Source organism: Phenylobacterium sp. SCN 70-31 (genome assembly GCF_001724605.1).
Lineage (GTDB): Bacteria > Pseudomonadota > Alphaproteobacteria > Caulobacterales > Caulobacteraceae > Phenylobacterium.
This window is the reverse complement of sequence record NZ_MEEX01000004.1, coordinates 279,019-333,156: the sequence shown is the minus strand read 5'-3', so window position 1 is coordinate 333,156 and position 54,138 is coordinate 279,019. Positions and strand designations below refer to the sequence as shown.

The window sequence follows — 54,138 nt, the reverse complement described above, 5'->3', positions numbered from 1 at the left end:
GAGTCCCGACGAAGACCGCGCGATCCGCCGCGAGTTCGACCGCCTGACCAACATGACCCAGGCCGAGTTGCGGGCCTGGCTGGAGACCCCCGAGAGCCGCAAGGTCGGCATGGTGCGGAAGGGCGAGACCGAATCCGTGGGCCGTCAGTCCGCGAGGCGGATCCTGGCGATCCGGGACACACCGGCCGCCGACCTGACCGACGCCGACTACCGCCACATGAGGAAGGTCATCGGCTACTGCCGCCGCCACCTGGCCCAGCGCCCCTACGCCTGGAAGACGGGCGGCGACATCACCCACACCCGCTGGCGCTGGAGCCTGATGAACTGGGGTCACGACCCGCTGAAGCGCTGAGGCCTCTCCGACCGCGACACGCGCCCAGCCGCGCAATGGGTGACGCCCTGCCCGCCACTCACTATCTTCTCCTCATGAACGCGCCCGTCTCCGCTCCTTCCCTCCTCGACGCCGCCGGCGTCGATCCCGCCCGCGCCCAGGCCATTCTCGGCGACGCCCTCGCAGGCGCCGACGACGGCGAACTGTTCGTCGAGAAGTCCGAGAGCGAGTCGTTCCTGTTCGACGACGGGCGGCTGAAGTCGGCCTCGTACGATTCGACCGAGGGTTTCGGCCTGCGCGTGGTGGCCGGCGAGACGGCGGGCTACGCCCACGCCTCCGAGGTGTCCGAGGCCGCCATCCGCCGCGCCGCCGACTCGGCCCGCCTGGCGAAGCGCGGCTATGCCGGAACGTCCGCCGAGGCGCCCCGCGCCACCAATGCGAAGCTCTACGGAGAGGACGACCCGCTGGCCTCGCCCGCCTTCGCCGACAAGGTCGCCCTGCTTCAGGAGATCGACGCCTGGGCCCGCGCCCGCGATTCGCGGGTGGTCCAGGTGATGGCCTCCATCGCCGGCGAACGGCGCACGGTCGAGATCCTGCGCGCCGACGGGCGGCTGATCCGCGACGTTCGCCCGCTCAGCCGCATCAACGTGCAGATCACCGTCGAGCGCGATGGCCGACGCGAGTCGGGCTACACGGGCGCCGGCGGCCGCGCCGGCTTCGAAGCCTGGATCGGCCCCGACAAGTGGCAGGCCCAGGTGGACGAGGCGCTGCGCCAGGCGCTCACCAACCTGGACGCCGTCCCCTGCCCGGCCGGCGAGATGGACGTGGTCCTGGGCCCCGGCTGGAACGGCGTGCTGCTGCACGAGGCCGTCGGCCACGGCCTGGAGGGCGACTTCAACCGCAAGGGCACCTCGGCCTTCTCGGGCCGCATCGGCGAGCGGGTGGCCGCGCCGGGCGTCACCGTCTTCGACGACGGGACCATCCCCGGCCGCCGCGGCTCGCTGACCGTGGACGACGAGGGCACGCCCACCGAGCGGACCATTCTCATCGAGGACGGCGTCCTGGTGGGCTACATGCACGACCGGATGAGCGCCCGGCTGATGGGGCTGGCCCCCACCGGCAACGCCCGGCGGCAGTCCTACGCCCACATGCCCATGCCGCGGATGACCAACACCGCCATGCTGGCCGGCGGCCACACGCGCGCCGAAATGATCGCCTCGACGAAGAAGGGCCTCTATTGCGCCAACTTCGGCGGCGGCCAGGTGGACATCACCAGCGGCAAGTTCGTCTTCCAGTGCACCGAGGCGTACCTGATCGAGGACGGCCGGCTGACCACGCCGGTCAAGGGCGCCACCCTGATCGGCGACGGCCCCTCGGCCCTGACCCGCGTGACCATGATCGGCGACGACTTCGACTTCGACCCCGGCATCGGGGTCTGCGGCAAGTCGGGCCAGAGCGTGCCGGTGGGCGTGGGCCAGCCGTCCCTGAAGATCACCGGGCTGACGGTCGGCGGCACGGCGGTCTGAGGCGGGCCGGGGCTATCCCAGGATCGCGTGGGGCACGAACCGGCTGAGGTTCTTCGTCACGCGGCTGCGATCCTCGCGGACGCCGATCCCGGCCGGCTCGTCGCCGACGATCCACGCGCCGATCACGGGATAGTTGCGGTCGAAGGCCGTGATGGGATGCAGCGCCTGGCGGATGTGGCCCTCGGCGCCGTAGCCCTGGTCCAGCACCTTCGCCCGGCGGCCGCGCTGGACCAGCTCGATGTTGGCGCCCTCGCGGCTGAACAGCGGCTTGCGCACGTAGGAACGGCCCAGCTCCGCCATCGCCGGATCGTCCTCGAAGAAGGCCGGCAGCAGGTTGGGATGGCCCGCATGACGCTCCCACAGCAGCGGCAGCAGGCCCTTGTTCGACAGCACCGCCTTCCACGGCGGCTCCAGGAACCGCGTCCGCGACCCGGCGATGTTCGCGGCGTACGGCTCGCGGAACATCTCTTCCCAGGGATAGAGCTTGAAGATCGCCTGGATGATGTAGCGGTCCGCGTCCACGAACCGGCCGTCGGCGTCCAGCCCGATCTCGCCGATGGGGACGAACCTCGGCTCCAGCCCCGCCTGGGCGGCGATGTCCTCCAGGTAGCGGACGGTCTGACGATCCTCGACGGACTCCGGATCGGCGGCGAAATGCACGAAGCCGCCGCCGGGGAAGATGGCCCGGAACCGCTGCTCCAGCTTCTCGTGCAGGCTGTTGAACTGGTCGGCGTCGGACGGCAGGGCGCCCAGGGCGATCATGTCCTCCAGCCAGATCCACTGGAACGTGCCCGTCTCGTAGATGCTGGTGGGCGTGTCGGCGTTGTACTCGAACAGCTTCGCCGGCCCCGTCCCGTCGTAGGCGAAGTCGAAGCGGCCGTAGAGCGAGGGATCGCGCCGCAGCCAGCTGTCGGCCACGTCGTCGCGCGAGGCCTCGGGGATCGCCAGCCGCGCCATCAGCGCCTCGCTGCGCGCCGCCTCGTCCACCAGCGCCAGGCACATCTGGTGCAGCTCTAGGGCCGGCGCCTCGAGGTCGCGCTCCACCTCTTCGAGCGAGAAGGCGTAGTACGCCCGCTCGTCCCAGTAGCGCGCGCCGTCGAGATGGCGCCAGGTGAACCCCAGCGCGTCGGCGCGCGCGTCCCATCCCGGGCGCTCGGCGGTGCGGACACGTTTCATCTCAGCGCCCCCGCGACGCGGCGGATCGGGAAAGCGCTCAGCCCTTCTCCCCCCGCTCGACCGGAACCGGCTGCGATTCGATCTGGAGACGGGGCGCCTCGATCTGCAGCGGCTCGTCCTTCGGGGCCTTGAGCCGGGCCAGCACGTCGCTGGCCGAGGCGTGGCCGGGCAGGATGCCGGCGGCCTTCAGCTTGGCGTCGAGGTCCGCGCCGGTGCGGCGATCCTCCAGCTCGGCGGCGGCCTTGAACTTCTCGTCCTGGATCGCCTGGCGCTCCTTGATGCGCTTCAGGCTGTCGGCGGCCGAGCCCAGCGACGCCTGGGCGCCAGCCCCGCGCGAGGCCACCGCCGCCTGGGCCCGCTGGACGCTGTCGTTCACCTTCACCACGTCGATCTCGCGGCGCAGGGTCTCGACCTTCTGCTGGGTCTGGGCGATCGTCTCGTGCATCCGCGCCTCGGCGGCGCGCATCTCGGCGAGCTGGGGCGTCTTCAGCCCCACCTCGGTCTCCAGCTCCGAGATCCGCTGGGCCACTTCCAGCGCCAGGGCCTCGTCGCCCTTGTCGAGCGCGGCGCGGGCCGAGCCCTCGTAGCGCGTGGCCTGGTCGCCCAGGTTCTGAAGCTCCTTCTCCAGCATGCGGCGCTTGGCGACCAGGGTGGCCAGGTCGTCGCGCGCCCGGCCCAGGGCGGCGTCCGCGTCGCGGATCTCCTGGTCCAGGATGCGGAGCGCGTTGGCGTCGACCACCGCGGCGCCGGCCTCGTGCGCCGTGCCGCGGAAGAGCGTGATGAGTTTGGCGAAGATCGACATGGGGTCTCCTCAGGCCGCCGAGGCGAAGGTGTCGCGCAGCTCGTCGGCCGCCTGGATGGCGTTCTCCGCCAGGGTGCGCAGCTCGATCACCACGGTCTGCAGCGTGGTCTTGCACGACAGCTCGCCGAACACCTCGTAGTAGTCGCGCCCGGCCACCGTGGTGATGCCGAAGTTCGACAGCGGCACCAGCTTCTGCGCCTTGAGCAGGAAGACGTTGAACGCCGCCTGGTCCTTCTGCTCGTCCACCGGCCACAGCAGGGCCGAGACCACGATCTGCTCGGACCCGGCCGAGACGAACACCGGCAGGTCGCCGAACTCGTGCATGGTGACCTGGAGCACCGGCTCGGCGCCCTCCATCACCCGGGCGGTCAGCTCGCCCTCGCGCAACAGCCGGGTGGCGGCCAGCGCCTCGGCCAGGCTCTTCACCGACCAGTCGGTGTCGATGACATGATCCATCTGCTTGGGTTCCTGCGGAGGGTCGGGGTTTCTCGACAGCGCCGGTCCGCGGCTCGACGCCGTGATGATCGCGCGCGCGGCGGCCTGGACGTCGGCCTTGGCGCCGGGGGGGACCCACAGCTCCAGCTTCACGAGGCCCAGGCGCTGGCGTTCCTTGCGCCAGAGCCGGGTGCGCTCCGCGGGGCTGAGGCCCGCCGCCTTGTCGCTCGACCGTGCCATGCGTTCGCGATATGCATACGCGTATGTTTGACATGGCGCAAGACGGGTCTATGCTCCGTCGTCGAGAGGACCCATGACGTGATCTTCCGGAAGCTGTTCGGCGGCGGACGCGACACGGCGGCGGCCGACGCCGCCATCCCGGTGGTGCGCAACGTCACCATCGGCCGCTCGGTCCGCCTGGATCCGCTGGCCTGGCGGCGCCTGGGGTCCGAGGCGCGGTTCCGCCTGGACCACGACGTGCTGGCGATCACGGCCCAGGGCCTCGTGGACCTGGGCGCCGACGGCTATGTCCATCGCTTCTACACCGACGACCATCTGATGCTTCAGATGGTGAGCCCGGACCCCGACGGTAGGGGCGCCCAGGACTTCACCCTCTTCATGCCATGGTCCAGCGTCTGGCCGCCCGACGCACGGGCGAAGCGCACATGGGCCGACCGCCTGCGGGCGCCGGCCTTCGACGACGAGGGCCTGCCCGCGTTCCGCCGCTACTGGTTTGGCGACGGCGACGCGCGCCAGGAGCCGGTGAGCTTCTGGGAAGAGGTCTTCGACGACCGGTCGGGCCGCCACGCCCGGCGCATCTACCAGACCTGCATGCTCTTCGCCCGCGATCTGCCGGGCGAGGGCCGCGAGCTGCTGCTGGCCATCGCGATGGAGCCCGAGGGCGGCGACCTGACCCACGAGGTCATGGTGGGCATTCCGCTGGATATCGGAGAGTTCGAGGCATGATGTTCGACCCCAACGCCTTCGGGTCCGGCGCCCTGAGCTTCGCGCTGGCCTTCCTCGCCGCGGGCGGCTTCACCCTGATCTTCAAGGCGCTGTACCGCTGGATCACGCCGCACGACGAAGGCGCCCTGATCCGGGCCGGCAACAGCGCCGCGGCCGTGGCCCTGGGCGGCGCGCTGCTGGGATATGTGATCCCGCTGGCCTCGGCGCTCACCCATACGTCCAGCCTGCCCGAGTTCGTGGCCTGGGCGGTCCTGGCGGGCGCGATCCAGATCGCGACCTTCTGGCTGGTGCGCCGCATCGCGCTGCCGGACGTCTCCGAGCGGATCGCGCGCGGCGAGATGTCGACGGCCCTCTACCTGCTGTCGATCTCCCTGGTGGTCGGCGTGCTGAACGCCGCCTGCATGACGGCCTGAGCGGCGGAGCCTCGCCATGAAGCGCTCGCGCACGCTCACCCTCACCACCCTGATGGCCGCGGGCGGCGTCTCGCTCACCGCCTGCGGCGACAACGCCACGCCGACGGTGCGGATCGAGAACCCCGGCGCCTCGGTGGACGCCTACGCCTACCGGACGCTCCAGGAGTGCAAGGACCGCGACGAGGTGCCCGACGCGGCCTGCGAGGCCGCCGAGACGGCCGCCCTCGAAGATCAGGACAAGGCGCCGCGCTACGCCGCCCAGGGCGCCTGCGAGGAGGTGTACGGCGCCGGCCAGTGCGTACCGCGCAGCGAGGCGAACGGCGGGGGGTCGTTCTGGGGCCCGCTCGTCGCCGGCTTCGTCGTCGGCCGGATGCTGGACGGCGGCTGGGGCGGCCGGGGTCTCTACCGCGACTGGCGCGACGGCGGCTTCTACACGGGCTCCGGCGGCCGGGTCTGGACCGACTACACCACCGGCCGCACCCGCATCGGGACCCGCGGCTTCGATCCCCCCGACGCCTACCAGCCGCCCGCCAAGGTCCAGAGCCGCGCCGGCGTCATCTCCCGCGGCGGCTTCGGCGGCAACATGAGCAGCCGGAGCTATTCGGGCAGCCGCTGGGGCGGGTGAGGGTAGCCACTCCACCGCTTTCCCTGTAAGCCCCGCCGCCTACGCGAGGGGAATTCCGCCAGCCATGTCAGAGCTCTACGACGTCGCCGCCATCGGCAACGCCATCGTCGACGTGATCGCGCCCTGCACGGACGATTTCCTCGCGCAGAACAGCCTGACCAAGGGCGCGATGATGCTGGTCGATCCCGACCAGAGCGCCGCGATCTATTCCAGGATGGCCCAGGCGGTGGAGGCCTCGGGCGGCTCGGCGGCCAACACTATCGCGGGCCTGGCCAGCTTCGGCGGCCGGGGCGCCTTCATGGGCAAGGTGGCGGACGACCAGCTCGGCCGCGTGTTCGCCCACGACATGCGGGCCATCGGCGCCCGGTTCGAGAACGCGCCGTTGAGCGGCGGGCCGGCCACCGCCGTCTCGATGATCAACGTCACGCCCGACGGCCAGCGCACCATGTGCACCTACCTCGGCGCCTCGGTCGAGTTCACCGACGACGACGTGGACCAGGCGGTCGTCGAGGCCTCGAAGATCGTCTACCTCGAAGGCTACCTCTTCGACGCCGAGGCCGCGCGGCGCGCGTTCGCCAAGGCCGCGGCCCTGGCCCACGGCTCGGGCCGGATGATCGCGCTGACGCTCTCGGACAGCTTCGTGGTCGAGCGCCACCGCGCCGCCCTGCTGGGCTTCATCAAGGGCCAGGTGGACCTGCTGTTCGCCAACGAGGCCGAGTTGAAGGCGCTGTTCGAGACCGACCGCTTCGACGACGCGCTGCACCAGCTCCGCCCGCACGTGAAGATCGCCGCCGTCACCCGCAGCGAGAAGGGCTCGGTCGTCATCGACCACGGCCAGCGCCTGACGATCGATCCCGCGCCCGTGGAAAAAGTCGTGGACACCACCGGCGCGGGCGACCAATACGCGGCCGGATTCATGTTCGGCCTGTCGCGCAACCGGCCTCTCCATCAGTGCGGCAAGCTGGCGTCGCTGGCGGCGGCCGAGGTGATTTCGCACTATGGGCCGCGTCCGGCCGTGTCGCTGGCCGAACTGGCCGCGTCGAAAGGATACTGAAGCGATGAGCCGCAAGGCCGAAGTCGTCCGCAACACCAAGGAGACCCAGATCCGCGTCGCCGTGGACCTGGACGGGACCGGCGTGGCCAAGGTGTCCACCGGCATCGGCTTCTTCGACCACATGCTGGACAGCTTCGCCCGCCACGGCGGCATCGACATCGAGGTCGAGACCAAGGGCGACCTGCACATCGACATGCACCACACGGTGGAGGACACCGGGATCGTGCTGGGCCAGGCCATCAAGGAGGCCCTGGACGGCTTCAAGGGCATCCGCCGCTTCGGCCACGCCTATATCCCCATGGACGAGACCCTGAGCCGGTGCGCCATCGACTTCTCGAACCGGCCCTACCTGATCTGGAAGGTCGAGTTCCGCACGCCCAAGGTGGGCGACATGGACACCGAGCTGTTCAAGGAATTCCACCACGCCTTCGCCATGAACGGCGGCGCCTGCGTGCACCTCGAGACGCTGTACGGCGCCAATTCGCACCACATCGCCGAGAGCGGCTTCAAGGCCCTGGCGAGGGCGGTGCGGCAGGCGGTCGAGATCGACCCCAAGACCCACGGCCACGCCCCCTCCACCAAGGGCGTCCTCTAGGATCATCGCGATGCAGAGGGTGGCCCTGATCGATTACGGGTCGGGCAATCTGCGCTCGGCCGAAAAGGCTCTGGTGCGCGCGGCCGACGGGCGCGCCGACATCGTCGTGACCCACGATCCCGACACGGTGGCGCGCGCCGATCGCATCGTCCTGCCGGGCGTCGGCGCCTTCGCCGCCTGCATGGCGGCCCTGGCCGCCCGCGACGGCGTGATCGCGGCCCTGAACGCCGCCGTGCTGGAACGCGGGGCGCCGTTCCTCGGCATCTGCGTGGGCATGCAGCTCATGGCCGGCCGCGGGCTGGAGTTCGGCGAAACGCCGGGCCTGGGCTGGATTCCCGGCGACGTGCGCCGCATCGCCCCGTCCGACCCCGCCCTGAAGGTTCCGCACATGGGCTGGAACAATCTCGAAGGCGTGACGGACCATCCCGTGCTGGCCGGCCTGCAAGCCGGCGCGCCCGTCTATTTCACCCACTCGTTCGCCATGTTCCCGGAAGACTCCGCGCACGTGGCGGCCTATGTGGACCACGGCGGCCGCTTCCCCGCGGCCGTCGCCCGCGACAACCTGGCGGGGGTGCAGTTCCACCCCGAGAAATCGCAGGCTGCGGGCCTGCGGCTGCTGTCCGACTTCCTGGAGTGGCGACCTTGATCCTCTACCCGGCCATCGACCTCAAGGACGGCCAGTGCGTGCGCGTGCTGCACGGCGACCTGTCGACCGCCACGGTGTTCAACACCGATCCCGGCGCCCAGGCGCGCGCGTTCGTCGACGCCGGCTTCCACTGGATCCACGTGGTCGACCTCAACGGCGCCGTCCAGGGCAAGGCCGTCAACGCCACCGCGGTCGAAGCGATCCTGTCGTCCGTCTCCGTGCCGGTCCAGCTCGGCGGCGGCATCCGCACCCTGGCCGACGTGGAGCGCTGGATCGAGGCGGGCGTCAGCCGCGTCATCCTGGGCACGGTGGCCGTGAAACAGCCCGAGATCGTGCTCGAGGCGGCGCGCCTCTTCCCCGAGCAGATCGCCGTCAGCGTCGACGTGCGCAAGGGCAAGGTCGCCGTCGACGGCTGGACCGCCGATTCCGACCTTGAGGCGATCACCGTGGCCAGGCGGTTCGAGGATGCGGGCGTCGCCGCCCTCATCGTCACCGACATCGACCGCGACGGCACCGTCATGGGGTTCGACGTCGAGGCGTTCGGCGCCATGGCCGACGCCGTCTCGATCCCGGTCATCGCCGCCGGCGGCCTGGCCAGCGTGGACGACATCGTGAAGCTGAAGGCGCGCAAGGGCGTGCCCGTGGCCGGCGCCGTCCTGGGTCGCGCGCTGTACAACGGCGCCATCGACCCCGCGCAGGCGCTGGGGATCGCCGCTTGAGCCTGCCCCGATGAGCCTCAGGGTGCGCCTCATCCCCTGCCTGGACGTCAAGGACGGCCGGGTGGTGAAGGGCGTCCAGTTCGTCAGCCTGCGCGACGCCGGCGATCCGGTGGAGCAGGCCCGCGCCTACGACGCCGCCGGCGCGGACGAGCTGATGTTCCTCGACATCACCGCCAGCCACGAGAACCGCGGCACCATCTTCGACGTGGTCGCCCGCACCGCCGAGGTGTGCTTCATGCCGCTCAGCGTGGGCGGCGGCATCCGCCAGGTCGAGGACGCGCGCCGCCTGCTGCTGGCCGGCGCCGACAAGATCAGCATCAACACCGCCGCGGTGAAGGACCGGACGCTCGTCTCGGGCTGCGCCGACGCCTTCGGATCGCAGGCGACGGTGGTGGCCATCGACGCCAAGCGCGTGGGCGACCGCTGGCGGGTGTTCATCTACGGCGGCCGCGAGGACACGGGCCTCGACGTCGTGGACTACGCCGTCGACGCCGTGAAGCACGGGGCGGGCGAGATCCTGCTCACCTCCATGGACCGCGACGGCGCCAAGACCGGCTACGATCTCGACCTGGTGCGCGCCGTTTCGCAGGCCGTTCCGGTGCCCGTAATCGCCTCGGGCGGCGCGGGGAACGCGCAGCATCTCGTGGACGGCGTGAAGGCCGGCGCCGACGCGGTTCTGGCCGCCTCGATCTTCCACTTCGGCGAGGTGGGGATCGGCGAGGCCAAGGCCGTCATGGCCGCCGCCGGCGTGCCCGTGCGCCGGATCGAGGGGGTCGCCGCATGAGCCGCTTCACCGACGTCATCGGCCGGCTGGCCGCCACCATCGAGAGCCGCCGCGACGGCGATACCTCCACGTCCTACACCGCCCAGCTCCTGGCCGACATCGACCGGGCCGCCAAGAAGATGGGCGAGGAGGCGGTCGAGACCGTCATCGCCGCCGCCCAGGGCGACCGCGACGCCCTCACCGCCGAGAGCGCCGACCTGATGTACCACTGGCTGGTGCTGATCGCCGCCGCCGGCGTCAGCCTGGACGACGTGGCCGAGCGCCTCGAGGCCCGCGAAGGGACCTCGGGCCTGGCCGAGAAGGCGTCGCGCAAGCGCTGAAGGAGCCTGTCGCGCCCGCGACAGCCCCTCAGCGTCCGGCCAGCACGTCCTTCGGATCGGCCACGTTCAGCAGCCCCTCGCCCGTCACGTACCGGCGCAGGTTCTCGGCGAACAGCCGGTCGTTGCGCACGTGCTGGCCATCGGTGATTCCCGACGCGTGCGGGGTCAGGCTGACGCGGGGGTGGCGCCAGAACGGGCTTTCGGCCGGCAGGGGCTCGGTCTCGAAGACGTCCAGCACCGCATGCTCGGGCACGCCCCGGTCCAGGGCGGCCAGCAGCGCGGGTTCGTCCACCAGCCCGCCGCGGCCCACGTTCACCAGCACGGCGCCCGGCTTCATGGCGGCGAAGAAGCCGGCGTCCGCCACGTGGCGGGTCTCGGCCGTCAGCGGACAGCACAGCACCACCACGTCGCTCTCCGGCAGCAGCGCCGGCAGGTCGGCCATCGGCGCGATCCGGTCGGCCGAGGGATCGGCCTCCTGGCTGCGGCGCACCCCGGTGACCTGGGCGCCGAAGGCCCGCGCCCGGTCGGCGACGCCCTTGCCGATGGCCCCGAAGCCCACGATCAGCCAGCGCGACCCGTTGATCTCGCGGAACCGCACGCGTTCCCACTGTGCGGCCGCCTGGTGCGCCCGCCGCTGCGGCCCGTTCTGGAAGGCGTCGAGCACGCCGGCCAGCACGTACTCCGACATGCCCACGGCCTGGCCGTGGCTGGTGGTCAGCGTCGCGCCCTTCTGGACGATCTGGCCGAAGACGGCGTTGTCGAACCCCGCCGCGCCGCTCTGCACCCACTTGAGGTCCGGGGACTTCAGCATGGCCCTCATGAAGGCCCGCGCGCACGGCCCGAAGAACACGTCGGCGTTGGTCCAGGCGGCCTCGGCGTTCACGGCGTCTTCGGCGACGGGCGCGCCGTTCAGCGTCACCTCGCCCGAGTCCGACATGAGCAGCGGCTCGACCGCCGAACCGAGGGCCGAAATCTCCGCCTCGAGCCGGCGGAACGAAGGTTCGTAGATCAGTAGGCGCATCGGTCACTCCCCGGCTGGAGCCCTGTCTAGCCGGGGAGCGACCGGTAAGGCTAGCGCCCGCCGCCCGCCTTGGCCGCCGGAGCGGAAGTCTGCGCCGGAGCCTGCACCGGAGCCTGGGCCGTCGGCGAGGGCTGGGCGGCCTGTTCGCGGCGGCGGCCCATCATCGCCTGCATCGCCGCCAGCTCGGCGCGGTCCAGCTCGCCGTCCTGGTTCTTGTCGATCATGGCGAAGAACTGGCTGATCCGCTGGCCCATCTCGCCGCGCAGCTCGGACTTCTGGAGCTTGCCGTCCAGGTTGTCGTCCAGCATGCCCAGCATCCGGCCGCGATTCATCTGGTCGTCGTAGTCGGTGAGCTTCGACGAGGTCTCGTCCACCCAGCGGTAGCGGATCGCGGTGTAGAACATCTCCTCCCACGACTGGTCGCCCCAGACCACATGCTTCTTCGGGTCGGGATTGGCCGGGTTCTGGGCCGAGTTGTCGTACCAGTAGTTGGCGATCAGGCGGGAGCCGGCCGGCACTTTCAGCGGCTCGGCGAAGGTGTATTCCCGCTGCCAGTTGAAGTCGTAGCGCGGCATGGCCAGCAGCCGCTTCCTCTCGCCGTTCGGGTATTCGATCCACAGGTCCGAGGCGTAGCCGCGATAGTGGGCGTGCGGGAACGCCGAGTAGAGCAGCGCCTCCTTCGGGAACTCGACGTAGGCGGTCTCCTTGTGCCGCGCCGCGCCCGGCGGAATCGAGATCGTCGGGTCCACGATCACCGAGTTGCGCATCACCAGTCCGGGCTTCTCGCCGTCCTTGTAGAAGTAGAGGCCGAGCAGGGACGAGTCCGTCACCTCCTTGCCGAAGGGCGTGTAGTGGGCCTGGACGCCGATGGCGCCGCCCGGCGGCAGGAAGGTGCCCACGTTCTTCGGCCACAGGGTGCTTTCGGCGCCCACGGCGTAGCCGCCCATCGAGGCGCCCCAGCGGGACTCGTTGCCCACGCCGTCCTTGGGGATCTCGCTCATGTAGCCGGTCAGGAAGTGGTGCACCGCCTGGCGCTGGTTCACCACGAAGCTGGAGGCCTTCACCCACTTCCCCTCGGTCAGCGGGTTCACCATGATCGGCCGCTGGTAGTCCACCACGCCCGAGGCCGGGACGGTGTAGGCCGGGATCTCCAGGATCAGGTCGGGCTTGCCGAGCGGCCATTGGGCCACCGCGGGACGTTTCTTGGCCAGCGGGTCGGGCCCGTCGCCGCGCGGCGCGCCCTGCTCGATCCAGTGGACCACGGTCTTGATCTCGGCCGGGGACAGGCTCTTGTCGTCGGCGAACTGGCCCACGTGGGCGCTGACGTTCCACGGCGGCATCCGGTCGGTGCGGATCACCTCGCGGATCATCGGCGAGAAGCCCTTGACCATGTCGTAGCTGGTCATGGCGAACGGCCCGATCCCGCCCTCCACGTGGCAGGCCACGCACTTGGCCTCCAGGATCGGCGCCACGTCCTTGGCGTACGAGATCTTCGCCGTCTGCGTGCGCGACGGGAAATCGACCAGGCAACCGGGGCTGGGCTTGGTCGCCGCCATGGCCGGGCGGCCGGCCAGCGTGGCGTCGATGGCGTCGGCGGCCCAGGTGTGGGTGGCGACGGCCTTCTGCACCCCGTAGTCCAGCCGGTCGTCCAGGGGGCCGCGGTAGGTGATCTTCCAGGTCTTGGGATCGACCACGATGAACTCGGCCGTCCGCGTCACGCCGAGCTGCTCGCCCACGAGCTGGTTGGCGTCCTTCAGGATCGGCAGGTTGAAGCCGTATTCGGCCTTTTCGGCCGCGATGGCGTCCATGCTGTCCTGGTTGGCCGAGTTCAGCATCAGGAACTCGACGCCCTTGCCTTCGTACTTCGCGGTCAGGTCGCGCAGCGCGGGGGCCAGGTTGCGGACGATGGGACAGCCGTTGGCGTGGGTGACGATCACGATCGCCTTGGCGTTGCTCATCCGGAACAGCTCGTGGCCGATGTAGTCGGTGTCGGCGAGCATGAAATTGTCGATCGTCGCGGGCAGGCCGGTGCTGGCCATCGCCTCGGTGGCCGAAGCCGCCGAGGCCGAGTCCAGCGCGCTGGGCGCGCCGCCGTCGCTGGCGCAGCCGGCCAGCGCCAGACTCAGGGCCGCCACCGTCGAGGTCAGGGCGAAAATACGCGCCTTCGTCATGGTCGAGAGTCCTCCCAGGAACGCCGTCGGGATCTTCCGCCCCGGCCAGGTTCAATCTCAGATTTTCACGTTACGTGTGATCATAAGCCAGCAGACCGACGTTGCATCATTATTTCTGATCAATGTTCAGATGAGGCGCGGCCTGCCCGTGTGGCCCCACCGCCACGCGATGACCCCCTGCCCGGCGACTGGCCACGGTCGGGTCGCCGGGCGCCGTCGCGCAGCCCCGACCAACGCAGCCCGACCAACGCCTGTTCCGACCCGGCGCAATCGGACCCGCCGGGAGTGGCCTTGACGCCGAACGATGTTTGTTCTATGTTTGTTCTCATGTCGGCCGACGATCCCGCCTTCGGACAGCTCCTCGAGCTCGGCGATTGCGCCTATCGCCTCGGCAAGACCTTCGCCGAACAGGCCGAGCACGCCGTCGCGGTCTCAGAAAAGGTCGAGTGCTACCGCCTCTTCGAGCGCTGCTTCTTCTCCGTCCGCATGGCCATATCGCTTCGCATGCGACTGCGCCGCCTGACGGCGATCGAAGCCATACCCCGCCCCGAGACCCACCACTCCAAGACGACCCACCGCTCCGAGACCGACCCCTCCGAGACAGAGCGTCCCGAAACAGAGCGTCCCGACTGGCGCGAGACCGAACGGGAACGCGAGCGCGAGCGCGAACCCGCCAGCCTGCCCCTCCTGCTCAGGACCCTGAACCGCGTCGCCGACGACGCCGCGGCCCTACCGGGACCGGTCCCCGCCGAGCTTCCAACCCTGCGCGAACTTCTCGCCGGCGTCGCCCGCCAGACCGCGCACGCCGCCCAGCCTGCCCCGGTCGTTCAGCCCGTCGGGGGATCGCCGTTCGAGAGGCCCCGCCCCGCAACGCCCCCTTCCCGAAATCCAGGCTCCGGAAACCCTCCGCGAGGCCGACCGCCGCCCGCTCGCCGCGCCACAGGGCCGCCCTAGAGACTTATGGTGGCTCTGCGCGCCGTCCTCCTCCCCGGCGGGGGAGGGGGACCGCCCGCAGGGCGGGGGAGGGGGCGAGTCTCAGGCTCGACCTTCCCGGGCAAGCCCCCCACCCTGCTGCGCGGACGGAGGACGGTGAGGCGACAACCCGCTCTTCTCACCTTGCCGGTCCCTGACAGCCTCCAGCCCGCACCGGACATTCCCAACAACACCGGCCGAACGAAACCGCCCGACGTCCGCCCCCGGCGACGCCGCGAGGCGGCGCGTCCGCATGGCCGATAGCCTGTCAGCTCGCGAAGCCCAGCTCCGGCTGGGTGACGGCGTGCGCTTCCTCGGGAAGATGGCAGGTGAAGGTGGCGCCGGCGCCCGGCTCGCTCTCCAGCGCCACCCAGCCGCCGTGCAGCTCGGTCAGCGCCTTGACCAGCGCCAGCCCCAGGCCCGGCCCGCCGCGCTCGCGGCCGATGAACCGGTCGAAGATGTGGGCCTGGACGTGGAAGGGAATGCCCCGGCCGGTGTCCGACACCTGGAGCTGGACCTCGCCCAAAGCCTTGCGCGCCGACACCGAGACCGATCCGCCGGCCGGGGTCTGTCCGATGGCGTTCTCCATCAGGTGATCGAGGATCTGGGCCAGCCGCCGGCGATCGCCCCGGATCACGCCCACGTCGCCCGGCCGCTCCAGCACGATCGAGACCTTGTTGGCCTCGGCCTCGGACCGCCAGCGCGCCGCCACTTCGATCAACAGCTCGGCCACGTCCACGTCGCCCAGGTCCAGCGCCATCTCCTCGGCGTCGATCTGGGCCATGTCCAGCACGTCGTCGATCGACCGGGCGAGCTGTGTCGCCGCCGCCTTCACCGCGGCCGCATAGGCCTTTGCCCGGTCGGGCAGGCCTTCGCCCAGCAGCTCCAGAAGCTCGGAATAGCCGATGATCGTGGTGAGCGGCGTGCGCAGCTCGTACGAGACGTTGCCGACGAAGTCGCGCTTCAGCCGTTCCGTCTCGGTGAGCGCCTGCTCACGTTCGGCCAGCGCGGTCTCCAGGCGTCGCGCGTCGGTGATGTCGGTGAAGGCGATCAGGGTCGCCCCGTCCGGCAGTGGCCGGGTGCGGTACTCCACGATGCGGTCGTCCGAGGTCTGGACCTCGCCGCCGATAGGCATGCGAGCCGTCGGGTCGGGGTCGGCGACCCGTCCCTTCAGCTCCTTCCAGAAGGCCATGTCGTGCAGCTTGTGCACGCAGAGCTCGACCACGCCCTCGAAGTCGGCCGCCGCCTCGAGCTGGAGCGGCGTGATGTTCCAGAAGCGCTCGAAGCTCTCGTTGTGCAGGCGCAGCCGCCCGTCCGAGCCGAAGACGGCCACGGCGTCCGACAGCTTGTCCAGCGTGGCCTGCTGCACCTGGATCAGGGCGTTGTACTGGGTCTTGAGCTTCAGTTCGCCGGTGATGTCCGAGAACAGGAGGAGGAGGCCGCCCAGCGGGTGGGGCTGGCGCACGACGCGCAGCGTGCGCCCGTCCGGCAGGCTCCACATGTCGTCCGGCTGGCGCTCCAGCCGTTCGTAGCGGCCCAGCTCGGCGGTCTTCCACTTCGCGTAGTCGACGCTTTCGGGCAGGCGGCGGCGCTGTCGCAGGCGGTCCAGCACCTCGCCGTGGGTGGGCTGTTCGCCCAGCCAGGCAGGCTCCAGGCCCCACAGCTCGGCGAAGGCGGTGTTGTGGAACGATAGCCGCTTGGCGCGGTCGAAGATCACCACGGCGTCGTCCAGGTGATTCAGCGTCTCGTCGTGGGCCGCGAGGTTGCGCTTGGTCTCCTCGCGCGCCTCCTCCAGGTCGGTATGGTCCTCGGTCCAGACCGCGACGCCGCCGCCCTCGAGCGGCTGGGCGGCGATCAGGAACGCGCGGCGGCGGCCGCCGTACGACAGCCAGCGCACGGCCTCGCGCCGCTGGCCCAGGTTGGCGGCCTCGCTGGCGATGGCGTCGGCGCCCCGGTCGAAGGCCGCGCCCCGCTGGACGGCCTCGTCCAGGCTGCCGGCGTCCACCGCCTTCAGCCATGCCGCGTTCACCCACACCGGCGATCCGTCGGCCGCGGCGATCCAGGCGGGACAGGCGCGCGCGTTCAGGAAGGCGGCGAAGCGCGGCGCGGTCGGCAGGCCCTGGTCGTCGCCCGGCGCCGCAGAGACCCGCAGCCAGGCCAGGGCCCCGGAGGCGCGGCCCTCCACCGTCACCACGCCTGCCGGCCCCTTGACCTCGAAGGCGCAGGGCTCGCCGCGCTCGATCAGGCCGCGGAGCCGCCGCGCATGGTCGGGGTCGGCGCGCATCAGGGCGTTGAGCAGGGACTGGGCGTCCGCATGCGGCAGCCCCAGAGCCTCGCAGCAGAGGCCCAGGGATTCGTCGCCCGACGCCAGCAGCGCCTGGCCGTCCTCCACCGCCAGCAGCGCCGAGTCGAAGGCCTCGACCGAGGCTTGGGCGGTTTCGGCCCCCGCCTCGAGCGCGCGGATGCGCGACCGCAGGTCGGCCACGCGCCGGTCGCCGGCGCGCCGCTGGGCCAGCGCCCAGAGCACGGCGGAGATGGCGAGGCTCACCGCCCCGGCCGCCGCCGCCAGCATCAGGTCTTGCGCGTTCATCGACGCCCCGGCGAATCAGTCTCCGCGAGCTTAAGGCCCGCCCGCCGTTCTATCGGCAGGGAAATTCAGCGAGAATGCGCCCGATGACCGCGATCCTCTATCCCGTGGCGGGAAACGCCGAGCTGGCGCTCGGTCGCCCGCTGGGCCGCGCCGCCCGCGAGAGCGAGGCCCGCCGGCGCGCCGGCGAGGCGGTCGTGTTCGCCACCGACGCCGTGGGTCCCGCCTTCGCCACCCGGGAGGCGGCGCTCGACGCCTACGCCGGCCGGGTGGAGGACGAGCGGACTGGCGCCGCCCCAGAGCCGCAGGACCGCTTCTGCCGTCTGGTGGAGCAGGTGGCCGAAGGCGCGCCGCCGCCGCCGCGCCCGCTGGCGCCGGTCATGGCCGAGGGTCGCCGCTGGCCCGATCCGCCCCGGGCGACGCGGACGGTGTGGCGACTCAGCGTGTCCTACTGGCGGGTCGGCACGGCCGAACGCCCCCTCGACGCCCCTCAGGCGCGGGCCGCGCGCAAGGGCGGTCAGTCGCTGGACGCCGACGCCCTGCGCGCCATCTCCCGGGCGCCGCTGCGGCCGATCAAGCCGCAGCAGCCGCTCGACATCGGCCTCTTCGAGGTGCGTCCGCCCGAAGCCCCGCATATCGTGATGCCCGATGAGTGACGATTCCCAACCTCCCGCCGATCTCCGCTGGGGCCGCGCACCGTCGCTGGACGAGATGGCCGAGATGGCCGCGCGCGCCTTCGCCGCCCTGCCGGAAGGCTTTCGCCAGCTGGCCGGCGAGGTGATCTTCCGGGTCGACGACTTCCCCCCCGACGACGTCCTGGACGACCTCGGGATCGAGGACCCGTTCGGCCTGACGGGCCTTTATTCGGGCGTGAGCCTGGCCGACCGCTCGGTGCTGGCCGCCTCCGAACCCAGCCGGGTGTTCCTCTACCGCCGGCCCATCCTCGACGAGTGGGCCGAGAACGGCGAGGTGACGCTCGAGGAGCTCGTGACCCACGTGCTGGTGCACGAGATCGGCCACCACTTCGGCCTGTCGGACGGCGACATCGACGCCATCGAGGCCGCGGCGGACTAAAGCGAGGCGAGCGCCGCCGAGGGGTGCGGTTCGGCGGCGCCGCCCGGCGGTTCGCGCGGTCAGGCCCGTGAGGGCGCGGCCACCAGGTCGCGGCGCCGGCGCAGGATCCCGCCCACGCCGCCGAAGCCCAGGATCATCATCCCCCAGGCCGACGGCTCGGGGATCGCCGCGGACAGGGTGTCGAAGGTGATGTTGTCGATGATCTCGATGAGCCCCACGCCGGCCCCGCCGCCGCCGGTGAACGGATTCCCGGCCGCGTCGGTGTAGGCGAAGGTGAAGCTGTCGAACGGCCCGGAGGTGAAGGCGATAGTCTGATCCATCACGTCGTTCCGATTGAGAATCACGAACGTCTGCCCCACCAGCGCCCCGCCCAGGAAGACGGTCAGCACCGCCCGGTCGCCCGGGTTGGTGAAGATGGGATCGTCGTTGCCGAACGTCATCGACAGGAACGAGTGGACCCCGTCGGTGAACTCGCCGCGGATGAAGTTGCCGTTGGTGTCGGACTGGGCGAGCAGCGCCTTGCCGTCCGACTGGACGTCGTAGTCGCCGATCTCGAGGCCGGCGCCGAGGTCCGAGTAGAAGACCAGCTCCGGGAAGCCGGCGGCGGAAAAGCCTTCAGCCACCGACCCGACCACATCGCCCTCGAAATCGATGACGGTGAGGGCGTGGGCGGTTCCGGCCGCCGCCAGCGCCGTGGCGGCCGTGAGGGCTGCGAGAAGTCTCGTCTTCATGGGGGACAGGCTCCGAGGGGCTTGGAGGTGGGTTGAAACATGCGCCATCCCCACGATCGAAACTCACGCGGATACCGAGGCCGGACGCGCGGTAACCATTACTTTTGATTGTGACGAAGTCCACATAGCTCGACCTATTGGTGTATAAAAAATTCCCGTATTGGTTTAATCGACCCCTACTGCTGATTGCATGTGCGAGCACGCCTGCGCTTTGGGCGGATCGCTCGCGGACGTGCGCGAGCGCGCGTCAGAGCCGGTATTCGGCCTCCAGCCGGTAGTGGCTGCCGTCGCGGCTCTGGTGGCTGGAATAGAGGCCGAAGCGGTCGATGAAGATGGGCGGCGACCGGAGCAGGTTGTTGGCCTGGATCCAGCCGCCCACCTCGGCCGGGTCGGGCCGCCGCAGGTAGGCCAGGGTGACGTGCGGCTTGTAGTTGCGCTTCTCGGGCTTCAGGCCCGCGCGGCGCGCCGCGGTCTCGCAGGCCTCGGCCAGGTGCGACAGCTCGGCGTTCGCCGCCACCCCGGCCCAGACGGCGTGGATGTCCGAGCCGTCGTCGAACGCCCCCGCGCCCTCGAGTTCGATGGAGAAGGGCCGGGCCGCGATCGTCGTGAGTTCGGCGTCGAGGTCGCGGGCCACGTCCTGTCGAATCTCGCCATAGAACCGCAGCGTCACGTGCAGCGCCTCCAGCGGCCGCCAGCGGGCGCCCTCGATACCGGTCTGGCGCGCCTGGAGCGCGAGGCCGATGTCCTCCGGGATGGCCAGGGCGGCGAAGAGGCGGATCATGCGCGCATTCTAGCCTGACCTTGTCGTGATCGGGCAGCCCTTGCCTCGCAACGGTTTCATCCCGATATTTCACGCGCGTCCGGTTGGGGACGCGCAACCTCAAGGGTTTTGCTCTCATGAGCGACTACAACCACGGCTACGCGCGCTCGATCCCGGCGGATCGCGCCGATATGTCGGTGGACGCGGGCCTCCGCAGTTTCATGCTCGGCGTCTACAACAAGGTGGCGCTGGGCCTCGTGGTTTCGGCCGTCCTGGCCTACATCACCGGCCAGTTCCCGCCGGTCCGCGACCTGCTCTACGTACAGACGGCGCGCGGCTGGGGCATGACCACGCTGGGCATGGTGGTGGCCTTCGCGCCGCTGGCGGTGATCCTGTTCGGCATGTTCGCCATGAAGAACGCCTCGCCGAAGAGCTCGGGCGTCTTCTACTGGACCATCGTGGCGCTGATCGGCGCCGGCCTGGGCGGCATCACCCTGGTCTACACGGGCGCGTCCATCTTCCAGACGTTCCTGATCACGGCGACGGCCTTCGGCGGCCTCAGCCTGTTCGGCTACACCACCAAGAAGGATCTGACCGGCTTCGGCAGCTTCCTGCTGGTGGGCCTGATCGGTCTGATCATCGCCTCGGTGGTGAACATCTTCATGCAGAACTCGATGATGCAGTTCATCATCAGCGTGCTGGGCGTGTTCATCTTCGCGGGCCTGATCGCCTACGACACCCAGCGTCTGAAGATGCAGTACTACGACCTGGGCGGCGACCAGGCGGCCATGGGCGTGGCCACCAACTACGGCGCGCTCAGCCTGTACATCAACTTCATCAACCTCTTCCAATTCCTGCTGCAACTCTTCGGCGACCGCCGCTAGGTTTCACGCAGACCGGAACGACGGACCCCGGCGGGCGACCGCCGGGGTTTTTCGTATCCGAAGCCTCGTTTAGCTTCGCCGGCGATGTTCGACGCCTATCTCGCCTTCCAGGCCAGGACCCGGCCCCGCGCGCTGGCTCTGCTCACGCCGCGCCGCCGTGCGACCTACGCCGAGTTCGACGCCGACGTGAACCGCTACGCCGCCGCGTTCCTGCGGCTGGGGATCACGCCCGATCGCGGGATCGTGGCCGTCCACGGGAACAGCGCCTACCGCCACCACGTCATGCTGATGGCTCTGGCCCGCATCGGCGTCGCCACGACCGCCACGGCCGACACGCGCGCCGACCTCAGGCTCAGCGACCGACCGGGCGCAAAGGGCCAGAATCTCCACCCCCTGGACGCCGCCTGGATCGCGGAGGTCGAAGCCGCCGATCCGGTCGAGGTCCCCTCGGCGCCGCGGGATCCCGCCGGCCTGGCGCGTGTCCTGCTGTCGTCGGGCACGACGGGGGAGGCGAAACGCGTGCCCCTGTCCTGGCGACGCATGGAAGCCAACGCCCTCAGCGCGCTCAACGCCTACGCCGCAGGTCGCCTGGGTGTCTGGGCCATCCGGACCGGCGTCGATTCGTCCCTGGGCTACAGCATGGCCACCCTGGCCTGGTCGATGGGCGCGGCCGTGGCCGTCGACTACGCGCCCCAGGACCTGCCGCTCCTGCTGGAGCGCCAGCCGACCGGCCTCCTGGGCCTCACGCCCATGCATCTGCGCGAGATGCTGCGGCGCCTGCCGGCCGGCTTCGACCTCAAGCCCGACTGGCGGATCGTGGTCACCGGCGCCCTTCTGCCCGCGCCGCTCTCGCGTGAGGCGCGGCGCAGGATCAGCCCGGACATCCATGTCATCTACGGCTCGACCGAGACGGGCCGCGCGACGGTCGGTCCCGCTATCCATCTGGAGGAGACGCCGGGCGCGGTCGGCTGGCCGGTTCCGGGCGTCTCGGTCGAACTGGTCGACGCCGACGGATCGCCCGTTCCCGATGGGGCGCAGGGCGAGGTGCGCATCCGCAGCGAGCGCAACGTCGGCCGGTATCTGGACGACCCGGAGGCCAGCGCACAGGCCTTCCGCGACGGCTGGTTCCACCCCGGCGACCTGGCGCGACGCCTGCCGGGCGGTCTCATCGTCATCGACGGGCGGGCCGACGAACTCATGAACCTCGGGGGGCGCAAGCTGCTGCCCGACGCCCTGGAGCGGGCGCTGATGGACCATCCCAGCGTGCGGGACGCCGCCGCCTTCGCCATCCCGGGGCCCGACGGCGTGGAACAATGCTGGATCGCCGTGGTCGCCGACAGCGACGTCAGCCGCGAAGCCCTGGTGCAGCGACTGTCCGGCGCCGGATTCGAACTCCCGGCGGTGCGGTTCGCCTGGGCCGAGGGTATTCCCCGCAACGAGCGGGGCAAGGTCGACCGCAAGGCCTTGCGGACCCAGACCCTCGCGGCCCTGGAGAAGAACGCGATCTGAGTCCGCTACTCGACGACGGTGAAGCGGCCCTTGTCGAAGAAGCGCAGCACCTGGTCCAGTTCGTGTCCGCGCTTCAGCACATGGCCGCCCTGGCCGACGATCGCCCAGGCGCCCTGTCGACGCGCCAGAGACGGACGTTTCTCGATCCGATAGAGCGGGGCTTCCGCCGTGCGGCGGAACACCGAGAAGACGGCGCAGTCGGCCAGTCCATCCATGCCGTAGTCGCGCCACTCGCCGGCGGCCACCATGCGGCCATAGAGGCGGAGGAGGCGCTCCAGTTCGCGCCGCTCGAAGAACACGCGGGCCTGCCGCGGGGCCGAATAGCTCGGATCGAACGCCATCGCAGGCGAGCCTGTCTGAAATTTGCGAGTCCGGCCACCCCGAAATCGCGGCCCGATCCGCCGCGAAATGACCTTATTTCGGTCCCGTGTCCGCCCGAAGCGCAAGGGATGGTGTGAGTGTCGGTTGGTTGGCGGTTAGGCCGGTCCCGGATCCTGAACAGCCCCCCAGCCCCCCTGGATCGGTTCCCCGGCCAACCGACACCTGACGCTTGCGCTTCCCCTCCCCCAAGCGTACGCCCGCGCGGATCTCTCCAGCCGCGCGGGCTTTCGTTCGCCCACGAGATCCAGGTTCAGGGGCGCGGCTGGGCCACGGTGACGATCCGCCCACCGTGCGGATGCTGGACGACCAGCGCCATCCGCAGGCCTTCGCCCTCGGCCGGGGGAATCCGGAACGCCCGCGGCTTACCCGTCCAGCTGCCCAGCCGGTCGATCTGGCGCACCACGTTACGCTGGACAAAGGTTTCGCCCCGATTGTCGCCGGCCTTCACCGCCACCTCGACCTCACGCGGATCGTAGCGCACCAGCCAGACGTCGGCGCCGCCCCGCGGCGCGCGGCCCGAGCCCACATCCACCCGTCGCGGCCCGATGAACGCCACGTCCGGAGGGTTGCGCGGCGCGGCGGCGGCCTCACGCACCAGGCGATCGACCTCGGCGTTCTTCAGGCCCTGGGTCTCTTCATGCCCGTTCACGATCACCTGGGGCGTATAGGGCTCGCGCAGGCCCAGGCGGGTGACGTAGGCTCGCTGACGCTCGGCGAAAGCCGGCTTGGCGAAGGTGTCTGTCCAGCCGAGATAGTCCCAGTAGTCGACCGAGAACGTGAGGGCGAGCACGCCCGGACGTTCGGCCAGCTTCAGGAAATAGGGATTGGCGTCGTCGCACGATCCGCAACCCTGGGCCGTGAACAGCTCGACGAGCACGGGAGGCCGGGCCGCCGCGCCCGCCGGCCAGGCGAGCAGGATCAGGCTGAGAAGCGCGGCCGTCCGCATCGCCATCGACTTAGGGCGTGTTCCCGACCCTGTAAATCACAACAAGGCGTGAGATGGCCGGCAAATCCGGCCCTTTCGTCGGCGAAACGGACGCCGCACGGGAATGGAAGGTCTGCGCGCGCCGGACGGGAGCCCGGCGCGCGCGCCTTCGGGCTTACGCCGGCGCGGCCAGGCTGCGCAGGACGTAGTTCAGGACGCCGCCGTGCTTGAAATACTCCAGCTCGGTGGGCGTATCGATCCGGCAGCGGACCGGGAAGCGGGCGATGCGGCCGTCGCTGGGACGGTACATCTCGACGATGAGCTGCTTGCGCGGGGCCAGTTCGGTGAGGCCGCGGATGGTCACGATCTCCTCGCCGGTCAGGCCCAGCTTGTGCCAGCCTTCCTGCAGGAACTGGAGCGGCAGCACGCCCATGCCGACCAGGTTCGAACGGTGGATCCGCTCGAAGCTCTCGGCGATCACGGCGCGGACGCCCAGCAGCTTGGTGCCCTTGGCCGCCCAGTCGCGCGACGAGCCGGTGCCGTACTCCTTGCCCGCGAACACCACCAGCGGACGGCCCTCGCCCTGGTAGCGCATGGCGGCGTCGTAGATCGACATCTGCTCGCCGGAGGGGAAGTGCTTGGTCACCCCGCCTTCGATGTCGGGCGTGATGCGGTTGCGGATGCGGATGTTGGCGAAGGTGCCCCGCATCATCACTTCATGGTTGCCGCGGCGGGCGCCGTAGCCGTTGAACTCGCTGGGCGGCACCTGGCGTTCGATCAGGTACTGGCCCGCGGGCGAGGTGGTCTTGATCGAACCGGCCGGCGAGATGTGGTCGGTGGTGATCGAGTCGCCGAACACGCCCAGCACGCGCGCCTCGACGATGTCGGTGACGGGCGCGGGCTCCATCGTCATGCCCTCGAAGTAGGGCGGGTTCTTCACGTAGGTGGAGCCGGGGTTCCACTCGTAGGTCTGGCCGCCCTTGACCTTGATGCCCTGCCAGTTCTTGTCGCCCTTGAACACGTCGGCGTAACGGGTGGCGAACATCTTGTTCGTCACGTGCTTGCGCTGCAGGGCGCTGACCTCGGCGGCCGTCGGCCAGATGTCCTTGAGGTAGACGGGCTTGCCGTCCTTGCCCTCGCCCAGCGGCTCGTTGACGATGTCGGTCTGCATCGAGCCGGCCAGGGCGTAGGCCACCACCAGCGGCGGGCTGGCCAGGTAGTTGGCGCGGACGTCGGGGTTCACCCGGCCCTCGAAGTTCCGGTTGCCCGACAGCACCGAAACGGCGACCAGGTCGTTCTTCTGGATCGTCTCGGAGACCGGCTCGGGCAGCGGGCCCGAGTTGCCGATGCAGGTGGTGCAGCCGTAGCCGACCAGGTTGAAGCCCAGGGCGTCCAGCGACTTGGTGAGGCCGGCGGCCTTGAGGTAGTCGGTGACGACCTGCGATCCGGGCGCCAGCGAGGTCTTGACCCAGGGCTTCACCCGCAGGCCCTTTTCGACCGCCTTCTTGGCCACCAGGCCGGCGGCGATCAGCACCGAGGGGTTCGACGTGTTGGTGCACGAGGTGATCGAGGCGATCACCACGTCGCCGTTGCCCAGGTCGAAGTTCTCGCCCTCGACCTTGTAGCGCTCGGCCATGGTGTCGGCCTTGCCGAAGTCGCCCGCCAGCGCTGTCTTGAACTCGGACGCCGCGGTGGTCAGCTCGACGCGATCCTGAGGACGCTTGGGGCCGGCCATCGACGGCACGACCGTGCCAAGGTCCAGTTCCAGCGTGTCGGTGAACACGGGCTCGGGATCGGTCGGCTCACGCCACATGCCCTGGGCCTTGGCGTATTCCTCCACGAGCGCCACGCGCTCCGGGGTCCGGCCGGTGGCGGCGAGGAAATCGATGGTCGCGCGCGTGACGGGGAAGAAGCCGCAGGTGGCGCCGTATTCCGGGGCCATGTTGGCGATGGTCGCCTGGTCTTCCAGGGTCATGTTGGCCAACGCCGAGCCGTAGAACTCCACGAACTTGCCGACGACGCCCTTCTTGCGGAGCATCTGGGTGACGGTGAGCACGAGGTCGGTGGCGGTGGCGCCTTCCGGCAGCGCGCCCTCCAGCTTGAAGCCGATGACCTCGGGAATCAGCATCGGGATCGGCTGGCCCAGCATGGCGGCCTCGGCCTCGATGCCGCCCACGCCCCAGCCCAGCACCGCCAGACCGTTGATCATGGTGGTGTGGCTGTCGGTGCCGACGACGGTGTCGGGATAGGCCACTTCCGGGCCTTCGTCCGCGTTCGTCCAGACGGTCTGGGCCAGGTACTCGAGGTTCACCTGGTGGCAGATGCCGGTGCCGGGCGGCACCACGCGGAAGTTGTTGAAGGCCGACGAACCCCAGCGGAGGAAGTTGTAGCGCTCGATGTTGCGCTCGTACTCGCGCTCGACGTTCTGCCCGAACGCCTTGGAGGTGCCGAAGTAGTCGATCATCACCGAGTGGTCGATGACGAGATCGACCGGGTTCAGCGGGTTGATCTTCTCGGGGTTGGCGCCCAGCGCCGTCATGGCGTCGCGCATGGCGGCCAGATCGACCACCGCCGGCACGCCGGTGAAGTCCTGCATCAGCACGCGCGCCGGGCGGAAGCTGATCTCGTGCTCGACCGAGCCCCGATTGTCGGCCCAGGCCGCAATGGCCTTCAGGTCGGCTTCGGTGACGGTGTCGCCGTCCTCGTTGCGGAGAAGGTTCTCGAGCAGGACCTTCATCGAGATCGGCAGGCGCGAAATGCCGGAAAGACCGGCTTCCTCGGCGGCCGGGAGGCTGTAGTAAGCGTAGGTCTTGTCGCCCACCGTCAGCTGACGACGGGCCTTGAGGGTGTCCACGGACGCCATAGTCGGGAGATCCTTTCTCTGTTCGTTATCGCCCAGGATGGTCCGGAGGGTCGCGCGCTCGTTGAGAGGACGGACACACAGCGTTCGTCCCCGCGCGGCGTTGGCTCCCCAGGTCCCCGGCGGCGAGCGCTTCATAGACCCGACCTATGCCGCCGTCCATGCGCGCATGCCGCCGAGGGTGAGCAAAGGGGAAGACTGCCGACTTTCCGGCCGCAGAGTCGCCCGGCCGACACGGTGGGACGGCGCCCGCGCGCCCATCCGGAGGCCGACGCGTGATCACCGCCCTCACCATCCGGGACGCCGCCGTGCGGCGGGGCGGGCGGCTGCTCTTCGAGGGCCTGTCGCTCGCGCTCGCGGCCGGCGAAGCCTGCGCCCTGACGGGACCGAACGGGTCTGGCAAGACCAGCCTGCTCCGGGCGGTGGCCGGCCTCGTGCGGCTGGACGCCGGCGAGATCGGCTTCGGCGGCGCCGATCCGGCCGACGCGCAGGGGGGCGGCCTGCACCTCGTGGGCCATGCCGACGGCCTGAAGGCCGCCCGTACGGCGCGGGAGGAACTCGCCTTCTGGAGCCGCTGGTGCGGCGGGTCGGAAGCGGCCGTCCGCGAGGCCGCCGAGGCGCTGGAACTCGTCCCGCTGCTGGATCTCGAAGTGCGCCGTCTCTCCGCCGGTCAGCGGCGGCGGCTCGCCTTGGCCCGCTTGGTCGCCGCGCCGCGCCCGCTGTGGCTGCTGGACGAGCCCATGAGCCCGCTGGATTCCCGCTGGCGTCCCGCCTTCGCCGGGATGATGCGGCACCACCTCGACGGGGGCGGTCTGGTCCTGGCCGCCGTCCATGACCCCCTGCCCGGCGCGCAACGCAGCCTGGACCTGGGCGCATGAGGCCGCTGCTCGCTCTGCTGGCCCGCGAGACGGCGCTGGCCTGGGGCCGTGGCGGAGGGCCGCTGGTGGCGGTCGGCTTCTATGCGGGCGTGGCCACCTTCCTGCCGCTGGCGATCGGGCCCGAGCCCGAGCGTCTGGCCGCCATCGCGCCCGGCGCGGCCTGGGTGGCCCTGGCGCTGGCCTCGCTGCTCTCGCTGGAGCGGATGTTCGAGCGCGACTACGAGGACGGCGCGCTCGACCTCCTGGCCCTATCGCCGGTTCCGCTGGAGCTGACGTGCCTCGCGAAGTGCCTGGGCCAGTGGCTGGCCGCCGGCGCGCCCCTGGCCCTGGCGGCGCCCGTGGCCGCCATCGCGCTCGGCGCCTCGCCGGCCCTGGCGCCGCTGGTGTTCGCCTGCGCGCTCCTGGGCGGAATCGCCTTCGCCTTCGTGGGCGGGATCGGCGCGGCGCTCAGCCTCGGCGCCCGGCGGGGGGGCCTGCTGACCGCGATGATCGTGCTGCCGCTGTTCGTGCCGCCGGTGATCTTCGGCGGCGGCGCGCTGGACGCCTTCGCCAGCGGCCTGCCCTGGACCGGGGGCTTCGCCTTCCTGGGCGCCTACGCCGCGGCTGCGGTCGCGGTCGGCCCCCTCGCCATGGCCGCCGCCTGCCGCAACGCCCTGAGTTGATCCCGACCATCCGGCCGGGGCGACCTGTCAGGAGCCGATCATGCCGCCGAACACCGGTCGGCACATGACGAAAGCTTAATCCCGCCCGCCGCTTTTCCGCCCCATCCTGCGCTCCAGCTTGTTGCGCGAAGGGAACGCCCAAGCGGGAGATCTAGAGATGCGGAAGACCCTCACCTGGCTCGCGGCCGGCGCCGCCGTCGCGCTGTCGGCCGGCCACGCCCTGGCGCGCGAAAAGGCCCAGGATCCCCACGAAACCATCCGCCAGGCCGCCGAGGACGCCCGCGCCGCGGCCGGCGAATCCCGCGACGCGTCAAAGGAGACGGCGCGCCGCGAGGTTCGGGTCTACCGCCATGGCGACAGGGATGTGGTGGTCGCCCGCGGCGGCGAGCGCACGGAACGCCTGCGCACGCTGCTCCAGCTCCGTCCCGATCAGGAGCCGGCCCTGAAGGCGTACGCCGAAGCCGTCGGCAAGGGCGGCGGCCGCGAACAGATGGTCCGCTTCGACCGCGGCGGCGACGCCCGGACAACTCCCGACCGGCTGTCGGAGATGGAGGCCCGGATGGCCGAGCAGCAGGCGGCCATGAAGAGCCGGATCGCGGCGACGCGGACATTCTACGCCCAGCTCGACGAGAAGCAGCGCAAGGTGTTCGACGCCCTCCCCATGCTGATGTTCGCCGGCCCTGGCTTCGGCCCGATGCTGGTTCCGGTGGCGCACGCGCCGGCGCCCCCGCGGCCGCCCGAGCCCCCGCGCGCGCCGCGTTCGTAGGCTTGCAGGCCGGGCGCGGCGGCCCTATGCCGCAGGCATGAGCTGGGCGCCCGCCTTCCTGTCGAATCCCGAGCGCTTCATGGCGTTCTCGCGCTGGGCGGCGCCGATGTTCGGCGCGATCGCGGTGATCCTGGGGCTGGTCGGCCTCTGGCTGGGGTTCTCGGTCCCCGACGACTACCAGCAAGGCCAGACGGTCCGCATCCTGTTCATCCACGTGCCGGCGGCCTGGATGTCGATGTTCGCCTACGTCTGCCTCGCGGGCGCCAGCTTCCTGGCGCTCATCTTCCGCCACACCCTGGCCGACGCCGCGGCCCAGGCGGCGGCGCCCCTGGGCGCGGCCTTCACCTTCCTGGCCCTGGTCACCGGCGCGCTCTGGGGCCGGCCGATGTGGGGCGCCTACTGGGTCTGGGACGCGCGCCTGACGTCCGTGCTGGTGATGTTCCTCATCTATCTCGCCTACATGGCCCTGCGCGCCTCGCTGGACGACGAGGCCAAGGCCGCACGGGCGGCCGCCATCCTGGCGCTGGTGGGCGCGATCAACCTGCCGATCGTCAAGTTCAGCGTGGACTGGTGGAACACGCTCCACCAGGGCGCCTCGGTGTTCCGCGCCGATGGCCCGACCCTGGCGCCGGTCTACCTGTGGCCGCTGGCTTTCATGGGGCTGGCCTATGTGGCCGCGTTCGGGTCGCTCTGGCTGGTCCGCATCCGCGGCGAGCTGTGGCGCCGGCGGGCCGAGGCCGCGGCGGCCAGAGCCGCCAGGGGTTAGGGCGCGGAGCTGGGCATGTTCGACGGCAAGTACGCGGAATTCATCGTCCCGGCGTTCGCGATCACGGCGGTGGTCTTCGCCGGCATGGTCGCCTTCAGCCTGAACCACGCTCGACGGTGGAAGCGGCGATTCGAAGACTTCGACCGCATCGGCCCAGATCGCGCCGGCGGAGATCGGCCGTGACCCGCTGGCTGGCGTTCCTGCCGCTGGCCGCGCTGATCGCCCTGGGCGGCCTCTTCTACTTCTACGCCCTGAAGCGCGACCCGCAGGTCCAGCCCCAGGCGCTGGTCGGCAAGCCCATGCCCGACCTGGAACTGCCGAGCCTGACCACCGGCCAGCCGGTGCGCCTGCGCGCCCTCGCCGCCGACGGGCCGATGCTGGTCAACTTCTTCGCCTCGTGGTGCGCGCCGTGCGAGGTCGAGCATCCCGTGCTGATGGGCGCGCGGGGCCAGGGCGTCCGCATCGTGGGCGTGGCCTACAAGGACGCGCCCACCAACAGCCAGGCCTTCCTCGTGCGCCTCGGCGACCCTTTCGCCGTCACGCTTTCCGACCGCGACGGGCGCGCGGGCGTGGAGTTCGGCGTCACCGGCGTGCCCGAGACCTACGCCGTTTCGGCCGATGGCGTGATCCAGGCCAAGCATACCGGACCGCTCACCGACGCCGACGCCCGACGCCTGGCGCAGCAGCTCCGTTAACCCCGCGTTGAGGACGGCCCGTCAGGTTGGGGGCGCCGTTAACCATGTTGAACCGACCCGGGGACGCGCCGCGCCGTGACGACGATCCGCCCGAATCCGTTTGCGCAGGCCTTTCCGCAGGCCCACGCCTCGCAAGCACAGCCCCCACAGGCGCCCGCACGCGAAGAGGCCGGCCGCCTCGCAGCCCAGCGGGCGTTCTTCGCCGCCGCCACCGGTCGGGCCCAGCCCGCGGCCGCGCCCGCCGCCGAGACGCCCCGCGTCCCGCCCCCGACCGTGAACCGTGTCGCAGAGGTCGCGGACCCGCCGCAGAAGATCCTACGTCCCGGATCGATCCTGGACATCCGCGTTTGACGTTACGGAAGTTCGTCCGCGTAAAGCGTGGAAATTAACCGCAATTTATTCGGGAACAGCCGACGCTCGCCGGGGTTCTGCTTTTGCGAAGCCCCTGGGGATCGGATGTCGGAACACAACGACAGGCTCTACGAGGAAGCGGCCGCCCTGTGGCGGAGCCTCTACGACGCGCCCCCGCCGGCCAACGTCGATGGTCAGGGCCTGCTCAGCATGATCGTGGGCGGCCTGTCCCCGTCGGGCTACGAGCGCCTCGCGACGCCGCACCTGCGTCCGACCAACATCGTCTTTCCGAAGCGATAGCCGCCGCTACCGGTCTCGGGCGACCTACTCCGTCGGCGGCGGCGGGCGTTCGTCGCTGGGAATGTAGCGCATCAGCATGGGCGCGTGCGCGATCGAGAACAGCAGCGTCAGGATCATCAGTCCCGGAAAGCGGAACAGCATCCAGGTGGTGTCGGGCTGGGTGCGCCAGACGATCTCGTTCAGGCCCGCCAGCGCGAAGAAGAACAGGGCGTAGTTCAGCGTCAGCCGCTTCCAGGCCGAGGGCGGCATGGTGAAGGCCTCGCCCAGCACCAGCTTCAGCGGGTTCTTGCCCATCGCCAGCCCGCCCAGCAGGGCGGCGCCGAAGATCGAGTTCATGATCGTGGGCTTCAGCTTGAGGAAGCGAGGATCGTCGAAGAAGATGGTGAGCCCGCCGAACACCAGCGCCGCGCCACCCGCGATGGCGGGAAAGGGCGCGATCCGGCGCTCCACGATCAGGCCCACCAGGAGCGCCAGCACAGAGCCGGCCACCAGCGCCCACGACGCCTGCACCATGTCGCGCCCGGTCAGGAAGTAGGCCGCCAGGAAGATCACGAGCGCCGAATAATCGACGAAGTAGCGCACCCAATGACGCCGGCTGCGATCGCTCATCGAACAGGTTCCTCGAGGCCCACCAGCGAGCGGGCGAATGCACGGGCGTTGAAGGGTTGCAGGTCGTCGACGCCCTCGCCGACGCCGATCAGCTTGATGGGGCTGTCCGAGGCCTGGGCCACGGGCACCAGAACGCCACCCCGGGCCGTGCCGTCCAGCTTGGTCATGACGATGCCGGACACGCCGATCTGGTTGCCGAAGATGTTCTCCTGGGCCAGCGCGTTGCGGCCCACGGTGGCGTCCAGCACCAGCAGCGTCTCGTGCGGGTAGTCGGGGTCCACCTTCTTCACGACGCGGATGATCTTCAGCAGTTCGTCCATCAGGCCGTGCTTGTTCTGCAGCCGGCCGGCGGTGTCGATCAGGACGACGTCGTAGCCCTTCTCCTTCGCCGTCTGCACCGCGTCGAACGCCAGGCCCGCCGCGTCCGAACCGGTGGGACGGCCCATGAACTCGGCGCCAGCGCGTTCGGCCCACACCTTGAGCTGCTCCACCGCCGCGGCGCGGAAGGTGTCGCCGGCGACGACCAGGACCTTGGCGCCCTGGCGCACGAGGTCGGTGGCCACCTTGCCGAGGGTGGTGGTCTTGCCCGAACCGTTCACCCCGATGAACAGCACCACGTAGGGACGCGGGCCCGACATCGGCTCGAACGCGCCTTCCCGGGTGGTCAGCTCGTCTCCGACGGCCTTGGCCAGCGCTTCGCGGATCTCGGCCTCGTCCACGTCCTTGCCGAACTTCTCGGCGGCGAAGCGTTCGGTGATGCGCGCGGCCGAATGCGGACCGAGGTCGGCCTCGATCAGCATCTCCTCCAGCTCGTCCAGCTTGGCCTGGGTGAGCGGCTCCTTCGCGACGAAGACCTGGGCGATCTGGTCGCCCATCTGTTTCGACGACTTGGTGAGGCCTTCGGTGAGGCGCTGGAACCAGCCGCGTTTGGGTTCTGCCATGGGCGCCTTCTAGCGGGGCGCTTGCGCGGCGTCACGCGCCACCGCATCAAGGGGCATGGAGCCGCTCGAAACCGCCCTGGTGGTGCTGGATTACGCCGCCGTGGCCGTCTTCGGGGCCTCGGGCGCGCTGGCCGCCGCTCGGGCGCGGCACGACATCGTCACCTTCGGCTTCTTCGCTGCCGTCACCGGGGTGGGCGGGGGCACGCTGCGCGACCTGTTGATCGACGCGCCGGTGTTCTGGGTGGCGCGGCCGGAATACATCCTGGTCTGCGTGGGCGCGGCGGTCGCGGTGTGGACGATGGGCTGGGGCCGGAGCCGCGACCGGCTGCTCCTGTGGTTCGATGCGCTCGGGATGGCGGCCTATGCGGTGGTCGGCGCGCTGAAGGCCACGTCTCTGGGCGTCCACCCGATCTCGGCCGTCATCATGGGCGTGCTGACCGCGAGCTTTGGCGGGGTGATCCGCGATGTCCTGGCGAACCAGCCGTCGGTGCTGCTGCGACGCGAGCTGTACGTCACCCCCGCCCTGCTCGGCTCGGCGACGTTCGTCGCCCTGAACGCCCTGGAAGCGCCGATCGCGGTCAGCGGCGGCCTGGGCTTCCTCACCGCCTTCGCCGTGCGCTCGGGCGCGATCCTCTTCCACTGGCAGCTTCCGGCCTTCCAGGGGAAGGCGTAGAGACGATCTTGAAAGCCAAGCTTCGTGGCCGATAGTGTGCAATTCATGTGGGCGCACCGGCTGGTTCAATTGAGCGTCGTGGCAAGTCTTGTCGGCTTTGGCGGCTTACTGCTCTTCGCCCAGATTTTTCCGCGCTCGCCCCTGGTCTTTGCCTGCTTTATCGCCCTTACCCAGTGGCCTCTCGGCCTTGTCGGATGGCTGCTCATACGAGGACGAGCTCGGCCAGGAGAAGAGACGCTGCTGCGCGTACGTCTTGAGGGTCCCGGCAGAACCGTCGCTTCAGTCTCTCGAGACGGTTCTGCCGATTTCGGGCCACATACCCTGTTCCGCAGGTACCGCGTGACGTTCGACAACGTCGGAGGCGAACGCCAAGAACGCCTCTTCGCGGTGAAGGCGACTCTGTTTTCAGCCCCTCAAGTGCTCAAGTACGACGGCAACACGGGTCATCCGCGCGCCATCTGATCAGCCGCCAAGCCACTCAGGTGTCGCGGTCGGGATGCTGGAGGCTGACGATGCTGGCCAGATGCGCCGCGGCGCGCGGTTCGGTCGGCTCGTGCGTGGGCAGGGCCGCCAGCGCGTCGACAGCGGCCAGCTTGCTGGGACTTCCGAGCTGCAGGGTGATGCGCGCAGCGGACGGATCGTCCAGCGTCCCGATCATCACCGAGGTCAGGCCGCCCACATACTCCCAGGTCAGCGGCGTGCCACAGGCCTCGCAGAACCCGCGCCAGACCTTGTTGGAACTCTGGAACCGCCTGGGCGCGCCGCGTGTCCAGGCGAGCTCGGCCACGCCTACATAGGGTCCGAACAGGCCGCCGGTCGCCTTCTGGCACATGCGGCAGTGGCAGATGCTGGCCTCCCCGAGGCCGCCCTCCACGCGGAAGCGCACCGCGCCGCACTGGCAGCCGCCGGTCACCGTCATGCGGGCTCCATCGCCAGGGTTCTGGCCAGGACGCGCCGGCCGTCATGCCCCGTGACGACGAGGTCGCAGACGCCGCCCACCTCGGCCGCGCCCTCGAAGGCGATCTCGGTGAAGTCCTCGGCGCGCGCCACCCCGGGCCGCTCGACGAGACCGCTCAGGGTTCGCCCCACCTGGCCCTGGAGATGCCGGGCCAGCGCCGCCTCGCCCGCCGCCCGCAGGCGCGCGGCGCGGGCCTTCACCGCCCCGCCCTTCACCTTGGGCATCCGCGCCGCCGGCGTGCCCGGCCGGGCGCTGAAGGGGAAGACGTGCAGGAACGCCAGGCCCGCCTCGTCCACCAGCCGCAGGGTGTTCTCGAACATCTCGTCGGTCTCGGTGGGGAAGCCCGCGATCAGGTCGGCGCCGAAGGCCACGTCCGGCCGCACGGCCCGCACGTCGGCCACCAGCTTCAGCGCGTCGGCGCGGCTGTGCCGCCGCTTCATGCGCTTCAGGATCATGTCGTCGCCCGCCTGAAGCGACAGGTGCAGATAGGGCATGAGGCGGGGCTCGGTCGCGAGGCAGCGCAGCAGGTCGGGGTCGATCTCGGCCGCGTCGATCGACGACAGGCGAAGGCGGGGAAGCTCGGGCACAAGCTTCAGGATCCGCGCCACGAGCTGGCCCAGCGTCGGCTGGCCGGGCAGGTCGGCGCCCCAGCTCGTCACGTCCACGCCGGTGAGCACCACCTCGCGGTAGCCCTGGGCCGCCAGCCGGCGCACCTGTTCGACCACCTCGCCCGCCGCGGCCGAACGCGAGTTCCCCCGGCCGTAGGGGATGATGCAGAAGGTGCAGCGATGATCGCAGCCGTTCTGCACCTCGACATAGGCGCGCGCCCGGTCCTTCAGGCCGTCGATCAGGTGCCCGGCCGTCTCGCGCACGCTCATGATGTCGTTGACGCGGACGCGAGCCGGTTCGTTCGAGGGTGGCGATGGGACGTAAGCGCCGGCCTGGCTCTTCTCGGCGTTGCCCAGCACCAGGTCCACCTCGGGCATGGCGGCGAACGCGGCGGGGTCGATCTGGGCCGCGCAGCCGGTGACGATCAGCTTCGCGCCAGGACGCTCGCGCCGCGCCTTGCGGATGGCCTGCCGGGCCTGGCGCACGGCCTCGTTGGTGACCGCGCAGGTGTTGAAGACGATGGCGTCGCTGAGGCCGTCCTCGGCCGCCCGCTTGCGGATGACCTCGCTCTCGTAGGCGTTCAGCCGGCAGCCGAAGGTGACGATGTCGACGTCCGATGGCCCATCGTCCGATTCCAGAGGACGGAAGGGCAGGGTCTGGCTCACGGCAGCTCGCCCGCGAAGTCGACGGCCGCCGGGCCGGTCATGATCACGTGGCCGCGGTCGTCCCATTCGATGTGCAACTCGCCGCCGTCCAGAACCATCACGGCATGGCGGCCCACGAGATCCCGGCGGCTGGCGGCCACCAGGGCGGCGCAGGCGCCGGTGCCGCAGGCCTGCGTCAGGCCCGCGCCCCGCTCCCAAACCCGCAGGCGGATACGGTCGGGCGCGAGCACCTGGGCGAAGCCGACGTTCACGTGTTCGGGGAACAGGGGGTGGACCTCCACCGCCGAACCGATGGTCGCGATCGGCGTGGCGTCCACGTCGTCCACGAAGAACACCACGTGGGGGTTGCCCATCGACACGCAGCCGGGCGCGGCCGACAGCGCCGGATGGTCGAAGAGCGCCACGTCCAGGGCGCGGGTGTCGTGCTCGGCGGCCAGAGGGATCTGGTCCCAGTCCAGGCCGGGCGGCCCCATGTCCACGCTCACCAGCCGTTCGCCGGCGCGGGTGGCGATCAGGCGCCCGGCCCGGGTCTCGATGACGGCTTCGTCCTTGCCGGACGACTGCATGAGCAGCCAGCCGACGCAGCGCGTGCCGTTGCCGCAGGCCCCCACCTCCTCGCCATCGGCGTTCCAGAAGCGCACGCGCGCGTCGGCGTCCTCGGCCTTGTCGATGGCGATGAGTTGGTCGCAGCCGACGCCCGAGGTCCGGTCGGCGATGGCGCGCACGTCGGCCGGCGTGGGGGCGAAGGGGCCGGAGCGGGTCTCGACCACGACGAAGTCGTTGCCGAGCCCGTTCATCTTGAGGAACGGACGAGCCATGCGGCGCCATATAGGCGAAAAGCGCCGCGCCCGCACGTGGGAGGCGATGCGCCCCGTCGACGGACGTCCGCGCGAGGTCAGACTCAGGTGAGGCTCAGGCGCGGGCGCGGAAGGGGTCGGCGGGGTAGACGCCCAGGATCTCGAACCGCTCGGAGAAGAAGGTCAGCTCCTCGAAGGCGCGGGCGAGACCGATGTCCTCGGGCCGGCCATCCACCTCGGCGTAGAAGAAGGTGGCCGTGAAGGCGCCGTTCTCCATGTAGCTTTCCAGCTTGGTCATGTTGACGCCGTTGGTCGCGAACCCGCCCAGCGCCTTGTAGAGCGCCGCCGGAATGTTCTTCACCCGGAAGATGAAGCTGGTCACGCAGGGCGCCGTGAAGGGCGGCGGCGGGGGGGCCTTGTCGGCCGTCATCACCAGGAAGCGCGTGGTGTTGTGGTGCTCGTCCTCGATATCGCGCGCCAGGATCTCCAGGCCATAGATCTCGGCGGCCAGGGCGGGCGAGACCGCGGCGCGGGTCGGGTCGGGACGCTCGGCCAGCGCCTTGGCCGCGCCGGCGGTGTCGCCGGCCGCCTCGGTCTTCAACCCCATGCGACGGAGCGTCTTGCGGCACTGGCCGAGCGCGATCGGCATGGAGACAGCGGTCGTCACCTGGTCCAGGGTCACGCCGGGATTGGCCATGAGCTGGAAGTGGATGGCCTTGAACCGCTCGCCGATGATCTTGAGCCCCGACGAGGGGAGCAGGTGGTGGACGTCGGCCACCCGGCCCGCGATCGAGTTCTCGACCGGGATCATGCCCAACTGGCAGTCGCCCGCCCGCACCGCCTCGAACGCCTCTTCGAAGGTGGCGTGAGGCGCGGGCTCCATCTCGGGGAAGGCCGCCATGCACGCCTCGTGGCTGTTGGCGCCCAGCTCGCCCTGGAAGGCGATGCGTCCCTTGGTCATGTCAGCGTCCTTGCGTACTGGCGAGCCCGCTCGAGGTCGGCGGGGCTGTCGACGGAGATGGGGGCCGCAGCAGCCGGCGCGGCCCAGATCGAAAGGCCCAGCTCCATGGCCCGCAGTTGTTCCAGCTTCTCGCGCCGTTCCAGGGGCGAGGGCGCAGCGGCGTTGAACGCCCGGAGCGCGGCCCGGCGATAGCCGTAGATCCCGACGTGCCGCAGGACCGGCTGGTCACCGTAGAGTGTGGATCGGGTGAAATAGAGCGCCCGGCCGTCGCCGGCGATCACCGCCTTGACCACGTCGGGATTGGCGCGGTCCTCGGGCGTGTCCTCAGGCGCGACGATCGTGGCGATGTCGCACGACGGCTGTTCGGCCAGAAGCCGGGTGGTCGCGCGGACGATGGCCGGGTCCGCGAACGGCATGTCTCCCTGGAGGTTGATGACGGCGTCGTGCCGCCCGTCCGGATCCAGCCGGTCGAGCGCGGCCAGGATGCGATCCGATCCCGAGGGCAGGTCCGGGTCGGTGGCCATGGCCTGTCCTCCGGCCGCCTCGACGGCTTCCACGATCTCGGGATCGCCCGCCGCCACGACCACCGGCCCCACGCCGGCGGCGAGCGCCTGGCGCATGACACGGACGACCATCGGTACGCCGCCGATGTCGGCCAGGGGCTTACCCGGCAGGCGGGTTGCGGCCATGCGGGCCGGGATGAGGACGATCGGGTTCATCGGTGCCGGGATGGTTGCGCGAGCGCCGGTAGCGTGTAAGAGAGCCGCACGCAATAAGGGGCGGGATTCCTGCGGACGCGCAGCCTGCCTCGCCGTCCGATTGAGAGGCGTGACTAGGGGATTATGAGCGATCTGACCTTCAACAAGATCGCCGGCGCCGTCCTGGCGACGGGTCTGGCCATTGTCGGCCTGCGTGAACTGTCCGCGGGCGTCTTCGCGCCGCAGCCGACCGACAAGCCGGGATACCTCGTGGAGGTGGCCGAGGAAGCGTCGGGCGGCGCGACCGTCGAGTTGCCGCCGGACTGGGGCACGGTCCTTCCCGCCGCCGACGTGGCCGCGGGCGAGACCGCCTTCGCCAAGTGCAAGTCGTGCCACACCATCAACAATGGCGGCGCGAACGGCACCGGCCCGAACCTGTACGGCGTGGTCGGCGGCAAGCCGGGTCAGCACGCCGGCTTCGCGTATTCGCCGGCGATCGGCGCCTTCGCCGGCGAGCACCCGGTCTGGAGCTACGACGAGCTGAACGAGTTCATCCAGGCGCCGCAGAAGCACATGCCCGGCACCAAGATGACCTTCGTCGGCATCAAGAAGACCGAAGAGCGGATCAATGTGATCGCCTATCTGGCCTCACAGGGCGGCAAGCTGGCCCTGCCGGCGCCGGACCCCTCGCGCCAGCCCGGCGCGGCGACGGCGGAAGCGCCGGCCGAGGGCGCGGCCACGCCGGCCGCGGAAGGCGCGACAGCGGACGCCGCAGCCCCTGAAGCCGCGCCCGCGGCGCCTCCCGCCAAGTAGCGGCGACAGCTTCTGGATTACGCGATGGCCGGGCTCGTCCCGGCCATTTGCATTTGGGACGCCCTTCGGCGCTACAGCCGCCGAAACGCGGTAGGCGCGCCGACGCCGGCGGCCTCGATGCGCGCGACAGCCTCGGCCAGGGGCTCGATCACCGTCGCCATGTGATGGCCGTTGGCGTGGACGATGCGCCCGTCGCCGACGCCCAGCGCCACGTGACCCTTCCAGAACACGAGATCGCCGCGACCGAAGTCGCCGGCCCCGATCTCCGCGCCCAGCGCCGCCTGCATGTCGGTGTCGCGCGGGCACGCCCGGCCAGAGGCGAACAGCGCCTGTTGGACCAGGCCCGAGCAGTCCAGGCCCAGGCTCTCGCGGCCGCCCCACAGATAGGGCGCGCCGACGAAACGCTCGGCGACCGCGGCCCAGTCTTCCTCGAAGGCGCCGATGGGCGACAGGTGGTCGGCGGCCATCCAGCCCGCCCCGGAAACCTTCGCCAGCTTGCCCTCGACCGCCTCGACACAGACCAGGCTGTTGAGGGAATAGGGACCCATCGCGCGGGATTTGATGCTGGCCTCGGCGAAGGCGTAGGTGCGCAACGCCGAAACCCGATGCGTCGGCAGAGGCCCCGCCGGCGCCAGCGCGGCCGCCTCCACGAAACCCACGTAGCCGTCGCGCGCGGCCTGCCCGAACAGCCAGTCGCCCTCTTCCTCGATCACCTCGAAGCGCTCGCCGAACAGGAGCTGGTCCATCTGCTCGGCCCCGTGGCCGGGCGCCGCGCGGATGGCGGCGGCGGCCACGGCGCAGCCCATCGCCTTCGGATCGAGATAGACCTCGGCCTCGAGGATCCCCTCCAGGCTGCGGGCGGCCACGCCGTCGCGCCAGGGCGTGATGCGGGGATCGTGTTTCATGCGAAACGCTCGCGGATCATGCGGTAGAGGCCGCGGATGGCCTGCGCCTCGCCGCCACCGGGGAATCCCGGACGGCCCCGGGGGTTCCACGCAAAGATGTCCAGGTGGACCCACGGCCCCTTCGGCGCGAACCTCTGGAGGAACAGGGCGGCCGTGACCGACCCCGCCTGAGCCCAGCCGTCAGGGTCGTTCTTGATCTCGGCGACGTCCGACTCCAGGGCGTCGGCGTAGGGCTTCCAGAGCGGCAGACGCCACACGGGATCGGCCTCGGCCCGGGCCGCCGCCTCGATCTGCGCGGCGAGGTCGTCGTCGTCGGTGAAGTAGGGCGGAAGCTGCGGTCCCAGCGCAATCCGCGCCGCGCCGGTCAGGGTGGCCATGTCGATCGTCAGCGCCGGTTCGAGCTCGCCGGCCCGGGTGAGCGCGTCGGCCAGGATCAGGCGGCCCTCGGCGTCGGTGTTGCCGACCTCGATCGACAGGCCCTTGCGCGAGTCCAGCACATCGCCGGGACGCATGGCGTCGCCGCTGATGGCGTTCTCCACCACCGGGACCAGCACCGCGACGCGGACCGGCAGCTCCGCGGCCATGATCATGCGGCCCAGGGCCAGGGCGTGGGCGGCGCCGCCCATGTCCTTCTTCATCAGCCGCATGCCGGCCGACGGCTTGATGTCGAGACCGCCCGTGTCGAAGACCACGCCCTTGCCGACGATGCAGACGAGCGGTCTCTCCGGGGCGCCCCACTGGATTTCGATGAACCTCGGCGCCCGGGTCGGATCGGCCGCGCGGCCGACCGCGTGGATGGCGGGGTAACCGGCCTCCAGCAGGCCCTCGCCCTCGATCACGGTGATGCGGGCGCCGTACTGCTCGGCGATCTCGCGGGCGATGGTCTCGATCTGCCGCGGCCCCATGTCGTTGGCCGGCGTGTTGACCATGTCGCGGGCGAGCGCACAGGCCTGGGCGATCTGGCGCGCTTCGCCCAGGTCCGCGCCGCGGACCAGCAGGCGGGCGCGCTCGCGGGGTTCGCCCCTCACGGGCTTGTAGCGGTCGAACCTGTAGCTGCCGAGCGCGAAGGCCAGCGCGATCCGGGCGGGCGCGACGTGAGCCGGCGCCTCGACGACCTCGAACACCCCGGCGGGCAGGCGAGCGGCCAGTATGCGGAAGACCGCGCTCCCGTCGCCGGTCGAGGCGCCATCTTCTCCAGACCCCAGGCCGAACAGCGCCTTGGCCGGCGCGCCGTCCGCGCCGGGAACCAGAAGGACCTGGCTGGCCTTGCCCTTGAAGTCGGCGGTCCTGGCCAACGCCGCCAGGACGGGGTCGGCCGCCAGGGCCGCCGCGACGGCGGCCTCGGTCAGGGCATGGACCGGGATCGCCGGGTCGTCCCAGGCGTCGAGGATCACGTCCGTCATGGCCGCCTCGCGATGGTCATGACGCCTCGTGTGGCCGATGGGAGCACAGGCCGCAAGCTACAGCCCCAGGACGTGGGCGAAGGGCGACGCCGACAGGGCGGCCAGCGCGCCCGCGGCGATCGCCACGCCATAAGGGATCGCCTCGGCCGGATCGGCGAGACGGCTCACCCAGCGTGGACCGGTGAGGACCAGGGGACGGACGGCCGCCGACCTCAGGCTCAGCAGCAGGATGGCCAGGGCGCCGCCCGCGAGCGCCGCAGCGCCCACGAAGGTGAGGGTCGCCGGCCATCCCATCCAGAGCGCCACCGACGCGAACAGCTTGGCGTCGCCGCCCCCCATCCAGCGCAGGGCGAACATGGCCATGCCCAGGGCCAGCGCGGCGGCGGCGACCGCCAGGTGGACTCCCACGGCCGGCAGAGACAACCCGGCGGCCAGAGCGGCGAGCGGAAACGCCGCGATCAGGGCCAGGGGTATCCAGTTGGGAATGCGGAACGTGGCCACGTCGCTCGCCGCGGCCGTCAGCACGAGGGCCGGGAGCAGGAGCACGGACGCGGCGGCGAGGACAGGCGGCATGAGAACCTCTTCCCGCGCCTTATGCGCCCGGGCGGATGAACGGACCGTTGCAGCCAAGCTCGCAACGAAAAAGGCCCCGGCGTCGCCGCCGGGGCCTCTTCAGTGGACGGGTCGAGCCTTAGCCGGCCGTGGCTTCGGTGACCGAGTCCGAGATGGTGGTGAAGGCGCCTTGCAGGCTGCCGCCGACGGCCTGAAGCGCGCCGACGAGGACCACGGCGATCAGGGCGGCGATGAGGCCGTACTCGATGGCGGTGGCGCCGGATTCGTCCTTCAGGAAGCGGGTCACGAACTTCGACATGGGGTTGATCTCCAGTTTCTAGCGAGCAGACGGGATGGGGCCTTCAAGCTTCCGCCTGCTCGCCCCTAAGAACACGCCCAATGTCGCCGGCCGCGTTTAAGGCCGCATGAAACCGAATGCCTAATATGGATACACGATTAGCGCCGATTCATCGTGAACACCGGTTATCCCTTCTCTAAAAGAGCATTTATTTCAGATGGATGCGGCGTCCATTGGAAACACGCGGCCGCCACCGCGCACCAGGAACAGACCCGCGAAACCGATGACCAGCAAGACCAGGAGCATGGCGAAGCCGCCCTGCTGGGTGCCGGTGATCCGCGTGCCCTGGTTTACGAGGAGCGGCGCCAGCCAGGCCGTGGCCACGCCCGAGAGGGCGTACACCCCGAAGAACGCCCCGGTCTGATCCGGCGGCGTCAGGCGCGTGAGCAGCGTCCGCGCCGAGGCGTACTGGGCCGTGATGAAGATCGCGTTCGAGAAGCCCACCAGCACGAAGATCAAATCCGGAAGGGTCCGGAAGACCGGCCCGTCCCAGATCGGCCCGTGCGTCGCCACATCGTACGGCCACAGGAAGAGAATGAGGTCGGGCCGCATGCCGAGCATCGCCAGAAGGCCCAGCATCGACATGAAGATTTCGATCCGCAACGCGCCCTTGGGGCCCAGGCCCGCGTCCAGCCAGCGCCCGACATAGCCGCCCAGCACCGCGAAGATGCTCAGCAGGATGCCGTAGCCCAGCATCTCCAGCGCGCCCCACTTCATCACGCCCACGGCGTAGACGCCGGCGTAGACGAGGACGCCGTTCATCCCGTCCACGAAGAACATCCGCGATCCCAGATAGACGGCGGCGTCCCGGAACTGGCCGACGGTGCGCACCATCCGCACCAGCTGGGCCGCCCCCTGGGCGAAGGCGCGGGCGACGGGGACGCCGGTCCGGGGCGCGTCGGGGGTGAACAGGAACAGCGGGATCGCGCCGAGCAGAAGAAGCCCCGCGGCCAGCAGCGCCACGACCCGTTCGGGCTCATGGCTTTCCGGATCGAGGCCGAACAGGGGCGCCTTCGGGACCCAGGTCCAGTCCACCTGGCCCGGCAGTGCGAACGCCCAGGCCGTGAAGGCCAGCGCCAGGACCGAGAACAGGTTGCCCAGCGAGAGCGCAAGACCCGAAGCGCGGTGCGCGCCCGACAGGCCCGCCGCGCGCACCAGCAGCGAATTGTGCAGGATCTCGTTGTAGGCGAACAACACCTGCACCGTCATGGCGAACAGCATGGTGGTCGCCACCGACAGGCCGGTCCCGTCCGGCCTGGCCCACCACAGCGCGGCGGTCAGCGGGACCATCAGGCCCACGGTCAGGCCGAGCCACGGCTTGCGCCCGCCCAGCTTGTCCACCGAGGCGCCGATGAAGGGCGCCGTGGCCATGACCACCCAGCCGGCCCACTGCTGCCAGCGCGAGATGGTCTCCTGGCCCTTCACAGGGTCGCCCACCATCGAGGCGGCCACATAGGGCATGAAGATGTAGATGGTGATGAGGATGACGTAGGGGTTCCGGCCCCCCTCGAAGACCGACCAGGCGACGCCGCCGCGGTCCAGTCGGCCGCCCCCGCCCGACGATGCTGGAACGGCGGCCTCGGCGCTCGATCCGGTCAAGCGACTCTCCCCTCGGGCCTTCTTCGCTGCGGCCCCGGCCGCACGGTAGCACCTTGGCGGGCCTTGCGAAGAGGCGGCGCCGGATCACGCCGAATGCGCGTGGGCGCCCGCCAGTCCGATGGCCTACGCCGCCAGCCTCGCCTCGGCGGCGGCGCGAACGGCGGCCGGGTCCACTGCGACGCCCTGGACGGCCAGCGCGTCGCACAGGGCGGTGAGGCAGAGCCGCACATGCCAGGGGGTCGCCGACGCGCCCATCAGGCCGATGCGCCAGACCTTGCCCTTCAGCGGCCCCAGGCCCGCGCCGATCTCGAGGTCCCAGGCCTCCAGCACATGGGCTCGAACAGCGGCCTCGTCGACGCCTTCCGGAACCCGCACCGCGTTGAGTTGCGGCAGGCGCCATGTCTCATCGACCAGAAGCTTCAGGCCCGCGGCCTCAAGGCCCGCAGCCAGCGCCTCGTGCATCCGGGCGTGACGGACGGTCGCGGCCTGCACGCCCTCCTCGAAGAGCGCGACGAGCGACTCGTGCAGCCCGTAGAGCGCATTGATAGGAGCCGTATGGTGGTAGGTGCGCCCGCCCTCGCCGCCCCAGTAGGCCATGATCAGGTTGAAATCGAGCAGCCAGTTCCGGACCTTGGTCTTCCGCGCCTTGATGGCCGCCTGCGCCCGCGGGCTGAGGGCGATGGGCGACAGGCCGGGCGGCGCCGACAGGCACTTCTGCGTGCCCGAATAGACGACGTCGGCGTCCCAGGCCGCGACGTCCACCGAGATCCCGCCCAGCGACGTCACGCAGTCCACCACCGAAAGCGCGCCATGCTTCCGGGCCAGGGCGCAGAGCGCGGCGGCGTCGCTGCGGGCGCCCGTCGACGTCTCGGCGTGAACGAAAGCCAGGACCTTCGCCGGAGCTTCGGCCAGCGCCGCCTCGACGCGGGCCGGATCGACGGGCCGGCCCCATTCGTGTTCCACGACCGTCACGGTCGCCCCTGCGCGGTCGGCCATGTCGGCCATGCGACCGCCGAAGGCGCCGTTGACGGCGATCACCGCCCGGTCGCCCGGCTCGAGCAGATTCATCATGGCCGCCTCCATCCCGGCGGTGCCGGGCGCGGGCAGCGGGATGCAGGCATGGTCGGGCGCGTTGAACAGCCGTTGCAGCGCCGCCTTGATCTCTTCCATCAGGTCCTGGAACGCGGGATCGAGGTGCCCGACGGTCGGCCGCGCCAGGGCGGCCAACACCCGCGGACTCACATCCGAGGGACCCGGCCCCATCAGGATCCGGCGGGGCGGCTGGAAGGTCTGCATTTCGGGTGTCCCTAGGCGAGAAGGCGGTCGTGGATACGGCCCCGGACACGGTCGTCGAGGCCCAGGACCTGGTCCAGGTATCCGTCAAGCGAGCCGTTCTCCTGGCGCATCACGGCGAAGGCCTCGGCCAGGTACTCGGGTTCGACGCGCATGGCGGTCAGCAGGGCTTCGTCGGTGGCGGTGCGACCCGTGCTCTCGCGCACGACCTCGCGCATCTGCGGCAGGCGTCGCTCCAGGCGCTCGGGCTCGTTGGTGAGCAGGTAGTCCTCGATCACATCGTCGTCGTGGACGCCGGCAAGATGGTGGGTCAGGGCGCACGCGATGCCGGTGCGGTCCTTGCCGGCCGCGCAATGCACCAGCACCGGGCCTTCGGTCTCGGCCAGGGCGGTGAAATAGCGGCGATACAGGTCGATGTGCCGGACCTGATGCGGGGCCCGTCGATAATACTCCAGCATGTACTCCCGGAACGACGCCACCGTGAGGTCCGAGGTCTGGATGAAGGTGGCCCACTCGTCGGCGTTTTCCTGGCCGATGTCGTTCTCGATCACCTGGGCCGCAAACCCGGTCCAGCGCCGCGATGGCTCCCGCTCGCGCTCGTTCGAACGGCGGAGGTCGACGATGACGGCGATGCCCAGGCCGGACAGCTTCTCGAGATCGGCGTCGGTGGCGCGCGACTGGCTGGCCGACCGGTAGAGCAGGCCGCGCCTGAGCCGCTTGGGACCGGCGACGTAGTCTCCGAAGTCGCGGAAGTTGTCGATGGCTTCGAAAGTGATGCGACGGGTCATGACGGGCCTCGATCTAGCGGGATTTCGCGGGACTCTCCACCTCGCCGTGACGTCATCGGAACGGCGGCTCGTCGAAACTGCGCAGCTTTCGCGAGTGCAGACGGGCGCCTTCCTTGTGCAGAAGACCGATGGTGGCCAGGCCGATCTGGAGGTGCTGGGCGATCGCGCGGTCGTAGAAGGCGTTGGCCTGGCCCGGCAGTTTGATCTCGCCGTGCAGCGGCTTGTCCGACACGCAGAGCAATGTCCCGTACGGCACGCGGAAGCGATAGCCCTGGGCGGCGATGGTGGCGCTCTCCATGTCGATGGCGACCGCCCGGCTCTGGTTGAAGCGGAGCGCGCTGGACGAATACTTCAGCTCCCAGTTCCGATCGTCGGTGGTCACCACCGTGCCGGTGCGCATCCGCTGCTTGAGCAGGTCGCCGGTCTCGCCCGTCACCTGCTCGGCGGCCGAATTGAGGGCCACCTGGACCTCGGCCAGCGGCGGGATCGGGATCTCGGGCGGCAGAAGCTTGTCCAGCACGTGGTCGTCGCGCAGGTAGGCGTGGGCCAGGACGTAGTCGCCGATCTTCTGGCTTCCGCGCAGCCCGCCGCAGTGGCCGATCATCAGCCAGGCCTGGGGGCGCAGCACGGCCAGGTGATCGCACACGGTCTTGGCGTTGGACGGCCCCACGCCGATGTTCACCAGGGTGATGCCGGCCCGGCCCGGCGCCATCAGGTGGTAGGCGGGCATCTGATGCCGACGCCAGGCCCCGGCCGCGACCTTGGCCTCGGGATCGGGCGTGTCGGCGTCGATCAGCACGTGGCCCGCCGCCGACAGGCCGGAATACGGCCCGCCGGCCCGGAGCTGGCTGGCCCCCCAGGCCACGAACTCGTCGACATAGCGGTGGTAGTTCGTGAACAGGATGTACTGCTGGAAATGCTCGATCGGCGTGCCGGTGTAGTGCGCGAGCCGCGCCAGCGAGAAATCCGTTCGGAGGCCGTCGAACAGGGCCAGCGGACGGGTGTCGCCACCGACGCCGATCCACTCGCCGTCGGCGATCTCGTCACCGATGTAGGCCAGTTCCGTGGTCGGGAAGTAACGCGCGATCTCGACCGATCCCACGTCGGCGACGGCCATGTCGGCCGGGTCCAGCACATAGGGGAACGGGATCTCCTGGTCCGAACGCCCCACCTCCAGCTCGATCTCGAAGTCCTGCTGAAGCAGGCTGAGCTGCTCGATCAGATAGTCGCGGAACAGGTCGGGGCGCGTGACCGACACGGCGTAGCGGCCCGGAGCGGGAATCCGGGCGTAGGCGCGGCTGGTGCGGGGATAGGGAAGGCCCGGGGCCCAGCTCAGCCTGAGCTCCGGGTAGGCGAAGGCGCCTTCGCGGCGGAGGGCCGGATCGGGCGGAGGGCCGCCGGCCAGGAAGGATTTCAGGGCGGTTCGGAGCTGATCGACGCTCTTGCGATATTCAGCTTCCAGCCGATCGACGATGCCGGCTGCGTTCTGTCTCTTCATCGGGCGCCTTATAGCGTTGCTCGGTGACGCTTGCGACTCGGTCGGGACGTGGTCGTCTGGACGAATGCCACCATCCCCGCCACAAAGACCATCTCCTCCACGGTCGGACGCCGCAATGACCTTGAACGAAACTCCGCCGGGCGCGCCCGATCATGCCCCGGTCCGGCGCAGCTTCCTTCAGCGCTGGTGGTTCGACGTCGTGCTGTGGAAGCGGATCCTCCTGGCGCTGGTCCTGGGCGCGGTCGTCGGGCTGGCGCTGGGCGAGGCCGCGGCCTCGCTCAAGTGGCTGGGCGACCTGTTCATCCGGCTGATCCGCATGGTCGTGGTGCCGCTGGTCTTTCTCTCCATAACCTCGGGCATGGCCGCCATGGGCGACCCGCGCCGGCTGGGTTCGATCGGCGGCAAGGTGCTCGGCTTCTACTTCGCCACCACCCTGATCGCGGTGATCCTGGGGCTGGTGCTGGGCCATCTGTTCCAGCCGGGGGTGGGCGTCGATTTCACCGGCGTCGAAGCGCGACCCGTGGGGGAAGCGCCGTCGGTTTCGGAACAACTCCTGGGCATCGTGCCGCTCAATCCCGTCGAGGCCCTGGCCAACGGCGACATCCTGGCGGTCATCTTTTTCGCCATCCTGCTCGGTGCGGCCATTCTGGCGGTCGGCGAGAAGGCCGAGCCGGTCAAGAAGGTGTTCGACGGCGGCGTCGAGATGATCCTCTTCATCACCCGCGTGGTGATGGAGGTGGCGCCGTTCGGCGTCTTCGCCCTGGTGGCGTGGGTCATGGGCACCCAGGGCTTCGCGGTGTTCACCCACGTCTTCCTTCTCGCCCTCGCCCTGGTCGTGGGCTGCGTGCTCCAGGTGCTGCTGGTGCACGGCGGCCTCTTGCGCCTGGTGGCCCGCCTGCCGGTCCTGCCCTTCTTCCGGGACATCTCGGACGCGATCCTGGTGGCCTTTTCGACGTCGTCGTCGGCGGCCACCCTGCCGGTGGCCATGCGGGTGGCGGAAAAGAACCTCGGCGTCAGCCACACCGTCGCCTCGACCGCCCTGCCCATCGGGACGACCATCTCCATGGACGGCACGGCGCTCTACATCGGCCTCCTGACCATGTTCACGGTCCAGGCGTTCGGCGTCGAGCTGACGCCGGTCCAGTTCCTCATCGCGGGCCTCACCATCACGCTGGTGGCGATCGGCACGGCGCCGGTGCCATCGGCCTCACTGTTCATGCTGTCGGCGGTGTTGGGCAGCGTGGGCCTCTCGGCCGAACAGACCGCGCTGGTGGTCGGCTTCGTCCTGCCCTTCGACCGCCTGCTGGACATGACCCGGACGGTGGCCAACTCCACGTCCGACCTGGCTGTGGCCGTCACGGTGGCCAAGATGGAGAACGAGTTGGACGAGGAGGCCTACCGCGCCAAGCCGGTCGAATAGGGCGCGCCTGTCGGCCGAGGCTCCTAACGCCCGGTAACCCTATCCCTCAACGCGGTGTTAGCCCCGTCCGGAGATGTTTCGGGACGTCCAGAACGACCCGGACACGTACGTGCCGCCACTTTCCAAGAGCCTTGCCGAACTGGCCGCCCGCGTCGCGGAGCTGGAGGCCGAGCGCGAGATGACGCTGCGCCTCGCGCAGACCGATTCCCTCACCGGGCTCGTGAACCGCGGCGCCTTCACGTCCGGCCTCTGCGAACGCCTCGAGGCGGCCCGCGAGCAGGGCGGCGTGGTGGCGCTCTTCGTCATCGACCTGGACCGCTTCAAGAGCCTGAACGACAGCCTGGGGCACCATGCCGGCGACCTCCTGCTGGCGGAGATCGGCCGGCGCCTGCGCGACGACGCCGCCCCCGACGAACTGGTGGCCCGTCTCGGCGGCGACGAGTTCGCGGTCGTGTCGGGCGACCCGGACATCACCCGCCGCGCCGAGCGGCTGGTGAACGCCATCAGCCAGCACCACCTCATCTATGGGCGTACGATCGCCTCGGGCGGTTCGGTGGGCGTGGCGGCCTTCCCGCGCGACGCCAGCGACGCCACCGACCTCCAGCGCTACGCCGACATGGCGCTGTATCGGGCGAAATCGTGCGGGGGACGACGCTGGCACGGGTTCGACGCCGAACTCCACGCCGAGTCCGAACGACGCCGGACCCTGGAATCCGAGCTGCGACGCGCAATCCCGGCGGGCGAGATCGAACCTTGGTTCCAGCCCATCGTCGACACCATGACCGGACGCTTCGTGGGTGTCGAAGTGCTGGCGCGCTGGCGCCATCCGGACAAGGGACTGCTGTCGCCCGCGGCCTTCGTGCCGATGGCGGAGGAACTGGGGTTGATCCGCACGATCGACGAAGCCGTGTTCGAGTCCGCCTGCGCGCACGCCGCACCGTGGGTCCGCGAAGGCCTGATCGAGCTGGTGTCGTGCAATGTCAGCCCGCGCGACCTCCTGGACCCCGGGTTCTCGCGCAAGCTGATCGGCCGGCTCGCGGACACCGACCTGCCCGCCACCGCCCTGACCGTCGAGATCACCGAGACCTTCCTGCTCCAGGACATGAATCTCGCACGTCGCCATATCGAGCGCCTGGCGTCGCGGGGCGTGAATGTGGCCCTCGACGACTTCGGCACGGGCTATTCCAATCTGCGGGCGCTGATGCACCTGCCGATCCAGACCGTGAAGCTGGACCGTTCGCTCATCGACGATGTGGGCCGCGATCCTCGGGTCTCGAAGCTGGTCGCCTCGATGCTGCATGCGGCCCGCTCGCTGGGCGTCCGCATCACCGCGGAGGGCGTCGAGGACGAAGGCCAGGCGCTGTTCCTGCGCTCGGCGGGCTGCGACAGGATGCAGGGCTTTTTCTTCGCGCGCCCCATGCCCGCAGACCAGATGGACGCAATGCTGCGCGAAGCGGCTGCGCCCCCCTCGCCGCGCTTCGCCGTCGCGGGCTGAGCCGCACGGCGGACGCCACGTGCGTTCTGGCTTTCCACAACGCGCCGGAATGACCGAGTATCCGCCTGTCCTTGGGTGCGGCGGGAGAGGCGAGCATGCGGACGGGCGGGATAGCCGACGATCTGGCCTGGTGGCGAGCGCACCGCGGCGCAACCGACCTGGACGCAGCGGCGCTCGGCGACCTGCTGGCCCGCCTCAAGGCCTGGATCGCCCAGCACGACGCCGACCGCGCCCGCCAACCCGGGCCTTTCCTCAAGATGGCCTGGGACGGCGTGTTCGCGGACGAGGCCAGTGAGGTCGCCGAGGCGATCGGTCAGATCGAGACGGCGCTGATCCCTGCAAAGTCGGGGTGACGGCGCGTCGAGCGGGTGGATTCCGGGCAAGGTCTATGGGGTTTTTCCCATGGATAGATTTTGCCACTACAGCCGATAGGGTTTTCCGTTTTGTCAGCGCGGTCGCGAGGGGCGTAGGGTTCGTCCACAACCACATACGGAGGAAGCCCCATGGACGATGGTAGCCCGCTCTCCTGCCCCGCCAAGCAACCCGGTGCGCTCCGGTCCCTGTTGGGCCGGACCAACCGCGACTGGTGGCCGAACCAGCTCTCCATCCAGATCCTTCCGCAGCACGGCGCCACAGGCGATCCGCTGGGCGACGACTTCGACTACGCCCGGGAATTCCAGTCGCTGGACTATGCCGCCGTGAAGCGCGACCTCACCGCGCTGATGACCGACAGCCAGCCGTGGTGGCCGGCGGACTACGGCCACTACGGCCCGTTCTTCATCCGCATGGCGTGGCACAGCGCCGGCACCTACCGCACCGGAGACGGGCGCGGCGGGGCCTCTTCGGGCTCGCAGCGGTTCGCGCCGCTCAACAGCTGGCCGGACAACGCCAACCTCGACAAGGCGCGGCGCCTGCTCTGGCCGATCAAGCAGAAGTACGGCCGCAAGCTGTCGTGGGCCGACCTGATGATCCTGGCGGGGAACGTGGCCATCGAGTCGATGGGCGGCCCGGTGTTCGGCTTCGGCGGCGGCCGCGCCGACGTCTACGAGCCCGAGCGGGACATCTATTGGGGAACCGAGGAGCAGTGGGTCGGCCAGGAAGGCAACCAGACCCGCATCCAGCCCGAGAAGGAGATGGTCCTGGAGAGCCCGCTGGCGGCAATCCAGATGGGCCTGATCTACGTCAATCCCGAGGGTCCGGGCGGCAATCCCGATCCGCTCCAGTCGGGCCGCGACATCCGCGAGACGTTCGCGCGGATGGGCATGAACGACGAGGAGACCGTCGCGCTGACGGCCGGAGGCCACACCTTCGGCAAGGCCCACGGCGCCGGCGACGCCGGGAAGATCGGCGCCGAGCCCGAGGGCGCCGACATCGCCCAGCAGGGCCTGGGCTGGCAGAGCGGCCACGAGAGCGGCTTCGGCGATCACACCATCACCAGCGGTATCGAAGGCGCCTGGACGCCCCATCCGGTCCAATGGGACAACGACTTCTTCCGGATGCTGCTGGACTACGAGTACGAGCTGGTGCGGAGTCCCGCCGGGGCGAAGCAGTGGCAGCCCATCGGCCAGAAGCCGGAGGACATGGCGCCCGGCGCGCACAGCCCCGACAGACGCCTGCCCACCATGATGACCACCGCCGACATGGCGATGAAGATGGACCCGCAGTACCGCGCCATCTCGGAGCGGTTCCGCAAGGATCCGGTCGCCTTCGCGGACGCCTTCGCCCGGGCGTGGTTCAAGCTGTGCCACCGGGACATGGGACCCAAGGCTCGCTACCTGGGCCCCGAAGTCCCGGCCGAGGACCTGATCTGGCAGGACCCGATCCCACCGGCGGATCATCCGCTGATCGACGCCGGCGACATCCAGGCGCTGAAGGCGAAGATCCTGGGTTCGGGCCTGACGGTTCCGGAACTGGTGCAGACGGCCTGGGCCTCGGCGTCGACCTATCGCGGGTCGGACCATCGGGGCGGCGCGAACGGCGCGCGCATCCGACTGGCTCCGCAGAAGGACTGGGAGGTCAACCAGCCGGAACAGCTGGCCCGTGTCCTGACCGCGCTCGAGGGGATCAAGGCCGGCTTCGACGGCCAGGCGGCCGGGGGCAAGAAGGTCTCGCTTGCGGACCTGATCGTCCTGGGCGGCGTGGCGGCGGTGGAGAAGGCCGCGAAGGACGCCGGCCATGACGTGGAGGTTCCCTTCACGCCGGGCCGCACCGACGCCTCGGCCGAGCAGACCGACGCCGAGAGCTTCGAGGTGCTGGAACCGCGCGTCGACGGCTTCCGCAACTACCTTCAGGTGGCGTTCAACGTGCCCACCGAGGAACTGCTGATCGACCGGGCCTCGCTGCTGACCCTGACCGCGCCGGAGATGACGGTGCTGGTCGGCGGCCTGCGTGTGCTGGGCGCCAATCATGGCGGCTCGAAGCATGGGGTCTTCACCGACAGGCCGGGGCAGCTCACCAACGACTTCTTCGTCAACCTGCTCGACATGGGCACAGCGTGGAAGCAGGTGGACGACAGCGGCGACGAGGTGTTCGTCGGGACGGACCGGGCGAGCGGCGAGGAACGGTGGACGGCCACGCGCACCGATCTGGTGTTCGGCTCGAACGCCCAGCTCCGGGCGCTCTCCGAGGTCTATGCGTCGGCCGATGCGGCCGGGACATTCGTCCGCGCTTTCGTGGCGGCCTGGACCAAGGTCATGAACGCCGACCGCTTCGACCTGACCCGCGAACAGCGTCGGGCGGCCTGACCGCCGGGGGCCGGCTCCGGCCGGCTCCCCTGGCCTGCGCCGAACGGGCCCGCGCCATGACGACGGACCCGTTCGGGGCGGATCGCTTGGCCGGGGCGACAACGAGAACCGGCGCGAAGACGAAAGCGGAAACACCAGGCCGGAGTCGCGAGGGCCGGAGTCGCGAGGAGCGGAATTCGGGGCGCACGGCCCGCGGACGGGTCAGGCCGCCGCCGAGGCCGGCCGGATGCCGCTCTGCACGGGCCCCAGGCCCACGACCGCGTCGTACCCCAGGATCATGTCCACCTCGTCGCCCTGGCTGGCCAGAGGCAGGCGGAGCCAGATCAGCGACAGGTGCGACGCACCCTTCCAGGCGAGATTGTGGACACCCGCGCCCGGCCGACGGTCGCGAACGACACGCCCCAGTTCCGCGCGCCAGTAGTCGGCGGCCGCGGTGTTGTAGACTTCGCCGAGACGGCGACCGGTGATCTCGCCGCCATAGACGTTGTAGAGGCCGGTCCCGGCCAGCCGCATGCGGTAGTCGCCGCCGGGCAGCACGTCGATCAGGCTGACGGTCGGGAGCAGACGCTTGATGCGGCGCGGGTCGACCCGACGACGCGGCGGGGCCGACGCATCGGCCCTCAACGCGTTCCAATAGGCGAACAACTCCTCGTGCGCGCGGATGGCCGCCGCGGGCGCCGCAAGCTGAGCCGCCATCACAACCTGTCCTGACAACGACTTGGATTCATGACGAATCGCATGTCGCCCGAACGGCGAATCGGCGGCAAGGCGAAAGTGGTTAACGCGCCATGCAAAAACGCCCGCCGGAGGTCCGGCGGGCGTCTGTCGAAGCGGTGTGCAGCTCAGCGCTTCTTGCGCGGCGCCTGACGGCCGCCCTGACCCAGGCCCATCTGCTTGGCCAGGTCGGAACGGGCCTTGGCGTAGTTGGGCGCCACCATCGGATAGTCCTTGGGCAGGCCCCACTTGGCCCGGTATTCCTCGGGGCTCATGTTGTACTTGGTGCGCAGGTGACGCTTCAGCGACTTGAACTTGCGGCCGTCTTCCAGGCAGACGAGATGGTCCGGGGTGATCGAACGGCGGATCGGCACCGCCGGCTCCTTCGGCGCGGCTTCCACCGGCTCGGCGCCCGAGGACACGCCGGCGAGCGCGCGGTGAACGCTCTGGATCAGGCCCGGGAGATCGGCGGCCGCCACAGTGTTGTTGCCAACGTAGGCGGAAACGATGTCCGCCGTCATCTCGATGACGTCCGTCTTTTCGTCCATTTCACTTGATTCCGAAGTTGTTAGCGTCCTGCGCAACGCCCAGCGATTCACAAGAACAGTGGCCTGTCATTATCGGCATAGCCGCAGCGGCACAACAGCGAAATACAGTTACGTGAATAAGCGTTCCGATGAAGTGGAGTATCGTTCGACAGAGACAATTGGCGCGCACCCCTCAGAGTCGGAAGAATGGACTACCTGCGTTCCAAGGTCCCTGCGCCACATGACTGAATCCGCTGTGTTCAAATGACAGGCGGCGCGCCCGCAAGAGCACGCCGCCACAGTTCAATCGGCCTCTCCTGACCTCAACCGAAGGTCGGCGCCTTCCAGTGGTCCCAGATGTCGGGGACATCGCTCGAGACCTTGTCGGGATAGACCGGGGCGCGCTTCTCCAGGAACGAGGTCACGCCTTCCT

Annotated in this window: 60 protein-coding genes (2 of these 60 cut by a window edge); 31 read left to right on the top strand and 29 right to left on the bottom strand. The window is 70.2% G+C overall.

Features of this window, described 5'->3' with window-relative positions; all coding sequences use genetic code 11:
- A protein-coding gene (locus ABS78_RS03960) for a DUF3140 domain-containing protein (RefSeq protein ID WP_293375178.1) crosses the window boundary here: on the top strand, nt 1-352 show its 3' portion. 8 nt of this gene lie to the left of the window's left edge; the window shows 352 of its 360 coding nt (coding positions 9-360); its start codon lies beyond the left edge, outside the window; it ends in the stop codon at nt 350-352.
- Between the two features lie 74 nt (nt 353-426).
- Nucleotides 427-1,857, top strand: a complete 1,431-nt coding sequence (gene tldD, locus ABS78_RS03955; RefSeq protein WP_293375175.1) for a metalloprotease TldD — start codon at nt 427-429, stop codon at nt 1,855-1,857.
- A 12-nt stretch (nt 1,858-1,869) separates the two neighbouring features.
- Here the strand turns inward: tldD and ABS78_RS03950 are convergent, their stop codons facing one another.
- From ABS78_RS03950 to ABS78_RS03940, 3 genes are read right to left on the bottom strand one after another with little or no spacing between them, the layout of a single operon-like run.
- A complete protein-coding gene (locus ABS78_RS03950; protein WP_293375172.1) occupies nt 1,870-3,033 on the bottom strand; it encodes a glutathionylspermidine synthase family protein in 1,164 nt (387 codons plus the stop codon).
- 37 nt (nt 3,034-3,070) lie between these two features.
- Nucleotides 3,071-3,835: a PspA/IM30 family protein gene (locus ABS78_RS03945; protein WP_293375169.1), complete on the bottom strand. Its 765-nt coding sequence runs from the start codon at nt 3,833-3,835 to the stop codon at nt 3,071-3,073.
- A 9-nt stretch (nt 3,836-3,844) separates the two neighbouring features.
- Complete coding sequence (locus ABS78_RS03940) at nt 3,845-4,510, bottom strand: DUF2170 family protein (RefSeq protein ID WP_293375166.1); 666 nt, start codon at nt 4,508-4,510, stop codon at nt 3,845-3,847.
- Between the two features lie 78 nt (nt 4,511-4,588).
- Here ABS78_RS03940 and ABS78_RS03935 point away from each other — a divergent pair, with 78 nt between their 5' ends.
- The 9 genes from ABS78_RS03935 to ABS78_RS03895 all read left to right on the top strand — a co-directional run bounded on the left by ABS78_RS03935 (nt 4,589) and on the right by ABS78_RS03895 (nt 10,392).
- Entirely contained in the window at nt 4,589-5,236 is a 648-nt protein-coding gene (locus ABS78_RS03935; RefSeq protein WP_363082620.1) for a DUF2491 family protein, read from the top strand.
- Entirely contained in the window at nt 5,236-5,649 is a 414-nt protein-coding gene (locus ABS78_RS03930; protein WP_293375476.1) for a DUF350 domain-containing protein, read from the top strand. Before ABS78_RS03935 ends, ABS78_RS03930 begins: the two co-directional genes overlap by 1 nt.
- 16 nt (nt 5,650-5,665) lie before the next feature.
- On the top strand, nt 5,666-6,274 hold the full coding sequence (locus ABS78_RS03925) for a DUF1190 domain-containing protein (RefSeq protein ID WP_293375163.1): 609 nt from the start codon (nt 5,666-5,668) through the stop codon (nt 6,272-6,274).
- Between the two features lie 64 nt (nt 6,275-6,338).
- The gene (locus tag ABS78_RS03920) at nt 6,339-7,328 is read left to right on the top strand and encodes an adenosine kinase (protein WP_293375160.1); all 990 of its coding nucleotides are present in this window, start codon (nt 6,339-6,341) and stop codon (nt 7,326-7,328) included.
- 4 nt (nt 7,329-7,332) lie between these two features.
- The gene (gene hisB, locus ABS78_RS03915) at nt 7,333-7,923 is read left to right on the top strand and encodes an imidazoleglycerol-phosphate dehydratase HisB (protein WP_293375157.1); all 591 of its coding nucleotides are present in this window, start codon (nt 7,333-7,335) and stop codon (nt 7,921-7,923) included.
- A gap of 10 nt (nt 7,924-7,933) precedes the next feature.
- Nucleotides 7,934-8,569 carry an imidazole glycerol phosphate synthase subunit HisH gene (gene hisH / locus ABS78_RS03910; protein WP_293375154.1) on the top strand — a complete coding sequence of 212 codons (636 nt, stop codon included), beginning with the start codon at nt 7,934-7,936 and terminating at the stop codon, nt 8,567-8,569.
- Nucleotides 8,566-9,288 (top strand): 1-(5-phosphoribosyl)-5-[(5-phosphoribosylamino)methylideneamino]imidazole-4-carboxamide isomerase, encoded by a 723-nt coding sequence (gene hisA, locus ABS78_RS03905; RefSeq protein ID WP_293375151.1) that lies wholly within the window; start codon nt 8,566-8,568, stop codon nt 9,286-9,288. The genes hisH and hisA overlap by 4 nt, the downstream gene beginning before the upstream one ends.
- 10 nt (nt 9,289-9,298) lie before the next feature.
- Nucleotides 9,299-10,072 carry an imidazole glycerol phosphate synthase subunit HisF gene (hisF, locus tag ABS78_RS03900; RefSeq protein WP_293375148.1) on the top strand — a complete coding sequence of 258 codons (774 nt, stop codon included), beginning with the start codon at nt 9,299-9,301 and terminating at the stop codon, nt 10,070-10,072.
- The gene (locus ABS78_RS03895; protein ID WP_293375145.1) at nt 10,069-10,392 is read left to right on the top strand and encodes a phosphoribosyl-ATP diphosphatase; all 324 of its coding nucleotides are present in this window, start codon (nt 10,069-10,071) and stop codon (nt 10,390-10,392) included. Before hisF ends, ABS78_RS03895 begins: the two co-directional genes overlap by 4 nt.
- A gap of 28 nt (nt 10,393-10,420) precedes the next feature.
- On the opposite strand, the gene ABS78_RS03890 is transcribed toward ABS78_RS03895, so the two are convergent.
- Nucleotides 10,421-11,413 (bottom strand): D-2-hydroxyacid dehydrogenase, encoded by a 993-nt coding sequence (locus tag ABS78_RS03890; RefSeq protein WP_293375142.1) that lies wholly within the window; start codon nt 11,411-11,413, stop codon nt 10,421-10,423.
- A gap of 50 nt (nt 11,414-11,463) precedes the next feature.
- On the bottom strand, nt 11,464-13,584 hold the full coding sequence (locus ABS78_RS03885) for a redoxin family protein (RefSeq protein WP_293375140.1): 2,121 nt from the start codon (nt 13,582-13,584) through the stop codon (nt 11,464-11,466).
- Nucleotides 13,585-13,899: 315 nt separating this feature from the next.
- On the opposite strand from ABS78_RS03885, the gene ABS78_RS03880 reads away from it, so the two are divergent.
- Nucleotides 13,900-14,538, top strand: coding sequence for a hypothetical protein (locus tag ABS78_RS03880; protein ID WP_293375137.1), 639 nt, complete (start codon nt 13,900-13,902; stop codon nt 14,536-14,538).
- A gap of 286 nt (nt 14,539-14,824) precedes the next feature.
- Here the strand turns inward: ABS78_RS03880 and ABS78_RS03875 are convergent, their stop codons facing one another.
- On the bottom strand, nt 14,825-17,146 hold the full coding sequence (locus tag ABS78_RS03875) for a PAS domain-containing sensor histidine kinase (RefSeq protein ID WP_293375135.1): 2,322 nt from the start codon (nt 17,144-17,146) through the stop codon (nt 14,825-14,827).
- Between the two features lie 83 nt (nt 17,147-17,229).
- Between ABS78_RS03875 and ABS78_RS03870 the strand changes: the two genes are divergently transcribed.
- Nucleotides 17,230-17,799 carry a hypothetical protein gene (locus tag ABS78_RS03870; protein WP_293375133.1) on the top strand — a complete coding sequence of 190 codons (570 nt, stop codon included), beginning with the start codon at nt 17,230-17,232 and terminating at the stop codon, nt 17,797-17,799.
- Nucleotides 17,792-18,217, top strand: coding sequence for a metallopeptidase family protein (locus ABS78_RS03865; RefSeq protein WP_293375130.1), 426 nt, complete (start codon nt 17,792-17,794; stop codon nt 18,215-18,217). The genes ABS78_RS03870 and ABS78_RS03865 overlap by 8 nt, the downstream gene beginning before the upstream one ends.
- Nucleotides 18,218-18,276: 59 nt before the next feature.
- Here ABS78_RS03865 and ABS78_RS03860 read toward each other — a convergent pair whose 3' ends face one another.
- Both ABS78_RS03860 and thpR read right to left on the bottom strand, forming a co-directional pair.
- Complete coding sequence (locus ABS78_RS03860; RefSeq protein ID WP_293375128.1) at nt 18,277-18,948, bottom strand: PEPxxWA-CTERM sorting domain-containing protein; 672 nt, start codon at nt 18,946-18,948, stop codon at nt 18,277-18,279.
- Nucleotides 18,949-19,195: 247 nt separating this feature from the next.
- A complete protein-coding gene (gene thpR, locus ABS78_RS03855; protein ID WP_293375125.1) occupies nt 19,196-19,729 on the bottom strand; it encodes an RNA 2',3'-cyclic phosphodiesterase in 534 nt (177 codons plus the stop codon).
- A gap of 116 nt (nt 19,730-19,845) precedes the next feature.
- On the opposite strand from thpR, the gene ABS78_RS03850 reads away from it, so the two are divergent.
- The gene (locus ABS78_RS03850) at nt 19,846-20,592 is read left to right on the top strand and encodes a Bax inhibitor-1/YccA family protein (RefSeq protein ID WP_293375122.1); all 747 of its coding nucleotides are present in this window, start codon (nt 19,846-19,848) and stop codon (nt 20,590-20,592) included.
- An 84-nt stretch (nt 20,593-20,676) separates the two neighbouring features.
- Entirely contained in the window at nt 20,677-22,101 is a 1,425-nt protein-coding gene (locus ABS78_RS03845; RefSeq protein WP_293375119.1) for a class I adenylate-forming enzyme family protein, read from the top strand.
- 5 nt (nt 22,102-22,106) lie between these two features.
- Here the strand turns inward: ABS78_RS03845 and ABS78_RS03840 are convergent, their stop codons facing one another.
- The 3 genes from ABS78_RS03840 to acnA form a co-directional block, all read right to left on the bottom strand.
- A complete protein-coding gene (locus ABS78_RS03840; RefSeq protein WP_293375116.1) occupies nt 22,107-22,442 on the bottom strand; it encodes a DUF2794 domain-containing protein in 336 nt (111 codons plus the stop codon).
- A 290-nt stretch (nt 22,443-22,732) separates the two neighbouring features.
- The gene (locus ABS78_RS03835; protein ID WP_363082613.1) at nt 22,733-23,434 is read right to left on the bottom strand and encodes a DUF1223 domain-containing protein; all 702 of its coding nucleotides are present in this window, start codon (nt 23,432-23,434) and stop codon (nt 22,733-22,735) included.
- Nucleotides 23,435-23,582: 148 nt separating this feature from the next.
- Nucleotides 23,583-26,270, bottom strand: coding sequence for an aconitate hydratase AcnA (gene acnA, locus ABS78_RS03830; RefSeq protein ID WP_293375113.1), 2,688 nt, complete (start codon nt 26,268-26,270; stop codon nt 23,583-23,585).
- Between the two features lie 272 nt (nt 26,271-26,542).
- Here acnA and ccmA point away from each other — a divergent pair, with 272 nt between their 5' ends.
- From ccmA to ABS78_RS03790, 8 genes are all read left to right on the top strand, one after another.
- Nucleotides 26,543-27,145, top strand: coding sequence for a heme ABC exporter ATP-binding protein CcmA (ccmA, locus tag ABS78_RS03825; protein ID WP_293375110.1), 603 nt, complete (start codon nt 26,543-26,545; stop codon nt 27,143-27,145).
- Nucleotides 27,142-27,807, top strand: a complete 666-nt coding sequence (ccmB, locus tag ABS78_RS03820; protein ID WP_293375107.1) for a heme exporter protein CcmB — start codon at nt 27,142-27,144, stop codon at nt 27,805-27,807. The genes ccmA and ccmB overlap by 4 nt, the downstream gene beginning before the upstream one ends.
- Nucleotides 27,808-27,964: 157 nt before the next feature.
- On the top strand, nt 27,965-28,573 hold the full coding sequence (locus ABS78_RS03815) for a Spy/CpxP family protein refolding chaperone (RefSeq protein ID WP_293375104.1): 609 nt from the start codon (nt 27,965-27,967) through the stop codon (nt 28,571-28,573).
- Nucleotides 28,574-28,610: 37 nt separating this feature from the next.
- Complete coding sequence (gene ccmC / locus ABS78_RS03810) at nt 28,611-29,339, top strand: heme ABC transporter permease CcmC (RefSeq protein WP_293375101.1); 729 nt, start codon at nt 28,611-28,613, stop codon at nt 29,337-29,339.
- A 15-nt stretch (nt 29,340-29,354) separates the two neighbouring features.
- The gene (ccmD, locus tag ABS78_RS03805; RefSeq protein ID WP_293375098.1) at nt 29,355-29,522 is read left to right on the top strand and encodes a heme exporter protein CcmD; all 168 of its coding nucleotides are present in this window, start codon (nt 29,355-29,357) and stop codon (nt 29,520-29,522) included.
- Entirely contained in the window at nt 29,519-30,034 is a 516-nt protein-coding gene (locus ABS78_RS03800) for a DsbE family thiol:disulfide interchange protein (protein WP_293375095.1), read from the top strand. The genes ccmD and ABS78_RS03800 overlap by 4 nt, the downstream gene beginning before the upstream one ends.
- A gap of 75 nt (nt 30,035-30,109) precedes the next feature.
- A complete protein-coding gene (locus ABS78_RS03795; RefSeq protein ID WP_293375092.1) occupies nt 30,110-30,385 on the top strand; it encodes a hypothetical protein in 276 nt (91 codons plus the stop codon).
- A 105-nt stretch (nt 30,386-30,490) separates the two neighbouring features.
- On the top strand, nt 30,491-30,685 hold the full coding sequence (locus tag ABS78_RS03790; protein ID WP_293375089.1) for a hypothetical protein: 195 nt from the start codon (nt 30,491-30,493) through the stop codon (nt 30,683-30,685).
- 24 nt (nt 30,686-30,709) lie between these two features.
- Here the strand turns inward: ABS78_RS03790 and ABS78_RS03785 are convergent, their stop codons facing one another.
- Both ABS78_RS03785 and ftsY read right to left on the bottom strand, forming a co-directional pair.
- A complete protein-coding gene (locus tag ABS78_RS03785) occupies nt 30,710-31,294 on the bottom strand; it encodes an inner membrane-spanning protein YciB (protein WP_293375087.1) in 585 nt (194 codons plus the stop codon).
- The gene (gene ftsY, locus ABS78_RS03780) at nt 31,291-32,235 is read right to left on the bottom strand and encodes a signal recognition particle-docking protein FtsY (protein WP_293375084.1); all 945 of its coding nucleotides are present in this window, start codon (nt 32,233-32,235) and stop codon (nt 31,291-31,293) included. The genes ABS78_RS03785 and ftsY overlap by 4 nt, the downstream gene beginning before the upstream one ends.
- A 55-nt stretch (nt 32,236-32,290) precedes the next feature.
- Here ftsY and ABS78_RS03775 point away from each other — a divergent pair, with 55 nt between their 5' ends.
- Together ABS78_RS03775 and ABS78_RS03770 are read left to right on the top strand one after the other, a co-directional pair.
- Nucleotides 32,291-32,908 (top strand): trimeric intracellular cation channel family protein, encoded by a 618-nt coding sequence (locus ABS78_RS03775; protein WP_293375081.1) that lies wholly within the window; start codon nt 32,291-32,293, stop codon nt 32,906-32,908.
- Nucleotides 32,909-32,932: 24 nt separating this feature from the next.
- The gene (locus ABS78_RS03770; RefSeq protein ID WP_293375078.1) at nt 32,933-33,370 is read left to right on the top strand and encodes a hypothetical protein; all 438 of its coding nucleotides are present in this window, start codon (nt 32,933-32,935) and stop codon (nt 33,368-33,370) included.
- Between the two features lie 16 nt (nt 33,371-33,386).
- Here the strand turns inward: ABS78_RS03770 and ABS78_RS03765 are convergent, their stop codons facing one another.
- The 5 genes from ABS78_RS03765 to ABS78_RS03745 form a co-directional block, all read right to left on the bottom strand.
- The gene (locus tag ABS78_RS03765; RefSeq protein WP_293375075.1) at nt 33,387-33,827 is read right to left on the bottom strand and encodes a GFA family protein; all 441 of its coding nucleotides are present in this window, start codon (nt 33,825-33,827) and stop codon (nt 33,387-33,389) included.
- Complete coding sequence (gene mtaB / locus ABS78_RS03760; protein ID WP_293375072.1) at nt 33,824-35,206, bottom strand: tRNA (N(6)-L-threonylcarbamoyladenosine(37)-C(2))-methylthiotransferase MtaB; 1,383 nt, start codon at nt 35,204-35,206, stop codon at nt 33,824-33,826. The genes ABS78_RS03765 and mtaB overlap by 4 nt, the downstream gene beginning before the upstream one ends.
- Nucleotides 35,137-35,958: a diaminopimelate epimerase gene (gene dapF, locus ABS78_RS03755; protein WP_293375069.1), complete on the bottom strand. Its 822-nt coding sequence runs from the start codon at nt 35,956-35,958 to the stop codon at nt 35,137-35,139. Before dapF ends, mtaB begins: the two co-directional genes overlap by 70 nt.
- A 94-nt stretch (nt 35,959-36,052) precedes the next feature.
- Nucleotides 36,053-36,898, bottom strand: coding sequence for a prephenate dehydratase (locus ABS78_RS03750; protein ID WP_293375066.1), 846 nt, complete (start codon nt 36,896-36,898; stop codon nt 36,053-36,055).
- Entirely contained in the window at nt 36,895-37,617 is a 723-nt protein-coding gene (locus tag ABS78_RS03745; RefSeq protein ID WP_293375063.1) for a 3-deoxy-manno-octulosonate cytidylyltransferase, read from the bottom strand. Before ABS78_RS03745 ends, ABS78_RS03750 begins: the two co-directional genes overlap by 4 nt.
- 123 nt (nt 37,618-37,740) lie before the next feature.
- Between ABS78_RS03745 and ABS78_RS03740 the strand changes: the two genes are divergently transcribed.
- Complete coding sequence (locus tag ABS78_RS03740) at nt 37,741-38,409, top strand: cytochrome c family protein (RefSeq protein ID WP_293375060.1); 669 nt, start codon at nt 37,741-37,743, stop codon at nt 38,407-38,409.
- Nucleotides 38,410-38,480: 71 nt separating this feature from the next.
- Here ABS78_RS03740 and ABS78_RS03735 read toward each other — a convergent pair whose 3' ends face one another.
- The 8 genes from ABS78_RS03735 to ABS78_RS03700 all read right to left on the bottom strand — a co-directional run bounded on the left by ABS78_RS03735 (nt 38,481) and on the right by ABS78_RS03700 (nt 46,805).
- Nucleotides 38,481-39,314 carry an NlpC/P60 family protein gene (locus tag ABS78_RS03735; protein ID WP_293375057.1) on the bottom strand — a complete coding sequence of 278 codons (834 nt, stop codon included), beginning with the start codon at nt 39,312-39,314 and terminating at the stop codon, nt 38,481-38,483.
- The gene (locus tag ABS78_RS03730) at nt 39,311-40,717 is read right to left on the bottom strand and encodes a M17 family peptidase N-terminal domain-containing protein (RefSeq protein ID WP_293375054.1); all 1,407 of its coding nucleotides are present in this window, start codon (nt 40,715-40,717) and stop codon (nt 39,311-39,313) included. The genes ABS78_RS03735 and ABS78_RS03730 overlap by 4 nt, the downstream gene beginning before the upstream one ends.
- Nucleotides 40,718-40,774: 57 nt before the next feature.
- Nucleotides 40,775-41,290, bottom strand: coding sequence for a prepilin peptidase (locus ABS78_RS03725; protein ID WP_293375052.1), 516 nt, complete (start codon nt 41,288-41,290; stop codon nt 40,775-40,777).
- A 118-nt stretch (nt 41,291-41,408) separates the two neighbouring features.
- On the bottom strand, nt 41,409-41,588 hold the full coding sequence (locus ABS78_RS03720; RefSeq protein ID WP_293375049.1) for a Flp family type IVb pilin: 180 nt from the start codon (nt 41,586-41,588) through the stop codon (nt 41,409-41,411).
- Nucleotides 41,589-41,780: 192 nt separating this feature from the next.
- Entirely contained in the window at nt 41,781-43,226 is a 1,446-nt protein-coding gene (locus ABS78_RS03715) for an MFS transporter (RefSeq protein WP_293375046.1), read from the bottom strand.
- A 123-nt stretch (nt 43,227-43,349) separates the two neighbouring features.
- The gene (locus tag ABS78_RS03710) at nt 43,350-44,522 is read right to left on the bottom strand and encodes an alanine--glyoxylate aminotransferase family protein (RefSeq protein ID WP_293375043.1); all 1,173 of its coding nucleotides are present in this window, start codon (nt 44,520-44,522) and stop codon (nt 43,350-43,352) included.
- 11 nt (nt 44,523-44,533) lie between these two features.
- Entirely contained in the window at nt 44,534-45,307 is a 774-nt protein-coding gene (locus ABS78_RS03705) for a tyrosine-protein phosphatase (RefSeq protein ID WP_293375040.1), read from the bottom strand.
- A gap of 52 nt (nt 45,308-45,359) precedes the next feature.
- Complete coding sequence (locus tag ABS78_RS03700) at nt 45,360-46,805, bottom strand: AMP nucleosidase (protein ID WP_293375037.1); 1,446 nt, start codon at nt 46,803-46,805, stop codon at nt 45,360-45,362.
- 115 nt (nt 46,806-46,920) lie between these two features.
- Here ABS78_RS03700 and ABS78_RS03695 point away from each other — a divergent pair, with 115 nt between their 5' ends.
- The 4 genes from ABS78_RS03695 to katG all read left to right on the top strand — a co-directional run bounded on the left by ABS78_RS03695 (nt 46,921) and on the right by katG (nt 52,464).
- Nucleotides 46,921-48,225: a dicarboxylate/amino acid:cation symporter gene (locus tag ABS78_RS03695; RefSeq protein ID WP_293375034.1), complete on the top strand. Its 1,305-nt coding sequence runs from the start codon at nt 46,921-46,923 to the stop codon at nt 48,223-48,225.
- Nucleotides 48,226-48,334: 109 nt separating this feature from the next.
- Complete coding sequence (locus tag ABS78_RS03690) at nt 48,335-49,720, top strand: bifunctional diguanylate cyclase/phosphodiesterase (RefSeq protein ID WP_293375031.1); 1,386 nt, start codon at nt 48,335-48,337, stop codon at nt 49,718-49,720.
- A 95-nt stretch (nt 49,721-49,815) separates the two neighbouring features.
- On the top strand, nt 49,816-50,073 hold the full coding sequence (locus ABS78_RS03685; protein WP_293375028.1) for a hypothetical protein: 258 nt from the start codon (nt 49,816-49,818) through the stop codon (nt 50,071-50,073).
- Between the two features lie 150 nt (nt 50,074-50,223).
- On the top strand, nt 50,224-52,464 hold the full coding sequence (gene katG, locus ABS78_RS03680) for a catalase/peroxidase HPI (RefSeq protein ID WP_293375025.1): 2,241 nt from the start codon (nt 50,224-50,226) through the stop codon (nt 52,462-52,464).
- Nucleotides 52,465-52,665: 201 nt separating this feature from the next.
- Here katG and ABS78_RS03675 read toward each other — a convergent pair whose 3' ends face one another.
- The 3 genes from ABS78_RS03675 to ABS78_RS03665 form a co-directional block, all read right to left on the bottom strand.
- Nucleotides 52,666-53,160, bottom strand: coding sequence for a PAS domain-containing protein (locus tag ABS78_RS03675; RefSeq protein ID WP_293375022.1), 495 nt, complete (start codon nt 53,158-53,160; stop codon nt 52,666-52,668).
- Between the two features lie 146 nt (nt 53,161-53,306).
- A complete protein-coding gene (locus ABS78_RS03670) occupies nt 53,307-53,726 on the bottom strand; it encodes a MucR family transcriptional regulator (protein WP_293375019.1) in 420 nt (139 codons plus the stop codon).
- Nucleotides 53,727-54,028: 302 nt separating this feature from the next.
- Nucleotides 54,029-54,138 carry the 3' end of a crotonase/enoyl-CoA hydratase family protein gene (locus tag ABS78_RS03665; protein WP_293375016.1) on the bottom strand. The gene runs 769 nt beyond the window's last position, so only the last 110 of its 879 coding nucleotides appear in the window; the start codon falls outside the window, past its right edge; its stop codon occupies nt 54,029-54,031.

Coding starts and splice junctions, on each gene's coding strand:
- ABS78_RS03700 (WP_293375037.1), bottom strand. CDS start 46,805: ATGAAGAGACAGAACGCAGCCGGCATCGTCGATCGGCTGGAAGCTGAA.
- ABS78_RS03815 (WP_293375104.1), top strand. CDS start 27,965: ATGCGGAAGACCCTCACCTGGCTCGCGGCCGGCGCCGCCGTCGCGCTG.
- ABS78_RS03670 (WP_293375019.1), bottom strand. CDS start 53,726: ATGGACGAAAAGACGGACGTCATCGAGATGACGGCGGACATCGTTTCC.
- ABS78_RS03735 (WP_293375057.1), bottom strand. CDS start 39,314: ATGAAACACGATCCCCGCATCACGCCCTGGCGCGACGGCGTGGCCGCC.
- ABS78_RS03785 (WP_293375087.1), bottom strand. CDS start 31,294: ATGAGCGATCGCAGCCGGCGTCATTGGGTGCGCTACTTCGTCGATTAT.
- ABS78_RS03880 (WP_293375137.1), top strand. CDS start 13,900: ATGTTTGTTCTCATGTCGGCCGACGATCCCGCCTTCGGACAGCTCCTC.
- ABS78_RS03840 (WP_293375116.1), bottom strand. CDS start 22,442: ATGGCGTTCGATCCGAGCTATTCGGCCCCGCGGCAGGCCCGCGTGTTC.
- ABS78_RS03725 (WP_293375052.1), bottom strand. CDS start 41,290: ATGCCGCCTGTCCTCGCCGCCGCGTCCGTGCTCCTGCTCCCGGCCCTC.
- ccmC (WP_293375101.1), top strand. CDS start 28,611: ATGAGCTGGGCGCCCGCCTTCCTGTCGAATCCCGAGCGCTTCATGGCG.
- ABS78_RS03790 (WP_293375089.1), top strand. CDS start 30,491: ATGTCGGAACACAACGACAGGCTCTACGAGGAAGCGGCCGCCCTGTGG.
- acnA (WP_293375113.1), bottom strand. CDS start 26,270: ATGGCGTCCGTGGACACCCTCAAGGCCCGTCGTCAGCTGACGGTGGGC.
- ABS78_RS03675 (WP_293375022.1), bottom strand. CDS start 53,160: ATGGCGGCTCAGCTTGCGGCGCCCGCGGCGGCCATCCGCGCGCACGAG.
- ABS78_RS03875 (WP_293375135.1), bottom strand. CDS start 17,146: ATGAACGCGCAAGACCTGATGCTGGCGGCGGCGGCCGGGGCGGTGAGC.
- thpR (WP_293375125.1), bottom strand. CDS start 19,729: ATGATCCGCCTCTTCGCCGCCCTGGCCATCCCGGAGGACATCGGCCTC.
- hisF (WP_293375148.1), top strand. CDS start 9,299: ATGAGCCTCAGGGTGCGCCTCATCCCCTGCCTGGACGTCAAGGACGGC.
- ABS78_RS03895 (WP_293375145.1), top strand. CDS start 10,069: ATGAGCCGCTTCACCGACGTCATCGGCCGGCTGGCCGCCACCATCGAG.
- ABS78_RS03750 (WP_293375066.1), bottom strand. CDS start 36,898: ATGACCAAGGGACGCATCGCCTTCCAGGGCGAGCTGGGCGCCAACAGC.
- ABS78_RS03740 (WP_293375060.1), top strand. CDS start 37,741: ATGAGCGATCTGACCTTCAACAAGATCGCCGGCGCCGTCCTGGCGACG.
- mtaB (WP_293375072.1), bottom strand. CDS start 35,206: ATGGGACGACCGCGGCCACGTGATCATGACCGGCCCGGCGGCCGTCGA.
- ABS78_RS03940 (WP_293375166.1), bottom strand. CDS start 4,510: ATGGCACGGTCGAGCGACAAGGCGGCGGGCCTCAGCCCCGCGGAGCGC.
- ABS78_RS03775 (WP_293375081.1), top strand. CDS start 32,291: ATGGAGCCGCTCGAAACCGCCCTGGTGGTGCTGGATTACGCCGCCGTG.
- ftsY (WP_293375084.1), bottom strand. CDS start 32,235: ATGGCAGAACCCAAACGCGGCTGGTTCCAGCGCCTCACCGAAGGCCTC.
- ABS78_RS03920 (WP_293375160.1), top strand. CDS start 6,339: ATGTCAGAGCTCTACGACGTCGCCGCCATCGGCAACGCCATCGTCGAC.
- katG (WP_293375025.1), top strand. CDS start 50,224: ATGGACGATGGTAGCCCGCTCTCCTGCCCCGCCAAGCAACCCGGTGCG.
- ABS78_RS03745 (WP_293375063.1), bottom strand. CDS start 37,617: ATGAACCCGATCGTCCTCATCCCGGCCCGCATGGCCGCAACCCGCCTG.
- ABS78_RS03865 (WP_293375130.1), top strand. CDS start 17,792: ATGAGTGACGATTCCCAACCTCCCGCCGATCTCCGCTGGGGCCGCGCA.
- hisH (WP_293375154.1), top strand. CDS start 7,934: ATGCAGAGGGTGGCCCTGATCGATTACGGGTCGGGCAATCTGCGCTCG.
- ABS78_RS03930 (WP_293375476.1), top strand. CDS start 5,236: ATGTTCGACCCCAACGCCTTCGGGTCCGGCGCCCTGAGCTTCGCGCTG.
- ABS78_RS03860 (WP_293375128.1), bottom strand. CDS start 18,948: ATGAAGACGAGACTTCTCGCAGCCCTCACGGCCGCCACGGCGCTGGCG.
- tldD (WP_293375175.1), top strand. CDS start 427: ATGAACGCGCCCGTCTCCGCTCCTTCCCTCCTCGACGCCGCCGGCGTC.
- ABS78_RS03730 (WP_293375054.1), bottom strand. CDS start 40,717: ATGACGGACGTGATCCTCGACGCCTGGGACGACCCGGCGATCCCGGTC.
- ABS78_RS03885 (WP_293375140.1), bottom strand. CDS start 13,584: ATGACGAAGGCGCGTATTTTCGCCCTGACCTCGACGGTGGCGGCCCTG.
- ABS78_RS03950 (WP_293375172.1), bottom strand. CDS start 3,033: ATGAAACGTGTCCGCACCGCCGAGCGCCCGGGATGGGACGCGCGCGCC.
- ccmB (WP_293375107.1), top strand. CDS start 27,142: ATGAGGCCGCTGCTCGCTCTGCTGGCCCGCGAGACGGCGCTGGCCTGG.
- ABS78_RS03870 (WP_293375133.1), top strand. CDS start 17,230: ATGACCGCGATCCTCTATCCCGTGGCGGGAAACGCCGAGCTGGCGCTC.
- ABS78_RS03850 (WP_293375122.1), top strand. CDS start 19,846: ATGAGCGACTACAACCACGGCTACGCGCGCTCGATCCCGGCGGATCGC.
- ABS78_RS03945 (WP_293375169.1), bottom strand. CDS start 3,835: ATGTCGATCTTCGCCAAACTCATCACGCTCTTCCGCGGCACGGCGCAC.
- ABS78_RS03845 (WP_293375119.1), top strand. CDS start 20,677: ATGTTCGACGCCTATCTCGCCTTCCAGGCCAGGACCCGGCCCCGCGCG.
- ABS78_RS03720 (WP_293375049.1), bottom strand. CDS start 41,588: ATGTCGAAGTTCGTGACCCGCTTCCTGAAGGACGAATCCGGCGCCACC.
- ABS78_RS03685 (WP_293375028.1), top strand. CDS start 49,816: ATGCGGACGGGCGGGATAGCCGACGATCTGGCCTGGTGGCGAGCGCAC.
- ccmD (WP_293375098.1), top strand. CDS start 29,355: ATGTTCGACGGCAAGTACGCGGAATTCATCGTCCCGGCGTTCGCGATC.
- ABS78_RS03925 (WP_293375163.1), top strand. CDS start 5,666: ATGAAGCGCTCGCGCACGCTCACCCTCACCACCCTGATGGCCGCGGGC.
- ABS78_RS03705 (WP_293375040.1), bottom strand. CDS start 45,307: ATGACCCGTCGCATCACTTTCGAAGCCATCGACAACTTCCGCGACTTC.
- ABS78_RS03890 (WP_293375142.1), bottom strand. CDS start 11,413: ATGCGCCTACTGATCTACGAACCTTCGTTCCGCCGGCTCGAGGCGGAG.
- dapF (WP_293375069.1), bottom strand. CDS start 35,958: ATGGCTCGTCCGTTCCTCAAGATGAACGGGCTCGGCAACGACTTCGTC.
- ABS78_RS03695 (WP_293375034.1), top strand. CDS start 46,921: ATGACCTTGAACGAAACTCCGCCGGGCGCGCCCGATCATGCCCCGGTC.
- ABS78_RS03835 (WP_363082613.1), bottom strand. CDS start 23,434: ATGGCGATGCGGACGGCCGCGCTTCTCAGCCTGATCCTGCTCGCCTGG.
- ABS78_RS03765 (WP_293375075.1), bottom strand. CDS start 33,827: ATGACGGTGACCGGCGGCTGCCAGTGCGGCGCGGTGCGCTTCCGCGTG.
- hisB (WP_293375157.1), top strand. CDS start 7,333: ATGAGCCGCAAGGCCGAAGTCGTCCGCAACACCAAGGAGACCCAGATC.
- ABS78_RS03710 (WP_293375043.1), bottom strand. CDS start 44,522: ATGCAGACCTTCCAGCCGCCCCGCCGGATCCTGATGGGGCCGGGTCCC.